45 protein-coding genes (1 of these 45 running past the window's edge) are annotated in these 57,671 nt (G+C 66.8%); 23 read left to right on the top strand and 22 right to left on the bottom strand.

Going from position 1 to position 57,671, the window contains the following annotated elements:
- On the top strand, nucleotides 1–1,020 hold the 3' portion of the coding sequence (locus CD928_RS19480) for an S-layer family protein (protein WP_095388763.1). It extends 2,337 nt beyond the left edge of the window; the window shows 1,020 of its 3,357 coding nt (coding positions 2,338–3,357); its start codon lies beyond the left edge, outside the window; the stop codon is at nucleotides 1,018–1,020.
- A gap of 120 nt (nucleotides 1,021–1,140) precedes the next feature.
- On the opposite strand, the gene CD928_RS19475 is transcribed toward CD928_RS19480, so the two are convergent.
- Nucleotides 1,141–2,379, bottom strand: coding sequence for an MFS transporter (locus CD928_RS19475; protein ID WP_095388762.1), 1,239 nt, complete (start codon nucleotides 2,377–2,379; stop codon nucleotides 1,141–1,143).
- A gap of 58 nt (nucleotides 2,380–2,437) precedes the next feature.
- On the bottom strand, nucleotides 2,438–3,034 hold the full coding sequence (locus CD928_RS19470) for a TetR/AcrR family transcriptional regulator (RefSeq protein ID WP_095388761.1): 597 nt from the start codon (nucleotides 3,032–3,034) through the stop codon (nucleotides 2,438–2,440).
- A 146-nt stretch (nucleotides 3,035–3,180) separates the two neighbouring features.
- On the opposite strand from CD928_RS19470, the gene CD928_RS19465 reads away from it, so the two are divergent.
- The 3 genes from CD928_RS19465 to CD928_RS19455 are packed head-to-tail and all read left to right on the top strand — an operon-like array spanning nucleotide 3,181 to nucleotide 8,974.
- Complete coding sequence (locus CD928_RS19465) at nucleotides 3,181–4,368, top strand: efflux RND transporter periplasmic adaptor subunit (protein ID WP_095388760.1); 1,188 nt, start codon at nucleotides 3,181–3,183, stop codon at nucleotides 4,366–4,368.
- The gene (locus tag CD928_RS19460; RefSeq protein WP_095388759.1) at nucleotides 4,365–7,565 is read left to right on the top strand and encodes an efflux RND transporter permease subunit; all 3,201 of its coding nucleotides are present in this window, start codon (nucleotides 4,365–4,367) and stop codon (nucleotides 7,563–7,565) included. The genes CD928_RS19465 and CD928_RS19460 overlap by 4 nt, the downstream gene beginning before the upstream one ends.
- Entirely contained in the window at nucleotides 7,565–8,974 is a 1,410-nt protein-coding gene (locus CD928_RS19455) for an efflux transporter outer membrane subunit (protein WP_095389065.1), read from the top strand. Before CD928_RS19460 ends, CD928_RS19455 begins: the two co-directional genes overlap by 1 nt.
- A 152-nt stretch (nucleotides 8,975–9,126) precedes the next feature.
- Here CD928_RS19455 and CD928_RS19450 read toward each other — a convergent pair whose 3' ends face one another.
- The 3 genes from CD928_RS19450 to bglX form a co-directional block, all read right to left on the bottom strand.
- On the bottom strand, nucleotides 9,127–10,182 hold the full coding sequence (locus CD928_RS19450) for a diguanylate cyclase (RefSeq protein ID WP_255247260.1): 1,056 nt from the start codon (nucleotides 10,180–10,182) through the stop codon (nucleotides 9,127–9,129).
- Nucleotides 10,183–10,305: 123 nt separating this feature from the next.
- Entirely contained in the window at nucleotides 10,306–11,880 is a 1,575-nt protein-coding gene (locus CD928_RS19445; RefSeq protein WP_095388757.1) for a sulfatase, read from the bottom strand.
- Nucleotides 11,881–11,890: 10 nt separating this feature from the next.
- Nucleotides 11,891–14,209 (bottom strand): beta-glucosidase BglX, encoded by a 2,319-nt coding sequence (bglX, locus tag CD928_RS19440; RefSeq protein ID WP_095389064.1) that lies wholly within the window; start codon nucleotides 14,207–14,209, stop codon nucleotides 11,891–11,893.
- 249 nt (nucleotides 14,210–14,458) lie between these two features.
- On the opposite strand from bglX, the gene CD928_RS19435 reads away from it, so the two are divergent.
- Together CD928_RS19435 and CD928_RS19430 are read left to right on the top strand one after the other, a co-directional pair.
- Nucleotides 14,459–17,506: a TonB-dependent receptor gene (locus CD928_RS19435; protein WP_095388756.1), complete on the top strand. Its 3,048-nt coding sequence runs from the start codon at nucleotides 14,459–14,461 to the stop codon at nucleotides 17,504–17,506.
- Between the two features lie 71 nt (nucleotides 17,507–17,577).
- Nucleotides 17,578–19,092 (top strand): glucoamylase family protein, encoded by a 1,515-nt coding sequence (locus tag CD928_RS19430; RefSeq protein WP_095388755.1) that lies wholly within the window; start codon nucleotides 17,578–17,580, stop codon nucleotides 19,090–19,092.
- Between the two features lie 3 nt (nucleotides 19,093–19,095).
- Here the strand turns inward: CD928_RS19430 and CD928_RS19425 are convergent, their stop codons facing one another.
- The 8 genes from CD928_RS19425 to CD928_RS19390 all read right to left on the bottom strand — a co-directional run bounded on the left by CD928_RS19425 (nucleotide 19,096) and on the right by CD928_RS19390 (nucleotide 27,393).
- Nucleotides 19,096–19,968 (bottom strand): endonuclease/exonuclease/phosphatase family protein, encoded by an 873-nt coding sequence (locus CD928_RS19425; RefSeq protein ID WP_095388754.1) that lies wholly within the window; start codon nucleotides 19,966–19,968, stop codon nucleotides 19,096–19,098.
- Nucleotides 19,965–21,311: a GH1 family beta-glucosidase gene (locus CD928_RS19420; RefSeq protein ID WP_095388753.1), complete on the bottom strand. Its 1,347-nt coding sequence runs from the start codon at nucleotides 21,309–21,311 to the stop codon at nucleotides 19,965–19,967. Before CD928_RS19420 ends, CD928_RS19425 begins: the two co-directional genes overlap by 4 nt.
- Nucleotides 21,308–22,069: an alpha/beta hydrolase-fold protein gene (locus tag CD928_RS19415; protein WP_095388752.1), complete on the bottom strand. Its 762-nt coding sequence runs from the start codon at nucleotides 22,067–22,069 to the stop codon at nucleotides 21,308–21,310. Before CD928_RS19415 ends, CD928_RS19420 begins: the two co-directional genes overlap by 4 nt.
- Before the next feature lie 35 nt (nucleotides 22,070–22,104).
- Nucleotides 22,105–22,920 carry a carbohydrate ABC transporter permease gene (locus CD928_RS19410; RefSeq protein WP_095388751.1) on the bottom strand — a complete coding sequence of 272 codons (816 nt, stop codon included), beginning with the start codon at nucleotides 22,918–22,920 and terminating at the stop codon, nucleotides 22,105–22,107.
- Entirely contained in the window at nucleotides 22,917–23,813 is an 897-nt protein-coding gene (locus CD928_RS19405; protein WP_095388750.1) for a carbohydrate ABC transporter permease, read from the bottom strand. The genes CD928_RS19410 and CD928_RS19405 overlap by 4 nt, the downstream gene beginning before the upstream one ends.
- On the bottom strand, nucleotides 23,810–25,078 hold the full coding sequence (locus CD928_RS19400) for an extracellular solute-binding protein (protein WP_095388749.1): 1,269 nt from the start codon (nucleotides 25,076–25,078) through the stop codon (nucleotides 23,810–23,812). The genes CD928_RS19405 and CD928_RS19400 overlap by 4 nt, the downstream gene beginning before the upstream one ends.
- A 196-nt stretch (nucleotides 25,079–25,274) precedes the next feature.
- Complete coding sequence (locus tag CD928_RS19395; protein WP_095388748.1) at nucleotides 25,275–26,294, bottom strand: LacI family DNA-binding transcriptional regulator; 1,020 nt, start codon at nucleotides 26,292–26,294, stop codon at nucleotides 25,275–25,277.
- Nucleotides 26,295–26,307: 13 nt separating this feature from the next.
- Nucleotides 26,308–27,393 (bottom strand): ABC transporter ATP-binding protein, encoded by a 1,086-nt coding sequence (locus CD928_RS19390; RefSeq protein ID WP_095388747.1) that lies wholly within the window; start codon nucleotides 27,391–27,393, stop codon nucleotides 26,308–26,310.
- Between the two features lie 333 nt (nucleotides 27,394–27,726).
- Between CD928_RS19390 and guaB the strand changes: the two genes are divergently transcribed.
- The 4 genes from guaB (at nucleotide 27,727) to CD928_RS19370 (ending at nucleotide 31,981) form a co-directional block, all read left to right on the top strand.
- A complete protein-coding gene (guaB, locus tag CD928_RS19385; RefSeq protein ID WP_095388746.1) occupies nucleotides 27,727–29,184 on the top strand; it encodes an IMP dehydrogenase in 1,458 nt (485 codons plus the stop codon).
- A 29-nt stretch (nucleotides 29,185–29,213) separates the two neighbouring features.
- Nucleotides 29,214–30,407, top strand: a complete 1,194-nt coding sequence (locus CD928_RS19380; protein ID WP_095388745.1) for an RsmB/NOP family class I SAM-dependent RNA methyltransferase — start codon at nucleotides 29,214–29,216, stop codon at nucleotides 30,405–30,407.
- Between the two features lie 11 nt (nucleotides 30,408–30,418).
- Nucleotides 30,419–30,964, top strand: a complete 546-nt coding sequence (locus tag CD928_RS19375; protein WP_255247259.1) for a tetratricopeptide repeat protein — start codon at nucleotides 30,419–30,421, stop codon at nucleotides 30,962–30,964.
- Nucleotides 30,965–31,087: 123 nt separating this feature from the next.
- Nucleotides 31,088–31,981 (top strand): tetratricopeptide repeat protein, encoded by an 894-nt coding sequence (locus tag CD928_RS19370; protein WP_176473642.1) that lies wholly within the window; start codon nucleotides 31,088–31,090, stop codon nucleotides 31,979–31,981.
- A gap of 48 nt (nucleotides 31,982–32,029) precedes the next feature.
- Here the strand turns inward: CD928_RS19370 and rsmA are convergent, their stop codons facing one another.
- The 4 genes from rsmA to CD928_RS19350 all read right to left on the bottom strand — a co-directional run bounded on the left by rsmA (nucleotide 32,030) and on the right by CD928_RS19350 (nucleotide 37,773).
- Nucleotides 32,030–32,881 carry a 16S rRNA (adenine(1518)-N(6)/adenine(1519)-N(6))-dimethyltransferase RsmA gene (rsmA, locus tag CD928_RS19365; protein WP_255247258.1) on the bottom strand — a complete coding sequence of 284 codons (852 nt, stop codon included), beginning with the start codon at nucleotides 32,879–32,881 and terminating at the stop codon, nucleotides 32,030–32,032.
- Nucleotides 32,878–33,897 carry a 4-hydroxythreonine-4-phosphate dehydrogenase PdxA gene (gene pdxA, locus CD928_RS19360; protein ID WP_095388742.1) on the bottom strand — a complete coding sequence of 340 codons (1,020 nt, stop codon included), beginning with the start codon at nucleotides 33,895–33,897 and terminating at the stop codon, nucleotides 32,878–32,880. Before pdxA ends, rsmA begins: the two co-directional genes overlap by 4 nt.
- Nucleotides 33,897–35,237 carry a peptidylprolyl isomerase gene (locus CD928_RS19355; protein WP_095388741.1) on the bottom strand — a complete coding sequence of 447 codons (1,341 nt, stop codon included), beginning with the start codon at nucleotides 35,235–35,237 and terminating at the stop codon, nucleotides 33,897–33,899. The genes pdxA and CD928_RS19355 overlap by 1 nt, the downstream gene beginning before the upstream one ends.
- Nucleotides 35,238–35,394: 157 nt before the next feature.
- Nucleotides 35,395–37,773, bottom strand: coding sequence for an LPS-assembly protein LptD (locus CD928_RS19350; protein ID WP_255247257.1), 2,379 nt, complete (start codon nucleotides 37,771–37,773; stop codon nucleotides 35,395–35,397).
- Nucleotides 37,774–37,898: 125 nt separating this feature from the next.
- On the opposite strand from CD928_RS19350, the gene CD928_RS19345 reads away from it, so the two are divergent.
- The 4 genes from CD928_RS19345 to ndk all read left to right on the top strand — a co-directional run bounded on the left by CD928_RS19345 (nucleotide 37,899) and on the right by ndk (nucleotide 40,976).
- Nucleotides 37,899–39,353: a leucyl aminopeptidase gene (locus CD928_RS19345; RefSeq protein WP_095388740.1), complete on the top strand. Its 1,455-nt coding sequence runs from the start codon at nucleotides 37,899–37,901 to the stop codon at nucleotides 39,351–39,353.
- A gap of 20 nt (nucleotides 39,354–39,373) precedes the next feature.
- Nucleotides 39,374–39,823 carry a DNA polymerase III subunit chi gene (locus CD928_RS19340; RefSeq protein ID WP_095388739.1) on the top strand — a complete coding sequence of 150 codons (450 nt, stop codon included), beginning with the start codon at nucleotides 39,374–39,376 and terminating at the stop codon, nucleotides 39,821–39,823.
- Nucleotides 39,824–39,910: 87 nt separating this feature from the next.
- Nucleotides 39,911–40,453 (top strand): VCBS domain-containing protein, encoded by a 543-nt coding sequence (locus CD928_RS19335; protein ID WP_095388738.1) that lies wholly within the window; start codon nucleotides 39,911–39,913, stop codon nucleotides 40,451–40,453.
- A 100-nt stretch (nucleotides 40,454–40,553) separates the two neighbouring features.
- Nucleotides 40,554–40,976 carry a nucleoside-diphosphate kinase gene (gene ndk, locus CD928_RS19330; protein ID WP_095388737.1) on the top strand — a complete coding sequence of 141 codons (423 nt, stop codon included), beginning with the start codon at nucleotides 40,554–40,556 and terminating at the stop codon, nucleotides 40,974–40,976.
- Between the two features lie 146 nt (nucleotides 40,977–41,122).
- Here ndk and cls read toward each other — a convergent pair whose 3' ends face one another.
- From cls to purM, 4 genes are all read right to left on the bottom strand, one after another.
- A complete protein-coding gene (gene cls, locus CD928_RS19325; protein WP_095388736.1) occupies nucleotides 41,123–42,568 on the bottom strand; it encodes a cardiolipin synthase in 1,446 nt (481 codons plus the stop codon).
- A 101-nt stretch (nucleotides 42,569–42,669) separates the two neighbouring features.
- On the bottom strand, nucleotides 42,670–43,239 hold the full coding sequence (locus tag CD928_RS19320) for a hypothetical protein (RefSeq protein WP_141237205.1): 570 nt from the start codon (nucleotides 43,237–43,239) through the stop codon (nucleotides 42,670–42,672).
- Nucleotides 43,240–43,310: 71 nt separating this feature from the next.
- Nucleotides 43,311–44,258, bottom strand: a complete 948-nt coding sequence (gene purN, locus CD928_RS19315; RefSeq protein WP_095388734.1) for a phosphoribosylglycinamide formyltransferase — start codon at nucleotides 44,256–44,258, stop codon at nucleotides 43,311–43,313.
- A gap of 9 nt (nucleotides 44,259–44,267) precedes the next feature.
- Entirely contained in the window at nucleotides 44,268–45,386 is a 1,119-nt protein-coding gene (gene purM / locus CD928_RS19310; RefSeq protein WP_095388733.1) for a phosphoribosylformylglycinamidine cyclo-ligase, read from the bottom strand.
- 74 nt (nucleotides 45,387–45,460) lie between these two features.
- Between purM and CD928_RS19305 the strand changes: the two genes are divergently transcribed.
- Genes CD928_RS19305 through CD928_RS19290 form a run of 4 tightly spaced genes read left to right on the top strand, consistent with a single transcriptional unit; the run spans nucleotide 45,461 to nucleotide 51,045 of the window.
- On the top strand, nucleotides 45,461–46,744 hold the full coding sequence (locus CD928_RS19305) for a heavy-metal-associated domain-containing protein (protein ID WP_255247256.1): 1,284 nt from the start codon (nucleotides 45,461–45,463) through the stop codon (nucleotides 46,742–46,744).
- Nucleotides 46,744–47,400: a DnaA/Hda family protein gene (locus CD928_RS19300; RefSeq protein ID WP_095388731.1), complete on the top strand. Its 657-nt coding sequence runs from the start codon at nucleotides 46,744–46,746 to the stop codon at nucleotides 47,398–47,400. Before CD928_RS19305 ends, CD928_RS19300 begins: the two co-directional genes overlap by 1 nt.
- Nucleotides 47,391–49,559 carry an RNA degradosome polyphosphate kinase gene (locus CD928_RS19295; protein WP_095388730.1) on the top strand — a complete coding sequence of 723 codons (2,169 nt, stop codon included), beginning with the start codon at nucleotides 47,391–47,393 and terminating at the stop codon, nucleotides 49,557–49,559. Before CD928_RS19300 ends, CD928_RS19295 begins: the two co-directional genes overlap by 10 nt.
- A 4-nt stretch (nucleotides 49,560–49,563) precedes the next feature.
- The gene (locus tag CD928_RS19290) at nucleotides 49,564–51,045 is read left to right on the top strand and encodes a Ppx/GppA family phosphatase (RefSeq protein WP_095388729.1); all 1,482 of its coding nucleotides are present in this window, start codon (nucleotides 49,564–49,566) and stop codon (nucleotides 51,043–51,045) included.
- Between the two features lie 10 nt (nucleotides 51,046–51,055).
- Here the strand turns inward: CD928_RS19290 and rnd are convergent, their stop codons facing one another.
- Nucleotides 51,056–52,246, bottom strand: coding sequence for a ribonuclease D (rnd, locus tag CD928_RS19285; RefSeq protein ID WP_095388728.1), 1,191 nt, complete (start codon nucleotides 52,244–52,246; stop codon nucleotides 51,056–51,058).
- 182 nt (nucleotides 52,247–52,428) lie between these two features.
- On the opposite strand from rnd, the gene aspS reads away from it, so the two are divergent.
- From aspS to CD928_RS19260, 5 genes are all read left to right on the top strand, one after another.
- Complete coding sequence (gene aspS, locus CD928_RS19280; RefSeq protein ID WP_095388727.1) at nucleotides 52,429–54,210, top strand: aspartate--tRNA ligase; 1,782 nt, start codon at nucleotides 52,429–52,431, stop codon at nucleotides 54,208–54,210.
- 2 nt (nucleotides 54,211–54,212) lie between these two features.
- The gene (locus CD928_RS19275) at nucleotides 54,213–55,100 is read left to right on the top strand and encodes an alpha/beta fold hydrolase (RefSeq protein WP_095388726.1); all 888 of its coding nucleotides are present in this window, start codon (nucleotides 54,213–54,215) and stop codon (nucleotides 55,098–55,100) included.
- Nucleotides 55,101–55,162: 62 nt separating this feature from the next.
- Complete coding sequence (locus CD928_RS19270; RefSeq protein WP_095388725.1) at nucleotides 55,163–55,948, top strand: polyphosphate kinase 2 family protein; 786 nt, start codon at nucleotides 55,163–55,165, stop codon at nucleotides 55,946–55,948.
- A 165-nt stretch (nucleotides 55,949–56,113) separates the two neighbouring features.
- Complete coding sequence (locus CD928_RS19265) at nucleotides 56,114–56,650, top strand: J domain-containing protein (protein WP_095389061.1); 537 nt, start codon at nucleotides 56,114–56,116, stop codon at nucleotides 56,648–56,650.
- 116 nt (nucleotides 56,651–56,766) lie between these two features.
- Complete coding sequence (locus CD928_RS19260; RefSeq protein ID WP_095388724.1) at nucleotides 56,767–57,516, top strand: hypothetical protein; 750 nt, start codon at nucleotides 56,767–56,769, stop codon at nucleotides 57,514–57,516.
- Nucleotides 57,517–57,671 lie beyond the last annotated feature (155 nt).

Genomic DNA, 57,671 nt, shown 5'->3' with positions numbered 1-57,671 from the left:
ACCGCAGACCAGGCGCTTGCCACCGGCCAGGCCAACGGCACCGCGACCGCGGCGGCGCAGCAGACAGCCGACAGCGCCCGCACCGAGGCGGCGACCGCGCAGCAAACCGCTGACACGGCGCGTTCCGAAGCGGCGGCGGCGCAGGTCACCGCGGACGAGGCGATTGCCCGGATCGATGTCCTGGGATTCAATGGATCGGGCGATGCCGCCGGCGCGAACGCGGTTTCGCTCGGCGCCGGCGCCAGCGCCGGGGGCGATCATTCGATCGCGATCGGCACCGGCGCGCAGGCGACGGATGGCGCGGCCGTTGCCATGGGCCTGGGCAATGTCGCCTCGGGCAATGGCGCGGTGGCGATCGGCGATCCCAATCTCGCGACCGGCACCGGCGCGGTCGCGGTGGGTGCCGACAATAGCGCGACCGGCACCGGCGCGCTCGCGATTGGCAATCTCAACGTCGCCACGGGCAACGCCGCGATCGCGCTCGGCAACGGCAGCAGCGCCACCGGCGATGGCGCCGTGGCGATCGGCGACGGAGCCGTCGCGGATCGCGCGAACCAGGTGGCGCTCGGCAATTCGGGAAGCACCTATACGCTCGCCGGGGTTGCTTCCTCCGCCAGCAATGCGGCGCAGAGCGGGGCGCTGCATCTGCTGACGACCGATGCCGCGGGCAATATCGGCACCACGGCACTCGACATCGCGGAACTGGGCGGGCTCGGGGGACGGGTCGACCTGCTCGAGCAGCAGTCGGCGGCGCTCGACGCGCGGACGACGGTGCTCGAACGGCACGCGCGGCAGGCGAACGGCGGGATCGCGACGGCGATGGCGATGGGCGGGACGATAATCGTCCCCGACAGCACCGTCTCCGTCTCGTTCAACCTCGCGACCTATCGCGGCGAGCAGGGCTTCTCGGGCGCCGCCGTCATCCGCCTGACGCCCCGCGTCTATGTCAGCGGCGGCATCGCGGGCTCGACCGTCAAGGGATCGACTGGCGGGCGCGTCGGGGTGGCTTTCGGCTTCTAACCCACCGGCCGGAGCTCGCCCGACGCGGCAACTGGTCTGCCGCCCGATCGTGTCCGGACACGATCGGGCGGCCATGATCGCGATCCGATGGCCCAGGTGGTCGAGCCACCGAAACCATGCTCAGGGAATGACCCGCCCCTCGTCGCGCCTCGGCATCGGCGCGACAAAGCGTAATGCGGCGGATGACAGGACGAGCCAGCCGGCGGCGACCAGAATCGCGGCGGGGAGAGTCCACACGTCGGCGATCACGCCGAGCAGCCAGGCGCCGAGCGCCATGCCCCCGAAGGTCACCGCCTGATAGATCGACAGGCAGCGCCCGAGGATCGCCTCGGGCGAGCGGAGCTGCATCGCGACGTTGAGCGTGGTCATCGTCGCCACCCAGCACATCCCGGCGACGAAGGCGGCAGCGAGGACGGGCGGCAGGCTGTGCGACAGCGCGACGGCGATCATCGCGGCGGCGAACATCAGCGCCGCGCCGCCGACCAGCGTGTCGCTACCCCAGCGGTGACGCGCCTTGCCGACCCAGAGCGCCGCGAAGATCGACCCGGCGCCGAAGCCTGCGAGGCACAGGCCATAGACGAGTTCGTCGCCCGCGAGCTGATCGCGGACGATCGACGGCAGCAGCGCCTGAAACCCTGCCGCCCCGAGCCCGAAGGCGAAACCGCGCACCAACACCCGGCGCACCGGGTCCGACTGCGTGCAGAAGCGAAGCCCTGTGGCGATCGCCGACAGCATCGGGGAGCGTTTCGGCGGCGTGACCTCCGGGTGCCAGCGCAGCAGCACGATGATCAGCGCGACATAGCTCAGCGCATTGAGCCCGAAGCCGAGCGCGGGGCCGGTCAGCGAGATCAGCAAGCCGCCGAGCGCGGGGCCGACGCTGCGCGCGAGGTTGAAGGCGATGGTGTTGAGCGCGATCGCCTGCGGCAGATGCTCATGCCCGACCTGCAGCCGCACAGATGCCTGCCAGGCGGGCGCGTTGAGCGCCGTTCCGCAGCCGACCGCGAGAGTGAAGCAGAGAAGGAGGATCGGGTCGATCGCGCCGATCCATGTCGCGAGGGCGAGCAGCGCCGAGACGACCAGCATCCCGCTCTGCGCGGCGAGCATCACGCGCCGCCGGTCGAAATTGTCGGCGATCGCGCCCGCGAAAATGCCGAGCAGCATGATCGGGATGGTGGCGCTCGCCTGCACCAATGCGATATAAAGGTGCGACGGTGTTAGCTCCGTCATCAACCAGGCGGCCCCGACCGCTTGGATCGTCGAGCCCGTGTTCGACGCGAGATTGGCGATCCAGATCGCGCGAAAGGCAGGAAAGCGGAAGGGGGCGAGCGAGGAAGGAGCGGAAGGCTTGTCGGGACTCACGTCATTGCGCCTAGACCGGCTGCCGCGGTCCGGCAAGCCTGCGACTGGGTGCCTACGCTCAGCAGGTCAGCGCGGCTTCGAACAGGCAGCGGAAGCGATATTCGCATTCGGCGCGCTGGGCAGGGGAGCCGTCGAGGGCGTCGACCTTCATGATCGTGCGCAGCACGCCGATCCCCATCAGGATCGCGAGCAGCATGTTCGCGCGCAGCTCGGCATGCTCGTCGCCGATGATCTCCGCGAGCGGGCCGAGCACGTCGAGGTGGACGAGATCGCGGATGACCTCGCCGGCCTTGGGCGAAGAGGCCGAGCGCAGCATGACGATGAACATTTCCATGCGATGCTGCCGGTCCTCGTCGCCGTCCTCGATCACGAGCTGCGCGAGATAGGCGGGCAGTTCGGCCGCGGTCAGCGGCTGGCGGAGCAGGCCTTCGTCCTTGTCGTGAAGAAGAACGTCGCGAAACAACCCTTCCTTGCCGCCGAAATAGCGACTGATCAGCGCGACATCGACCCCCGCGTCGCCCGCGATATCGCGCAGCCCGACGCTGTCGTAGCTTTCGCGCAGGAAACGCTGGCGCGCCGCCGACAATATCGCGGCGCGGGTCGCGATCGCGTCGCGTTTCTTGATTCCCGTGGGGATGGTCGTGGTCCTCGACATGGTGCCCTATTATCGCGGCTGAGAAATAAATCAACACCTGTTGACTTGTTGGATATCCCGAATTAGTTCACTCCTCCGGCATCGCGCTGCGCCTCCCCCTCCCTGCCGCGCGATGCCGAACCGTCCAGACAGAAAAGACAATCACTATGCCCAAGCGCTCTCTCCTCGCGCCCTTGCTCCTTTTTTCGATGCTGCTCGCCGCCTGCTCGGGCGGGGATTCGGGCGCCGGCGGGCCGCCGGCCTTGCCGGTCACGGCCGCGAATCCGCTGGTGAAGCCGGTCACCGAATGGGATGATTATGTCGGCCGGTTCGAAGCGGTCCAGAGTGTCGATGTGCGTCCGCGCGCGTCGGGCTATCTGACGCGCTCACATTTCACCGACGGCCAATATGTGAAGGCGGGGCAGCTCTTGTTCACCATCGATGCGCGTCCGTCGCAGGCGGCGCTCGACCAGGCGCGGGCGCAACTCGCCCGCGCGCAGGCGACGCTCGCCAATGCGCGCACCGAACTCGCGCGCTCGGAAACGCTCGCCGCGTCGCAGGCGGCAAGCCGGGAAGAGGTCGAACAGCGCCGCGCCGCGGTCCGCACCGGCGAGGCCGATGTCGCCGCCAATCGCGCCGCGATCCGCGCCGCCGAACTCAACGTCGGCTTCACCCGCGTCACCGCGCCGATCTCGGGCCGCGTGTCGCAGCGCCTCGTCGACCCGGGCAACGCCGTCACCGCCGACCAGACGGTGCTGACGACGGTTGTGTCGACCAACCCCTTGCACTTCAGCTTCCAGGGCTCGGAGGCGAGCCTGCTGAACTATGAGCGGCAGGGCGATACGCTCGAAGGCTCGCCGGTGCGCATCCGCCTGCAGGGCGAAGAGGATTATACGCGCACGGGCAAGATCGACTTCGTCGACAATGCGCTCAGCACCGGGTCGGGCACGATCACCGTGCGCGCGGTCGTCCCCAATGCCGACGGCAAGCTGCGTCCCGGCCTGTTCGGCCAGCTTCAGCTCGCGGCCTCGGCGCCGCGTGACGCGATCCTCGTCCCCGACACCGCGATCGTCACCGATGCCGCGCGCCGCATCGTCTATGTGATCGGTCCCAAGGACGTCGTGCAGGCGCGCCCGGTCACGCTCGGCCCCGTCGTCGACGGGCTGCGCGTCGTGCGCACCGGCCTGACCGCCAAGGACCGCGTGATCGTCAACGGCATCCAGCGCGCGATGCCGGGCAAGCCCGCGAAGGTCGAGGCCGGCCGCATCCTGCCGAACGGCAAGGTCGTGACCGGCAAGGGCAAGGCCGCCGCGCCCGCGGCGAAGGCCGCTCCCGCGAAGGGCGCCGCCCAGTGAAATTCAGCCGCTTCTTCGTCGACCGTCCGATCTTCGCGGCGGTCATCGCGATCTTCATCACGCTGATCGGGGCTTTTGCATACCCGCAGCTCCCGCTCGCCCAATATCCGGAGATCGCCCCGCCGACGATCAGCATCACGGCCGCCTATCCCGGCGCATCGCCCGATACGATCGCCGAGACGGTGGCGTCGACGCTGGAGCAGGAGATCAACGGCGTCGAGAATATGCTCTATATCCAGTCGTCGTCGACGCAGGGCGCAGCGCAGATCACCGTGACCTTCCAGCCGGGCACCGACCTCGATGCCGCGCAGGTGCTCGTGCAGAACCGCGTCGCGCTCGCCGAGCCGCGCCTGCCCGAACAGGTGCGCCAGATCGGCGTGCAGGTGAACAAGCAGGAAACCGGCTTCCTGATGATCGTCGCGCTGACCTCGACCGATCCCGCGATCGATACCGACTATGTCGGCAACTATGCCAATTCGACGCTGCGCGACCGGCTGCTGCGCCTCGAAGGCGTCGGCGGGGTGCAGATTTTCGGCGGCGGCTATTATTCGATGCGCGTGTGGATCGACCCCGACAAGGCGGCGGCGCGCAACCTGACCGCGACCGAGATCGTCTCGGCATTGCAGAGCCAGAACGTCCAGGTCGCCGGCGGCTCGGTCGGTGCGCCGCCCTATGGCAAGGGCAATCCGGCGTTCGAACTGCCGGTCGAGGTGCCCGGGCGCCTCATCACGCCCGAGCAATTTTCGAACGTCGTGATCAAGACCGATACGCAGAATGGCGCGATCACGCGGCTGAAGGATGTCGCGCGGGTCGAGCTCGGCAGCCAGGACTATGGCGTGCGCGGCGTGTTCAACGGGCAGGAGGGGGTCGGCATGGCCGTCATCCAGCAACCCGGCGCCAACGCGCTCGACGCCGCGGGTCTCGTGCTCAAGGAGGTCGAAGCGGCCTCGAAGGATTTCCCGCCGGGCCTCGAATATCAGATTCCGTTCAATCCGACCGAATATGTCCAGGCGTCGGTCACGGCGGTGCAGGAAACATTGGTCGAGGCGCTGGTGCTCGTCGTGCTCGTCGTGCTCGTCTTCCTCCAAACGTGGCGCGCCGCGATCATCCCGATCGTCGCGATCCCGGTGGCGCTCGTCGGCACCTTCGCGGTGCAGCTCGCGCTCGGCTTCTCGATCAACTCGCTGTCGCTCTTCGCGCTCGTCCTCGCGGTCGGGATCGTGGTCGACGACGCGATCGTCGTGGTCGAGGCGGTCGAAAAGCATGTGCGCGCCGGGCTCAGCCCGCGCGAGGCGGCGCACCGTACGATGGACGAGGTGTCGGGAGCGCTGATCGCGATCGGCCTCGTGCTCGTCGCGGTGTTCGTGCCGACCGCCTTCGTGCCGGGCATTCCGGGCATCTTCTATCAGCAGTTCGCGGTGACGATCGCCGCGGCCACGGTCTTTTCGCTGCTGACCTCGCTGACACTGTCGCCCGCGATGGCGGCGCTGCTGTTGAAGCCGCATCAGGAAGGGCATCACGAAGAACCGAAGAACCGGGTGATGCGCTTTGGCCGCCGTGTCGCGGACAAGTTCAATGAGGGCTTCGACAAGCTGTCGGAACGCTATGGCCAGACGACGGCCAAGCTGGTGCGCAAGACCGGGCTGATGCTCGCAATCTATGCGGTGCTTCTGGCGCTCACCGGCTGGCGCCTGACCGACACGCCGACGGGCTTCATCCCCGACCAGGACCAGGGCGTGCTGATCGGCGTCGTCCAGCTGCCGCCGGGCGCGTCGCTCGACCGCACGAGCGAGGTGCTGACGCGCGCGCAGCAGACGGTGTCGGGCATCGACGGGGTCGACAGCATCGCGACCTTCGCGGGTCTCGACGGGTCGAGCTTCTCGACCGCGTCGAACGCCGGGACGATGTTCATCCGCCTCAAGGATTGGGACGAACGCGGCAAGGAATTGAGCGCGACCGCGCTGTCGGGCCAGCTTTCGGGCGCGCTCGCGGCGGCGCTCCCCGAAGCCAATGCCTTCGTCATCGCGCCGCCCGCGGTGCAGGGGCTCGGCAACGGCAACGGCTTCACGATGATGATTCAGGCGCGCGGCGGTGAAAGCTATCACGAGCTCGAACAGGCGACCGGCGCGATGATGGGCGCGGCGGCGCAGAATGATCAGGTGCAGCAGGTCTTCTCGCTGTTCAATACCGGCAGCCCGCGCATCTTCGCCGACGTCGATCGCGACAAGGCGCAGATCCTCGGGGTCGATCCGAGCCAGGTCTATGCCGCGCTCGGCACCTATCTCGCCTCGACCTATGTCAACGACTTCAACTTCCTCGGCCGCACCTTCCGCGTGACCGCGCAGGCCGAACCGACGTCGCGCGCCACCATCGAGGATGTCGGGCGGCTCCAGGTGCGCTCGTCGTCGGGCGAGATGGTGCCGCTGTCGTCGGTCGCGACTTTCCGCAACGACAGCGGGCCAACGCGCGTCGTGCGCTACAATCTGTTCCCCGCAGTCGAACTGCAGGGGCAGGCGGCACCCGGCGTCTCCTCGGGCGCGGCGCTCACCGTGATGGAAGGGCTGGCGGCGAAGACGCTGCCCGAGGGCTTCGCCTATGAATGGACGGGGCTCGCCTATCAGGAGCAGGCAGCGGGGAGCAGCGCGGTGCTGATCTTCCTGCTCGCGGTGGTGTTCGTGTTCCTCGTCCTCGCGGCGCAATATGAATCGCTGCCGCTGCCGCTCGCGGTGATCCTGATCGTGCCGATGTGCATTCTCGCGGCGATGATCGGGGTCAATCTGCGCGGGATGGACAACAACATCCTCACGCAAGTCGGGCTCGTCGTGCTGATCGCGCTCGCTGCGAAGAACGCGATCCTGATCGTCGAATTCGCCAAGCAGGGCGAAGAGGAAGAGGGGATGAGCACGATGGAGGCCGCGGTCCACGCGGCGCAATCGCGCCTGCGCCCGATCCTGATGACCAGCTTCGCCTTCATCTTCGGCGTGCTGCCGCTCGCGATCGCGACGGGGCCGGGTCAGGAGATGCGCCAGGCGCTGGGCACCGCGGTGACCTTCGGCATGCTCGGGGTGACCGTCTTCGGGTTGATCTTCACCCCCGTCTTCTATGTCGTCTGCCGCGGAATCGGGGATCGGGCGAAGGCGTGGGCGAAGCGCCGGGGCCACAAAGAGGGCGGCGAAACGCCGCTGGAGGCGCAATGATGACGCGTTCGATTTTCCTCGCCGCCACCGGCGCGCTCGCGCTCTCGGGCTGCGCCGTCGGCCCCGCCTATCACTCGCCGGCACCCGCCGCGCCGTCGCAGGCGCCCTTTGTAGAGGGCGGCAAGTCGCCGGCCTTCACCGGCGACCAGCCGCCAGGCGAATGGTGGAGCCTGTTCGCCGACCCGACGCTCGATGCGCTGGTCGAGCAGGCGCTCGCCGCGAACACCGACCTGCGTGTCGCCGCCGCCAATCTGGCGCAGGCGCGCGCGGTGCTGAAGGAATCGCAGGCCGGGCGCCTGCCGACGACCAGCATCGGCGCCAGCGGCACCTATGCGCGCCAGCCGGGGAGCGTGACCGGCGTCGGACCGGTCGAAGGCGAAAGCTATGATGTCGGGCTCGACGTCGGCTATCAGGTCGATCTGTTCGGGCGCGTCGAAAGCGCGATCCGGGCGAGCCGCGCCGATGCCGAGGCGGTGCAGGCGGCGTTCGACCTGACGCGCATCACTGTCGCCGCCGAAACGACGCGCGCCTATTCCGACGTCTGTTCGTATAATCGCCAGCTCGCGGTCGCGCAGGAAACGTTGCGCATTCAGGAGCAGACCTTCGACCTGACGCGCCGCCTGTTCGAGGGCGGCCGCGCGACGCGGCTCGAAACCGGGCAGGCGGGGGCGCTGCTCGAGCAGACGCGCGCGACGCTGCCGACGATCGAGGCGCAGCGATCGGCGGCGCTCTACCGGCTCGCGGTGCTGACGGGCAAGCCGCCCGCCGAGGCGCCGCAGGTCGTGCTGCAATGCCAGGCGCCGCCCGCGCTCGACCGGCCGATCCCGGTCGGCGACGGCGCATCGCTCCTCGTGCGACGCCCCGACATCCGCCGCGCCGAGCGCGAACTCGCGGCGTCGGCGGCGCGGGTCAATGTCGCGACCGCGGATCTTTATCCCAGCATCAGCCTCGGCGGCTCGATCGGGGCGAGCGCGGCGTCGATCTCGGGGCTCGGCAAGTCCGACGGCTTCCGTTTCTCGCTCGGCCCGCTCATTTCGTGGAATTTCCCGAACGTGGCGGTGTCGCGCGCGCGGCTGAAGCAGGCCGAAGCCGGCGCCGACGCGGCGCTCGCGACGTTCGACGGGGCCTGGCTGTCGGCGCTGCAGGAAACCGAGAGCGCGCTCGCCGCCTATGCGGGCGAGCTCGACCGGCTCGCGGCACTGCGCCGCGCGGCGGACGAGGCGGGCGAAGCGGCGCGCATCGCGCGGCTGCGCTATCAGGCGGGGCGCGAGAATTTTCAGGTCGTGCTCGACGCCGAACGCTCGCTCGCCCAGATCCAGGCGAGCATCGCCCAGTCGGAGCAGCAGCGGTCGACCTATCTGGTCGCGCTCTTCCTTGCGCTCGGCGGCGGCTGGCAGCAGCCGGCGTAGGATCGGATAGCCGTCATTGCGAGCGAAGCGAAGCAATCCAGGGTGGTATACGCCTACTCTGGATTGCTTCGCTTTGCTCGCAATGACGATTGAGGGTGGAGCATCCCCCAATAGCTCCACCCCCGCCTCACCGCATCCGGGCGAGGCCTACCTCACGCGACCTCGATCCGGTTCCGTCCGGCCTCCTTGGCGCGATACAGCGCCTCGTCGGCGGCTTTCAGCGCCGCGCGCGGGTCGGCATAGCCGAACACGTCGGCGACCCCGCCCGAAAAGGTGATGACGCCAAAGGGTGTGTCGGTCTTGCGGTTGATCAGCCGCCGGCTCGCGAGCCGCTCGCGGGCGTCGTCGAGCCGCTGTGCGGCTTCGGCGGGGGTCAGCCCGCGGAACAGCATCACGAATTCCTCGCCGCCGTGGCGCGCGACATGGCAATGGTCGTCGGAGATTTGCGCCAGCGTGTCGGCGATCACCTTCAGCACGCGGTCGCCCGCGTCATGGCCGTGGGTGTCGTTGATCGCCTTGAAATTGTCGATGTCGCAGAAGGCGACGCTCAGCGCGATCGGCGTTTCGCGCGCTTCGCGGTGATGCCGGGCGAGCAGGGCTTCGAACGCGCGGCGGTTGGGAAGGCCGGTCAGATAATCGACCTCGGCATCGCGCTTGGCGCGCTTGAGGCTGCGGCGTAGCGATTTCGCCTCATCCTCGCTGCGGCGCATTTCATCCTCGGCCTTGCGCGTGCGTTCGAGCATCGCTTTGGCGAGATCGGCGAGGCTCGAAACGATCTGCCCGGTCTTCTGAAGCTGCTCGAGGTCGGTCAGATGCTCTTCGAGTTCGCTGCCATAATCGCGCGTCATCTGATGCGCGGCCTTGGACCGCGTCTGGAAAGCGTCGAGATTGGTTTCGAGCCGGGTCATCAACCGGTCGAGGTCGGCGCGGCCATCCTGATCCGCCTCGCCGCCGGTGACTTCGTCGATCCAAAGCTGGGTAACCCCCTCGCGCGACTGCGCGCGCGCCGCGATCTGGCGCGCGAGCTGCGGGTTGCTTCCCGAAAACGCGCCGTGCGCGATGACCAGATTGGCGGGCGATATGTCGAGATCATTGTCGATCAGGAACCGGCCGATCGCGGCGACGAGGTCGCCGCGCGCCTGCCGCGAGCCCCCGGGGTCGGGAGCATTCTCCCCCGATGGGCGCGCGCCGCTTCGGGAATGGCGCAATCCCAACCAGCCAAGGAACCGCCCGACCGGCTCCCTCGATGAAGTGGTTTCTGTGGTCATGCGAAGATTAACGGGCGGGTGTCGAACGGTTTAAGCGTGCCCAGCTCCATTTTGGAGCTATCCTTAATTCAACGGCGCATCGACCGCCGGCCCGTCGTTGTCGCCATATTGCCGGCGCAGCGCAACGAGGCGTTCCTTCATCGCCGCGATCCGGCGCTGCATCGCCGGGTCGTCGATCCGGTTGTTCATTTCGTGCGGATCGGTCCCAAGGTCGTAAAATTCCCAGGCGTTGATGTCCTCGCTGTAGAAACGGATGAGCTTGTAGCGGTCGTCGCGCATCCCGTAATGCGCGCGTACCGAGTGAAAGCCCGGATATTCGTAGTAATGATAATAGATATCCTTGCGCCAGGCGGCCGGCGTGCGGCCACCGAACAGCGGAACGAGCGACTTGCCCTGGATTGTCGCCGGACCCTTCACCCCGGCGAGCGCCAGAAAGGTCGGCGCATAGTCGATATTCTGGATCGGCGCCGCGATCCGCGTGCCGGGGCGGATGTGTCCCGGATATTGGATCAGGAAGGGCGTGCGCAGCGATTCTTCATAGATGAAGCGCTTGTCGAACCAGCCATGTTCGCCGAGATAGAAGCCCTGGTCGGAGGTGTAGACGACGACCGTGTTCCTCGAAAGGCCGCTCGCCTCCAGATAGTCGAGCAGCTTGCCGACGCCCTCGTCGACCGCGGCGATCGTCGCGAGATATTGCCGCATATAGCGCTGGTATTTCCACAGCGCGAGGTCGCGGCCGTTCAGCTTCCCGGCGTTCATCCGGTCGTTGTCGGGCCGCATCGCCGCGTCCCACTGCGCCTGCTGGTCGTGGGTCATGCGGTCGAAGGCGCCCGGCCAACGGTTGTAGCGCAGCCGCGCCGAGCCCTCGGCGACCGTCATCTTGAGGTCGTGCCCCTCATACATGTCGCGGTAGATGTTCATTTCCTGTGCAGCTGCCGCCTTGCGGCCCGCATAATCGTCGAAATAGTTGGCCGGAACCGGAAAGGTCACCCCCTGATATTTGGTCAGGTGGCGCAGCGCGGGCATGAAGTTGCGGTGCGGCGCCTTGTGGTGAATCAGGATCGCGAAGGGCTTCGACTTGTCGCGCCCGTTCTTCAGCCAGTCGAGGCTGTAGTCGGTGATCAGGTCGGTCGCATAGCCCTGGACGATGCTGCGCCCCTTCGGCGTGATGATGTCGGGGTTGTAATATTCGCCCTGGTCGTCGAGCACCTTCCAGTCATCGAAGCCGATCCCGGCGGGCGAGGCATTGATATGCCATTTGCCGAACATCGCGGTGGCATAGCCCGCCTGCGACAGCGCGCGCGGCCACACCCAGACATTGTTGTCGAAGCGGGTGCCGTTCCGCGTGAAGCCGTGCGCGTTGCTCTGCCGCCCGGTCAGCAGCGTCGCGCGGCTCGGCCCGCAGAGCGAATTGCCGACGAAGCTGTTCGTGAAGATCGCGCCATTCTTCGCGATCCGGTCGATGTTCGGCGTCGGCGCGAGCTTCGACAGTGCCGATCCATAGGCCGAGATCGCCTGATAGGCATGATCGTCCGACATGATGTAGACGATGTTGGGGCGCTCGGCGGGCTTCGCCTGCGCGGCGCCCGCGAGCAGCAACGGCAGGGCGAGCGCGGCGACCGACAGATGGCGAAGCATCGCCCGTCTCCTATTGGGTCAGCGCGAAATCGGCCTCCGAGCCTTCGGCCGATGAAGGCCCGATCCACAGCTTGAAGTCGCCGGGTTCCGCGCCCCAGCTCATGTCGGCACGGGTGAACGCGAGGTCGGCATCGGTCAGGGTGAAGCTGACGGTCTTGCTCTCGCCCTTCTTGAGCGGGATCTTGCGGAAGCCCTTGAGTTCCCTGACCGGCCGCGTCACCGACCCGACGAGGTCGCGGACATAGAGCTGGACCACTTCTTCGCCGTCGCGCGCGCCGCTGTTGGTCACGGTGACGCTCGCGGTCAGCGGTTCGCCCGGCTTGATGCTCGCCTTGCTCAGCGTCACCGGCGAATAGGTAAAGCTGGTGTAGCTGAGCCCATAGCCGAAGGGATAGAGCGGCGTGTTCGGCGTGTTCAGATAGCGCGAGACATATTTGGCGTCGGGCTTGGCCGGGTCGATCGGGCGGCCGGTGTTCTTCATATCGTAATAGAGCGGTACCTGCCCGACATTGCGCGGGAAGGTGGCGGGCAATTTGCCCGACGGATTATAATCGCCATAGAGGACATCGGCGATCGCGTGGCCGCCCATCGTGCCGGGATACCAGGCCTCGAGAATCGCATCCACATTGGCATCCGCCCATTCGATACTGTTCGGGCGCCCGCTCATCAGCACTAGGATGATTGGTTTTCCGGTCTTCCTGAGCTCCTGAAGCAGCGCCTGCTGGTTGCCGGGCAGGTCGAGCGAAGTGCGGCTCGCCGCCTCGCCGGTCATGTCCCAGCGCTCGCCCATCGCCGCGACGATGACGTCCGATTTTTGCGCCAGCGCGATGGCCTCGGCAAAGCCATCGGTCTTGCCCGCGTCCTCGAACGCATAGCTCGCGCCCCTGGCATAGGCGACGCTCTGCCCCTTGGGCGCGCGCGCCTGCATCCCTTCGAGCAGGGTGACGGGGCGCGTCTTGCGGTCGCCCGCCGCCGACCAGCTCCCGATCATGTCGGCCTTGCTGTCGCCGAGCGGGCCGATCACCGCGATCGACTTCGCCGAGGCGGCGAGGGGGAGGGCATTGTTCGCATTCTTCAGCAAGACCATCGACTTGCGCGCGACATCGCGCGCCGCCTCCAGGAAATCGGGACGATAGACGGTGGCCTTCTCGCGCGCCTCGTCCGAATAGCGATAGGGATCCTCGAACAGGCCGAGGCGGTATTTCATTTCGAGGATCGCCTTCACCGCGGCGTCGATGCGCGCGACGTCGACCTTGCCCTCGGCGACCGACTTGGCGAGATGCTCCATGAACACCGCACCCTGCAGGTCCATGTCGACCCCGGCGTTGATCGCCTGCTCGCCCGCCTGCTGCAGGTCCTTCGAATAGCCGTGCGCGACCATTTCGTTGATCGACGTGTAATCGGTTACCACGAAGCCCTTGAAGCCCCATTTGTCGCGCAGCACGTCGGTCAGCAGATGATGATTGCCCGATGCCGGGATGCCGTCGACATCGTTGAACGAGGTCATGAAGGTCGCGGCGCCCGCGTCGGCGGCGGCCTCGAACGACGGCAGATAGACGTCGCGCAGCGTGCGCTCCGAAATGTCGACGGTGCCATAGTCGCGCCCCGCCTGCGCCGCGCCATAGGCGGCGAAATGCTTCGCGGTCGCGAGCACCGTGTCGACCGCCTTCAGATCATTGCCCTGAAAGCCGCGCACCCGCGCCTCGGCGATCCGGCTGCCGAGATAGACATCCTCACCCGCGCCTTCGGAGATGCGGCCCCAGCGCGGGTCGCGCGCGACGTCGACCATCGGCGCGAAGGTCCAGTGAATGCCTTCGGCGGAGGCTTCGGTCGCCGAAATTCGTGCCGCTTTTTCAATAGCTTTCAGGTCCCAGCTCGCCGCTTCGCCCAGCGAGATGGGAAAGATGGTGCGGTGGCCGTGGATCACGTCATAGCCAAAGAGCAGGGGGATCTTGAGCCGCGTTTCCTCGACCGCGACGCGCTGCAGATCGCGTGTATATTTGGCGGTGAAGGCATTGAAGATCGATCCGATGCGACCTTTGCGGATATCTTCCTGATAGCCCTGGCGCATCGTCGGGCCGGTCGAATCCCAGTCGCTGGTGAGCAGCGACAATTGCCCGATCTTCTCCTCCAGCGTCATCTTCGCCATCAGCTCCGCGATGAACTTGTCCATCGCGGGATCGGGTTTCATCCAGCCCGTCGAATCGACGTCGGCGGCGGCGCGCGCGGTCGCGGCAGGCTTGGCGAGCAGCGGGGCGGTCGTCAACGACCCCGCGAGCATCAGAGTCGCGAGCGTCAGGTGCGTCAGATTGCGCGGCTTCGGCGGCATGATTCGTCCTTCCCCAAAATATTCCATTGGCATTTCAGCACAGAAATCGGCTGAAACCTGCTCCTTTCGGGCGAACATCGCTGTCGCCCGTTCGCGTCGCTTCCCCCTATACAGTGATCGTGAAACCGGTTACAAACCAAAAAAGCAAGAAACGGGATCCCCCGCGATTCGTCGCCGCGCCGGCTGCCAGACCGGACGGCAAAAGAGGCGAAGGCTGGGGGTCGGGGCCATGAAAAAAGGGAGGATGCCGTGACGTCACAGCGTAAGAATCAGTTCCATAACCCGCGCCGTTCGCGTGCCCGGACGCTCGCCGCCGCCTTGGCATGGAGCAGCGCCGCCGGCGCGCTCGCCATCGGCGTTGCCGCGCCCGCGCATGCGCAGGTATCGAACGCGTCACTGCGCGGGACGGTGAAGGCCGAAGGCGGCGTGTCGCAGGTCACGGCGATCAATGTGAATACCGGATTCCAGAGGACCGTCACGGTTGCCGCCAATGGCAGCTATAATTTCGCGTCGCTGCCGGTCGGCACCTATCGGCTCGAACTGACGACCCCGAACGGAGTTCGCCGCACCGACGAATTCCGGCTCAACGTCGCGCAGGATGCGGTGCTCGACTTCGACTTTTCCGAACCCGATATCGCGAGCGGCGAGGGCGATGATGCCATCATCGTCACCGGTTCGCGCCTGCGCACGATGGAAGGCGGCGAGGTTGGCCTCAATATTTCGCAGCGCCAGATCGAGACGCTGCCGCAGAACAATCGCAACTTCCTCGCCTTTGCCGATCTGGCGCCGGGTGTGCAGTTCGTCACCGGCAGCAATGGCAATTCGCGTCTGCAGGGCGGCGCGCAGGACAGCCGTAGCGTCAACATCTTCATCGATGGTATCGGACAGAAGGATTATGTCCTCAAGAACGGCATTACCGGTCAGGATTCGACCCAGGGCAACCCGTTCCCGCAGCTCGCGATCGGTGAGTATCGTGTCATCTCCTCGAACTACAAGGCCGAGTTCGACCAGGTGAGTTCGGTGGCGATCACCGCCGTGACGCGGTCGGGCACCAACGAATTCCACGGCGAGGCTTTCATCGACTATACCGACCAGAGCATGCGCGCCGCGACGCCGCTCGAGAAGTTCGGCGCCAATCCGGGCAAGGTCAAGACGAAGGATTTTCAGTTCGGCGGCGCGCTGGGCGGGCCGATCATCAAGGACATGATGCATTTCTTCGTGACCTACGAAGGCAAGCGTCAGGAAATCCCGCGCGAAATCACCCCGGGGCTCAGCCTGCCGATCTCCTTCTTTCCCTCCGAATATCAGGGGAATTTCGGCCCGACCAACTCGACGTTCAACGAGGATCTCTTCTTCGGCAAGATCGACTTCTCACCCAGCAACAGCGACCTGTTCGAGGTGTCGGGAAAGTATCGCAAGGAAAGCGGCGAGTTCCTGAGCAACGGGATCAACGCGCGCAGCACGATCAGCTCGCAGGATGTCCAGGAATTGCGTTTGACCGGGCGGTGGGAACATACCGCCGACACCTGGATCAACGATTTCAAGCTCACCTATGAAGACGTCAAATGGGCGCCGACGCCGCTCGAATTCAGCGACGGGTCGCTCTTCGCCTACGCCGGGCCGTCGCCCGACAATCCGCAGCCGGGAGTAATCGTCCGCGGCGACATCCTGCGCATCGGCGGCGGCTCGAACTATCAGGACAAGGGGCAGAAGGGCTGGGGGATCCAGAACGACTTCACCTATACCGGGCTCGAGGGGCATACCATCAAGGCGGGCATCAAGAGCAAATGGGTCGAGCTCAATTCGCTGCAGCTCAACAGCCTCAATCCCGTCTATACCTATAATGTCGCCTTCAACCCGAACGGCGGCACCTTCAACGACACCCTTCCCTATCGGCTCCAATTCGGCGCCCAGACGGGCAACGGCGATCCGATCGTCCAGTCGAAGAACTGGCAGTTCGGCATCTATCTGCAGGACGACTGGGAGGTCACCGACCGGCTGACGCTCAACCTCGGCGTGCGCTGGGATTATGAGCGGACTCCGGCCTTCCTGAACTTCGTCCACCCCGACGATGCCGTGAACGCGGTGTCGCCGGCCAATTATCCCAATCTGATCAACGCCGACTACGACATCAACGACTATATCTCGACCGGCAGCGAGCGGAAGGCGTTCAAGGGGGCGTGGCAGCCGCGGATCGGCTTCAGCTACGAACTTGACGATGACGCGCGCTTCGTGGTCTTCGGCGGCTATGGCCGTTCCTACGACCGCAATCAGTTCGATTTCCTGCAACAGGAAATCAGCGTCGGGTCGTTCACGACGCGCACCTTCAACTTCAACACGGGCGATCCGAACAACACCTGCGCGCCGGGGCCGACCTGCGTGACGTGGGATCCGATCTATCTGACACCCGAAGGCCGCGCGCAGCTTCTCGCTCAGGCCGGGCCGGGCGGCGGGCGCGAATTGCGCTTCATCGACAACAAGCTGAAGGTTCCCTATTCGGACCAGTTCAGCCTGGGCGTGCGCGGGCGACTGACCCCGCTGTTCGAAGTCGAGGTCGGCTACAGCCATATCGAGAGCAAGGACGGCTTCGCCTATCTGCTCGGCAACCGCCGCCCCGACGGGACCTTCTTCCCGCCCGCGCCGGCCGCACCGAATTCGCCCTTCGGCTTCGCGCCGCCGGGATTCGGTTCGATCATCATCGGCACCAACGGCCTCGAAACGAGCGCCGATTCGGGCTATCTCAAGCTCAACAAGAATTACACGGTCGCCTCGCCGTGGAGCCTCGGCGTGACCTACACCTACACTGAGGCCGAGGAGAACCGGCAGTTCGGGGAGGTCTTCAGCCTCGATTATCCGTCGCTCGAAGATTATCCGGTCGTGCGATCGAGCGGGGTTCGCAAGCATCGTATCGTTGCGTCGGGCTCGGTCGACCTGCCGATCGGGGTGACGCTGTCGGGCAAGTTCCAGATGATGTCGCCGCCCTATCTGAAGACGTTCGTCAACACCGGCGGCGCCAATCCGTCGCGCGACGTGATTTCGAACCAGGCCGAGAGCAACGGTGATCGCTGGGGTTTCCGCCAGATGGATATCGCGATCACCAAATATATCCCGTTCAAGTTCCTGAGCGACGAAGCGCGGTTGCGGCTCCGCGTCGACATCATCAACCTGTTCAACGACCGCAACTATGTCGACTATAACAATAACCCGGCGTCGCCCGAATATCTGAGCATTTCGGGCATCGGGGTTGGCGGCAACCCGCCGCGCACGATAAAGGTCTCGGCCGGCTTCCAGTTCTGACCGGCCAGAACAGCGGGCGCCCGGTCACAACCCCTCCCGTGACCGGGCGCCCCTTTATTTTGGAGTAGAAAATGTCCTTCCGGCTCGGGTCGCTCGCCTTGCCTCTTCTGGCGCTCGCCGCCGCCTGCACGCCCATCGCCGCCCCGTCAGCGCCTGCCGCTCCCGCCGCGCCATCGCAAAGCCTCGCATCGCTGGGCCAGGCGCAGTTTTCGGAAGAACTGACCGAGCGCACTTTCCGCTATTTCTGGGACACCACCGATAGGGCGCGCTGCCTCGCGCCCGATCGCTGGCCGAGCAACCCCTTCTCGTCGATCGCCGCCACCGGCTTCGCGCTCACCGCCTATGGGATCGGGGCCGAGCGCGGCTATGTGACGCGCGACGATGCGGCGGCGCGGACGCGCGATTGCCTGCGCTTCTACTGGACCGCGCCGCAGGGGCCGGAGGTTGCGGGGGTCGCTGGCTACAAGGGCTTTTTCTATCATTTCCTGAACAACGCGGACGGAACGCGCCGCGGCAAGACCGAGCTGTCGACGGTCGACACATCGCTGCTGCTCGGCGGGGTGCTGTTCGCGCAAAGCTATTTCGACCGCGACACGCCGGTCGAGGTCGAGATCCGCGACCTTGCCGAGAAGATCTACGGCCGCGTCGACTGGACCTTCGTGCAGCGCGAGAACAGCCGCATCCCCTCGGCCAACGGGGGCGGGCCGAAGGCGATCGCGATGGGCTGGTATCCCGAGCGCGGCGAAGGCGGCGATTTCGGGACGCACGACTGGGTCGGCTATAACGAGGGGATGCTCGTCTACATCCTCGCCTTCGGCTCGCCGACGCATCCCGTCGGCCAGGATGCGTGGGACAAGGGCTGGGCCGCGCATCTCGAAAAGGATTGGGGACGCTTCTACGGTTATGAGCATCTCCAGTTCGAGCCGCTCTTCGGGCATCAATACAGCCATGTCTGGGTCGATTTCCGCGGCATCCGCGACGATTTCATGCGCGGCAAGGGCATCGACTATTTCGAGAACAGCCGCCGCGCGACCTTGGCGCAGCGCGCCTATGGCGCGGACAATCCGAACAAATGGGTCGGTTACAGCGCCGATATCTGGGGTTGGACCGCATCGGACGGCCCCGGCTATTCGAAGGACGAATATCGCGTGAACGGCACTCCGCGCAGCTTCAACGGCTATATGGCGCGCGGGGTAAGCAGCATCCGCATCGTCGATGACGGCACGGTGGTTCCGACCGCGGCCGGCGGCTCGGTCGCTTTTGCGCCCGAGGTCGCGATTCCGGCGCTGATGGCGATGCGCGAAACATACGGGTCGCGGCTCTACACGCGCTACGGCTTCAAGGACGCGTTCAACCCCAGCTTCACCTTTGCCGATGCGGGGTCGAAATCGGGCGCGGTCGATCCGGCGCAAGGCTGGGTCGCGAACGACTATCTCGGCATCGACCAGGGCCCGATCCTCGCGATGATGGAGAACCATCGGAGCGGGCTGGTGTGGAAGGTCATGCGCAAGAACCCGCACATCGTCCGCGGCCTGAAGCGCATCGGCTTCACCGGCGGCTGGCTCGATCAGCCAGCCGCCGAATAGGGATCAGCAGCCCTTGCCGACGCAAAGGTCGGTCAGCACCGGATAATGATCGGAGGGGAGCTTGCCGCCCGTCTGCTGCGTCAGCGTCGCATGGCGCAGCACCATCACGCCGTCGCCGACGAAGATATGGTCGATCGGGCTCGGCTCGACCTGCTCGATCTTGAAGGCGGTGAAGGTGCCCAAGGGGCCGAAATGCGGGGTGCGGCTGATGTCCTGCGTGTCGTGCAGGGCGATCAGTCCCGGTGTGTCGGCGAGGATCGCCTGATAGGGCGGGCTGCCGGTCGGGACGTTGAAGTCGCCCATCAGCACCACCGCATCGCCCGGCTGGCGGTGCTCGTCGATCCAGCGCCGGATCAGCTTAGCGCTTTCGAGCCGCGCGACGGTGCCGATATGATCGAAATGGGTGTTGACGACGAGCATCGTCTGGCGGGCCGTGCTGTCCTTCAGCCGCGCCCAGCTTGCGATGCGGGGATAGGCGGCGTCCCAACCCTTGCCGGGCCGATCGGGGGTCGGCGACAGCCAGAAAGTGCCCGAGGCGAGCAGGTCGAAACGGTCGGTGCGATAGCCGAGCATCGAATATTCGCCCGCTTCCTTGCCGTCGTCGCGCGCGACGCCGACGAATTTATAAGGCGGCAAGTCGGCCTCGATCTGATCCTTCTGATGCTGGAGCACCTCCTGCATCCCGACGAGATCGGGGGCATAATAGGCGACGAGGCTGGTCAGCGCCTTGCGTCGGTGCGGCCAGGCATTGTCGCCGTCGGAGGCGAGATCGAGACGGATATTGTAGGTCATCGCGCTGAAGCGATCGGCCTTCTCTTTCGCCGCTACCGGAAGCGCGAGGAGCGCCGCGAGCAGAATGACGAGCCAGCGGGTCATGCGACATTCCCTCCGTTGGTTGCGATGATGTTGCTGTAGAAACGCGCGCTGCGCTTGGGCGTTCGCACCTGCGTTTCATAGTCGACGTGGACGATGCCGAAGCGTTTCGAAAAGCCCAGCGACCATTCGAGATTGTCGAGCAGCGACCAGACCATATAGCCGCGGACGTCGACCCCCTGCCGGATCGCGTCGCCGATCGCGGCGATGTGCGTGCGCAGATAATCGCAGCGCAGCGGGTCGTCGATGCCGTCGGGCCCGGCCTGCGGCGGGTCATAGAAGGCGGCGCCGTTCTCCGTGATGTAAACGGGGATGTTGCCGAAAGTGTCGCGGAACCAGACGAGCATGTCGGTGAGCGCGGGGGGATAGACTTCCCAGTCGGTGGTGGTGTGGGTCGCCGTCTGCCGGACGGGGGAAGCGCCGAGGGGCCATTGGTTCGGGTCGGCGCGGACGACGTTGCGTGTATAATAGTTTATTCCAACGAAATCCAGGGGTTGGCAGATATCCTTGAGATCGCTTTCCGGCCAGTCGGGCCAAGCTTCGCCGAAGATTTCGGCCAGTTCTGCGGGGTAATGGCCCTTGAGCGCGGGTTCGAGATACTGACGGTTCATATAGGCGTGGGCGCGCGCGGTCGCGGCGACATCTTCGGGGCTGTCGCTCGCCGGATATTTGGGCTCGATGTTGACGACGAGGCCGATCTCGTGCGCCCCCTCCGACCGGTAGGCGCGGACCGCGGCGCCGTGCGCGCGCATCAGATTGTGGCTTGCGATCGGGGTTTCGAAGAGGTTGCGGTGACCGGGCGCGAGTGCGCCGTGGAGATAGCCGCCGTCGGTGATCACCCAAGGTTCGTTGAGCGTGACCCATTTCCGCACCCGCCCGTCGAGGCGCCGGTAGAGGACCGAAGCATATTCGGCGAACCAGTCGGCACTGTCGCGGTTGAGCCAGCCACCCTTGTCGTCGAGCGCGACCGGGAGATCCCAATGGTGCAGGGTGAGCAGCGGCTCGATATCATGCTTCAAAAGTTCGTCGACGAGCCGCTCGTAGAAGCCGAGCCCTGCCTCGTTGACGCGGCCGGTCCCCTCGGGCAGCACGCGGCCCCAGTTGACGCTGAAGCGATAGGCCTTGAGCCCCAGCGCCTTCATCAGCGCGACGTCGCTTTCCATGCGGTTGTAATGGTCGCAGGCGATATCGCCGGTGTCGCCCTTGTTCGCCATCAACCGCGGATCGTGGCTGAAGCGCTGCCAGATGCTCGCGCCCGCGCCGTCGGCGAGCGGCGAGCCCTCTATCTGATAGGCGGCGGTCGCGGCGCCCCACAGGAAATCGTCGGGAAAGCTCGTCTGGGTCATTTTTTGTCCTTGGTTTTCGTTTTCGCCGCGTCGGGCGGCGTGGGGAGGCGGTGCGAGAGCAGCCAGAGGTAGAGCGCGGGATCGTCATAGGCCGGGTCCCAGCTGTTGTGGCCGAGGTCGGGATAGATGGTCAGGCGCGACATGTGTCCGCCGCAGGCGCGGATCGCGCGCGCCATCGCGAAGCTGCCCTCGGGCACGACGACATCGTCGCGGTCGCCGTGAAAGGCCCAGACGGGCGTGTCCTTGAGCGCGCAGGCGACCGCGGGATCGCCGCGTCCTGCGACCGGTGCGACGGCGGCGAAGCGGTGCGGCTCGGCCGCTGCCCAGCGCCAGCTCGCATGACCGCCGCGGCTGAGCCCGGTCAGATAGATGCGTGTGCGGTCGATGCGCAGCGTCTTCGTCAGATGGTCGAGCAGCCGGTCGAGCTTCGCGACGTCCCAATCCTGATCGGCGCCGAGCAGCGGCGAGACGGTGACGAAGGGGAAATCGGGGGTGCGGTCGGCGATCTTCGGCGGGCCGTGCACCTTCACCTTGGCGACATCGTCGCCGCGCTCGCCCGATCCGTGGAGGAAGATAAGCAGCGGCCAGCTCGCCTTCGGATCGGCGGTGTAGCCGCGTGGCAGAAAGAGCTGATAGGGATAATTGCCCGCCTCGATCGCGGGCTGCGGGCTCTGACCGTCGGCCATCGTTTGCGCCATCGCCAGGGGGGTGGAAAGGGAAAGGGCGAGCGCGGCGAGCGCCGCGATCCGGAATCGCATCGGTCTTGTCCTTGATGGGAGGAGGGGGTGGCGGATCATCCCTTGACGCTCCCCGCGAGCAGCCCGCTCAGATAGAAGCGCTGCAGCGAGAGGAAGAGGATGAGCACGGGCAGGGTGGTGACGACGGCGCCCGCCATCATCAACTCATTGTCCTGCACATGCTGGCGGCTCATCGCGGCGAGCGCGACGGGCAGCGTGTAGAGGTCCTGGTCGGCGAGGATGATCAGCGGCCACATGAAATCGTTCCAGCTCGACAGGAAAACGAACAGCGCGAGGGTGACGACGATCGGGGTCAGGATCGGCAGCACGATGCGCCGGAGGATCTGCCCCTCGCTCGCGCCATCGATCCGCGCCGCCTCAAGCATTTCGTCGGGGATCGACAGGCAATATTGGCGGACGAGGAAGATGCCGAAGATGCCCGCGAGCCACGGCACCAGCGCGCCGGCATAGCTGTTGACCAGCCCCATCGCCTTGAGTTCGAGGAACAGCGGCAGCATCCCGATCTGCCCCGGTACGACGAGCGCGGCGACGAGCAGGCGGAAGGTCGCGTCGCGCCCCCGGAAGCGCAGCTTGGCGAAGGCATAGCCCGCGGGGACCGTGAAGAGCAGCGCGAGGCCGGTGGCGAGGGTCGAGACGAGCAGGCTGTTGGCGAGGAAGCGCCCGATGCCGAAGCTGCCGAACAGGGTGCGATAGTTGTCGAGACCGGGGTTCGCCGGGAATAGCGGCGGCGGAAAGCCCGACGCTTCGCCCGGCGCCATGAAGCTGACCGAGAGCATCCACAGCAGCGGGGCGATGGTGACGAGAGCGACGAGTGCCGCGAGCAGGGTAATGATCCAGCGGCGCAGCATCATATCGCGCCTCCGCGTTTCGCAAGGCGCAACTGCACCAGCGTCACCGCCAATATGCAGAGGAAGAGGAGAAAGGCGACCGCTGCGCCCGACCCCAGATTCCACCATTTGAACCCCTCCTCATACATGAAATAGAGGATGGTGACGGTCGACTGGGCGGGGCCGCCCTGCGTCATCACATAGGGTTCGGCGAAGAGCTGGAACATCGCCGCGACGGTGAGCACCGAGACGAGCAGCACGGTCGGCGCGATCGCGGGCAGGGTAACGTGGCGCAGCCGCGCGAGCCAGCCCGCACCGTCGATCCGTGCCGCCTCGTCGAGCTCGCGCGGCACCGTCTGCAAGGCGGCGAGGAAGATGATCATGTTATAACCGAAGGTCTTCCACCCGACGAACAGCAGGATCGCGGGAAGCGAGGCGGTCGGGCTGCCCAGCCAGTCGATCGGCGCGATGCCGAAGAGCGAGAGGAGATAGTTGACGAGCCCGTAGCGCGTGTGAAGCAGATAGCGCCACACCACCGCGGTCGCGACCAGCGTCGTCACATAGGGCGCGAACAGCGCGACGCGCCACACCGGCCGCCAGCGGAGCCAGCGCGAGTTGACGAGCATCGCGGCGAACAGCGACAGCAGGACGACGAAGGGCGTGCCGATGGCGACGAACAGCAAGGTGTTCGTCATCGCCTTCCAGAACAGCGGATTTTCGACGAGGCGCTGATAATTCTGCAGCCCCACGAAGCGCAGATTGCCGATATCGGCGAGCGCGTAGATGTCGAAATCGGTGAAGCTGAGGAACAGCGAGGCGGCTGCGGGCAGGACGAAGAAGACGAGGATCGCCGCGAGCGCGGGACCGGTCATCGCCCAGCCGGCGCGCGCTTCCTCCGTGCGCCGCAACCCCGTCATAGCGCGCGTCCCTTGTCGAGCATCCAGCGGCGCTTCTCGAGCAGCCGGTCGGCGCGCACGTCGATTTCGCGCGCCGCTTCGTCGACGCCGTACTGGCCGCGCACCATGCGTTCGGCGACGATCTGCATCTCGGTGACGATGCGTTCCCATTCGGGCACCTTGGGGAGCGCGGTCGCATGGTCGAGCTGGGTGGCGAAGGGCGCGACGACCGGATCGGTGGCGAGGCCGGCGCGCGCCCACACCGAGCGGCGCGCGGGAAGGTCGCCGGTCAGCGCGTTAAAGTGGAGTTGCGCGTCCGGCGTCAGCAGCCGTGCGATCAGGTCCCATGCCGCGCGATTGCCGCGATGATCGGCGAAGACGACGAGGCTCGATCCGCCGGGCGCCGCCGAGCCGATGCCCGCGGGGCCGGGGTTGGGCGCGGTGCCCCATTTGTCCTGCATCGCGGGCGCGAGGCGCGTCCCGAGATCGCCGATCGTCCAGGGGCCCGAGAGGAAGAGGCTGAAATAGCCGCGCGCGAACTCGTTCCAGACGTTCGAGATCTGCGCCGACGACACGATGGGCGCCAGCCCCTCGTCGAACAGCGATTTGTAGAAGGCGAGCGCAGCCTTGAACTCGGGGTCCGAAAAGGCTCCGCGTCCGCCATCGTCGCGCAGCAACCGGGCACCCGCCGACAGCGCGAGGGTGGTCAGTTGCTCATATTCGTTGACCGGCAGCAGCGCGGCATAATTGCCGTTACCCGCGGTCGCCTTGACCTTGCGCAGCGCGCGTTTCCATTCGGCCCAGTCGCTGGGCGGCGCGGCATAGCCCGCGCGTGCGAACAGGTCGCGGCGATAATATTGAAGCCGCGTGTCGACATACCAGGGAATGCCCCAGACCTGGCCCGCGATGCGGTTGGTATCGACCACGGCGGCGAACTGGTCGTCGAGCAGGCCGTGAACCGCCGCGGGCACCGGGGCGATGGCGCCGATCGCGGCCATCTCGGCGATCCAGCTGTTGCCGACCTGGCCGATGACGGGGAGCGATCCGCCTGCGAAGCCGGTGAGCAATTTTTCATGCGCCGCGGTCCACGGCAGCGGCTGGATGGTGACGCGCGGCGCTCCCGCGGGGCGCTTCATGTCTTTCAGCACGTCGGGCAGGCTGGCGGCTTCATTGCCCATCGCCCAGACCGTCAGCCCGGCATCGCCGCGCGGGGCGCAGGCGCCGAGCGCGGGAAGCAGGGGCAGCGCCGCGAGCGCACCCGTCACGCGGCGGCGCGTCAGGTCCATGTTACGTGCACGTGGTGCGGGAAGCCATTATCAAGCCGCATCCCCGAGCGAAGCCGAGGGGCCCGTTCGAGCGGAGCGAGAACCTTTGGCGTCGCAGCCTCGACTTCGCTCGGCAAAGCCCCTCGTCTTCGCTCGGGGATGCGGTTTCTTTTTGTGGCTTGTCGCTTCAGCCGGAGTTCCAGAAACCGCCAGCCCATCATGCCCGCGCCTCCTCCGCGGCGACCGGCGTCGCGGTTGTCCCGCGCGCGATCAGGGTCGGGGTCAGGATCATCGCGCTCGCGGCGCCCAACGTTTCCCCGCGCAGCAGGCGGAGCAGCATCATCATGGCCGTGGAGCCGAGCCGGTCGATCTTCACCTGCATCGTCGTCAGTCCCGGCGTGACGTGGCGGGCGAGCGGGATGTCGTCGAACCCCGCGACCATCAGGTCGCGCGGCACCGACAGTCCCGCCTCGCCGAGTCCCATGATGCAACCGACCGCCATCAGGTCGTTCGCCGCGAACACCGCGTCGACGGGTAGCTGTCCCTCGACCAGCAGCCGCGCCGCCTGGGCGCCCGCCTCCTCCGAGAAATCGCCGGGCAGGATTACCGGGCTGCGCTGCCCCGCGATCTTCGCCATTGCGTCGGCGAAGCCGCGCTGGCGGTCGCGCGCGTCGCGGTTGTGCTTCGGTCCCGCGATATGGACGATGTGCTGCGCCCCGCTCGCCAGCAGCGCCTCGGTCATCGCCCAGGCGCCGCGGTAATTGTCGACCGCGACATAGGGAAGGTCGAGCATCGCCGCGTCATAGTTGAGCAGCACCGTCGGAAGGACGGGGTCGAGATTTTCGGCCAGCGTCTCGGGCTTCAATTCGGGGGGCATGACGAGCAGTCCGTCGACGCGGCCGCGCATCGACGCGACCGCCGCCGCGGTTTCGTGCGCGCTGCCGTGCATGTTGCCAAGCAGCAGGTGCATCCCGGCCTCGTGCGCGACGAGGTCGATGCCGCGAATGATCTCCGAAAAGAATTCGCCGAACAGGTCGGGCAGGATGACCCCGACGGTGTCGGTCTTGCGCCGGGTCAGGCTGCGCGCGCCGCTGTGCGGCACGAAATTGAGCTTCTTGACCGCCGCCATCACCGCGGCGCGCGTCGGCGCGGTGACGTTGCCGAGCCCGTTGATCGCGCGCGATGCCGTCGCGACCGAAACGCCCGCCTCGCGGGCCACGTCCCTCAGCGTTGCCATCGGTCTTCTCCCCTCATTCGGCGGGCCTCCGTGCGAGCGCGCGGCCATCGGCGTCGAACAGATGCAGACGGTCGGCGGGCAGAAAGGCCGGCACCGTATCGCCTTCGCGCAGGCTGCCGTCGTCGCGAAGCTGGCACGCGATCGGCTCGCCGCCGCCGGCGCCCTGCAGATGCACGGTCGCGAGCCCGCCGAGCCGCTCGATGAAGGCGATGGTGAAGGGCAGCGCGCCCGATGCCGCGCCGATCGCGATGTCCTCGGGACGGATGCCGATCGACACCGGCGTTCCCGGTTCAAGCGCCCCGGCGAGCGGAGGCAGGGCGATCTCGCGCCCGTTCGCGAGCGTCGCGCGTCCGTTCACGGTCGCCGTCGCGGACAGAATGTTCATGCGCGGGGTGCCCAGAAATTGCGCGACGAAGAGGGTCGCCGGCCGCTCGTAGAGGTCGCGCGGGCTGCCGATCTGCTCGACCTGCCCGTCGCGCAGCACGATGATGCGGTCGGCGAGCGTCATCGCCTCGACCTGGTCGTGGGTGACGTAGAGCGTCGTGGTGCCGAGGGTGCGGTGCAGGCTCGCGAATTCGTAGCGCATGCGGACGCGAAGGTCGGCGTCGAGGTTCGACAGCGGCTCGTCGAAAAGGAATATCTGCGGCTGGCGCACGATCGCGCGGCCGATCGCGACGCGCTGGCGCTGGCCGCCGGAGAGAGCGGCGGGCTTGCGGTCGAGCAGCGCCTCTATGTTCAGGATTTCGGCGGCGCGGCGCACCGCTTCGGCGATCTCCGCCTTGCCGGTCTTCGCGATGCGGAGCCCGAAGGCCATATTCTCGTAGACCGTCAGGTGGGGATAGAGCGCGTAGGATTGGAATACCATAGCGATCCCGCGGTCCGACGGCTGGAGATCGGTGACGTCGCGCGAGCCGATGACGATGCGGCCCGCGCCGAGCGCTTCGAGCCCCGCGACGGCGCGCAGCAGGGTCGATTTGCCGCAGCCCGAGGGGCCGACGATCACCGCGAACTCGCCCTCGGCGACGTCGATCGACACGCCTTTCAGTACCTCGGTATCGCCGAAGCTCTTGCGCGCGCCATCGATCGACAGGCCTGCCATCGCTCAGCGCCCGCGCGTCACGGTCGCGACAGCAGGGAAGAAGGGCGGCCGCCGATGGCGGTCGCCGGCTGGCTGGGCGCGTGCATCCTGCTGTCCTCCTCCCGATCCCATGCTATAGGAAAGTGGGTCTAACGGGACGGCTCGCGCAATGCAACCGGTTACATTGGCGCGGGTCGGGGCTTTGCGGCGACGCTGTCGTGCGCTCCCAAATATTCGTTCATCGCCTACTGGCGCGTTCGGGCTCGACTGGTTACATGGGCCGCCACCGAACGAATCGCGCGCGCCGCTCCCGTGATGCGGAGCAGGCGCCGCCCGCACCAGAAAGTGGCACCCATGGAAATCATCACCGGCCTGACCTTCGACGACGTGCTGCTGGTGCCCGGCCCGTCGGACATTCTTCCGTCCGACGCCAATCTTTCGACGCGGCTGACGAGCGAGATCGGCCTCAACATCCCGATCCTGTCGTCGGCGATGGATACGGTGACCGAGGCCGACATGGCGATCCTGATGGCGCAGATCGGCGGTATCGGCGTGCTCCATCGCAATCTGACGATCGAGGAGCAGGCGGCGGCGGTGCGGCAGGTCAAGCGCTTCGAAAGCGGGATGATCGTCAATCCCATCACCATCGGCCCCGATGCGCCGCTGTCCGATGCGACCGCGCTGATGGCGCAGCACAATATCTCGGGCATTCCGGTGGTCGAGGCGGGCGGCAAGCTCGTCGGTATCCTGACCCACCGCGACGTCCGCTTCGCCGAAAATCCGAAGCAGCCGGTGCGCGAGCTGATGACCGCCGACAATCTCGCGACCGTCCGTCCCGGCGTCGGGCAGGACGAGGCGCGCAAGCTGCTCCACCAGCGGCGCATCGAAAAGCTGCTCGTCGTCGACGGCGACTATCGCTGCATCGGGCTGATCACCGTCAAGGATATGGAAAAGGCGGTGAATTTCCCTGACGCGACCAAGGATGGCAGCGGCCGGCTGCGCGTCGCAGCGGCGACCAATACGGGCGACAGCGGCGTCGAACGCGCCGAGGCGCTGCTCGACGCCGAATGCGACCTGATCGTGGTCGACACCGCGCACGGCCACAGCAAGATGGTCGGGCAGACGGTCGAGAAGATCAAGAAGCTGTCGAACCGCGTCCAGATACTAGCGGGCAATGTCGCGACCGGCGACGCGACCAAGGCGCTGATCGACGCGGGCGCCGACGGGGTCAAGGTCGGCATCGGTCCCGGCTCGATCTGCACCACCCGCGTCGTCGCGGGCGTCGGCGTGCCGCAACTCACCGCGATCCTCGACAGCGTCGAGGCGGCCGCGAAGCAGAATATCCCGGTGATCGCCGACGGGGGTCTGCGCACCTCGGGCGATCTCGCGAAGGCGCTCGCGGCGGGCGCGTCGTGCGTGATGGTCGGCTCATTGCTCGCAGGGACGAGCGAGGCGCCCGGCGAGACCTTCCTCTACCAGGGGCGCACCTATAAGAGCTATCGCGGCATGGGCAGCGTCGGCGCGATGGCGCGCGGTTCGGCCGACCGTTATTTCCAGCAGGATATCAAGGACCAGATGAAGCTGGTTCCCGAGGGCATCGAGGGCCAGGTGCCCTTCAAGGGCCCCGCGAAGGACGTGATCCATCAGCTCGTCGGCGGTGTGAAGGCGGCGATGGGCTATACCGGCAGCCGCACCCTCCAGGACCTGCGTGAGCGCGCGAAATTCGTCCGCATCACCAATGCGGGCCTGCGCGAAAGCCATGTCCACGACGTCGCGATCACCCGCGAGGCGCCGAATTATCCGGTGGGCTGAAAGCTCTTGATCCGTCTGGAGCGCCAGCCATGACCCCCGCCGCGCGCGTCCAGGCCGCGATCGAGATCCTCGACGCCATCGCCGCCGCGGCGCGCGAGGGCGGGGCGCCCGCCGACGCGCTCTTCGCCGAGGCGATGCGGCAGCGGCGCTACGCGGGGTCGAAGGATCGCCGCGCGATCCGCGCGCATGTCTATGACGCGATCCGCGCGGCGCGCTCGGCGCCGCCGTCGGGGCGCGCGGCGATGCTGGCGCTCGCCGATACCGACCCAGAGCTTGCCGCGCTGTTCGACGGCTCGCCCTATGGTCCCGCGCCGATCGCGCCGGACGAGCCGCGCGCCGAAACCGGCCTCGCGGCGCCGACGCTCGTCGATCTCTTCGATCCGCTGGTCGGCGCGGACGACGAAGCGGCGGCGATGCTCTCCCGCGCGCCGCTCGACCTGCGCGCCAACCGGATCAAAGCGAGCCGCGACGAGCTTTCCGCGCTCTTTCCGGGCGGCGAGCCGATCGCGAATGCCCCCGACGGCTGGCGACTGCCGCCCGAAACCGCCGCGGCGCAGCATCCCGCCCACGCCGAGGGTCGCTTCGAAGTGCAGGATGCCGCGAGCCAATACGCCTCGGCGGCGCTTGACGCCGCGTCCGGCATGCGTGTCGTCGATCTGTGCGCGGGCGGCGGCGGCAAGACGCTCGCCATCGCCTCGGCGACCGGAAATGCTGCCGATATCCTCGCCTGCGACACCAATCGCGCGCGGCTCCGGCAACTGCCGCCGCGTGCCGAGCGGGCGGGGGCGACGCGCATCGAGACGCGCCTGCTCGATCCCGGCAAGGAAGCGGCGATGCTCGCCGACTGGCGAGGCAAGGCCGACCGGGTCTTTGTCGATGCGCCCTGTTCGGGCAGCGGCACCTGGCGGCGCAGCCCCGAACTGCGCTGGCGGCTGACGCCGTCGCGGCTCGACCGGCATCTTGCGGATCAGGCGAAATTGATCGACCTCGGTGCCGAGCTGGTGGCGCCGGGCGGAAAACTTCTCTATGCCGTCTGCTCGATCATCGCGCGCGAGGGGCGGGAGCAGATGGAGGATTTCCTGGACCGGCATCCGGGCTGGACGGCCGACGCGGGTCCGCTTCCGGACGGCGTCGGACGGCCCGCGGGTGCGGGTTTCCTGCTGACTCCGGGGCATGACGGCTGCGACGGCTTTTTCCTCGCGCGGCTGGCGGCGCCATGTTAGGCTCGCCGGGCATGACGAAATGGGAGAATGCGATGCGCGTCAGTTTCCTGGCCCTCGGTGCCGGTCTTGTCCTCGCCAGCCTGCCTACGGCCTCCGACGCGCAGCGCGCCGACAACGACATCCTCCCGCGCTCGACCCTGCTCCAGAAGCAGGGCGAGGATGCGCAGAGCAAGGGCGATCTGAATGGCGCGGTCGACTATTATGAATCGGCGCTCGCCGCCGATCCGCGCAACCGTTCGGCGATCATCGCGATGGCGCAGGTCGCGCGCGCGCAGGGGCTGCCGGGCAAGGCGATCGGCCTTTATCGCGAGGCGCTGCTGCTCGAACCCAATGACGTGACCGCGCTGACGGGGCAGGGCGAAGCGCTCGCCGACAAGGGCGCGATCGAACTGGCGCGCGAGAAGCTGGCGGCGGCGCAGCGCGCCTGCTCGGATAAGTGCCCGCAGGTCGCAGCGCTCGAAAAGGCGATTGTGACGAGCGCCTCGAAACGCGTCGTCGCTGCCGAGGCGATCGCGCCGAAGCCGGTGGTGACGACGGTGACGAGCGGACAGAACTGAGGGGCGCCGCTACCGACCGATTGCAGAGGTTGTTCGGGCGGGTACAATAGCGAAATGATGTATCGTGTAGCCTGCCTCTTGACCGCAGCGACAGTCATTTGCGCTTCCGCCCCTGGCAATGCCATGGGATTTGCTGATCCGGCATCTTCGGCGTCGGAGGACCCTAACAAGTCTGCACCCGTTGGAAATGACGTGATTGCGTCCGCGCGTCGTTGGATAAAGGGTGATTTGGGCGGCCGCTCAGAGCTTGAGGCATTGGCAGCCAAGGGGCGATCAGATGCCCAGGAAATGCTGGGGGAGTTAATGGGACCCAGCGGCCCCCCGGCACTACGCGATGAACTCGCGGCATGTGGGTGGTTTGCCAAAGCAGCAGCTTCCCGTCCGGACTCACTGCACAATTCGGCCCTGTGTGCCGAAAAGGGAGTAAACGGGACGCCCGATCTCGCGCGCGCTGCTGCACTCTATGGGCAGGCGGCCGACCGGGGTTATCCCAAGTCGATGTGCGCTCTCGGCAATCTCTACGTTGCGGGCCGAGGCGTTCCGAAAGACGAAGCAAAGGGGGCGGCGCTCTGCCGCCAAGCTGCGGAGCGAGGCGAGCCGGACGCGCAAACTGATTTAGGGAATCTGTACCTTCAAGGTATCGGCGTCCCACATGATGTGGCGCAGGCACGCCACTGGTACGAGCTAGCAGCGGCTCAGGGTCAGCCCAATGCTACCTTCGTACTTGGTCAGATTTACTGGAATGGCGACGGCGTTGCGCGCGACCAAAGTAAAGCGGCGGAGCTTTGGAAAGCAGCCTACCGAGGCGGACGTGTCGATGCCGCACCCCTCTTGGCTACATGGCTGTTTACCAGCTGGATGTCAGCGCATCCACGAGGCGACGTCACAGTCCTGAATGAGGCAATTCAGTATCAGGAGGTCGCTGTTAGGTCAGTTCCGGAGGCCAAGCGGGCAGAAGCGCAAACGCTTCTCGCCGTCATGCAAGCTGCAAGAACGACGGCGGAAAAGGAGAAGTAGAAGCGCCGGAATGTCCGCTTTCCCACCCCAAAGCCGACATTGACCCGATCAGTCGGTCCCAGCTTCGCCCAGCACTCGCGCCAGCGCCACCCATTCCGCGACGCTTACCGTCTCGGCGCGGCGGGTCGGGTCTATTCCGATCGCTTCGAGCGCCTCGACCGCACCCGCGATGCCCTTGAGGCTCTGGCGGAGCATCTTGCGGCGCTGGCCGAAGCCTTTTTCGGTGAGGCGCGAGAGGAGCGCGGGGTCGACGCCGGCGGGCTGCTCGGCGGGGACGACATGGACGATCGCTGACATGACCTTGGGCGGCGGGGTGAAGGCCGAGCGGTGGACCTTCATCGCGATGCGGGCGGTGGAGCGCCACTGGGCGAGGACGCTGAGGCGGCCATAGGCGGGCGTGCCGACCGCGGCGACGATGCGCTCGGCGACCTCCTGCTGGAACATCAGGGTTAGTGAGCGCCATTCAGGCGGCCACGCCGCGGGTTCGAGCCAGCGGGTGAAGAGCGCGGTGCCGACATTATAGGGCAGGTTGGCGACGATATGATAAGGGCCACCCGCCAGCGCGTCGGCGTCGATCGCCATCGCGTCGTCGGCGATCACCGTCAGCCGCCCGCCGAATGCCTCGCCGAGTTCGCCGAGCAGCGGCAGGCAGCGATCATCGCGCTCGACCGCGATCACCCGCGCGCCCGCGCGGAGCAGCGCGCGCGTCAGGCCGCCGGGGCCGGGGCCGACCTCGAACACCGTCGCGTCGTCCAGATCGCCGGGAAGCGCCGCGATCCGGTCGAGCAACTGTTCGTCGAACAGGAAGTTCTGCCCCAGCGCCTTGCTCGCCGACAGGCCGTGCGCGCGCACCGTTTCGCGCAGCGGCGGCAGCGGGCGCGTCGGTTCGTGGGCCGTCACTTGGCGGGCGCGCAGCTGCGTTCGCGCGCCTCGGCCATCCGTGCCGCCATCGCGACCGCCGCGATCGTCGGACCGGGGTCCGCCTTGCCGGCACCCGCGATGTTGAACGCCGTGCCGTGATCGGGCGAGGTTCGCACGATCGGCAGGCCGAGGGTCAGATTGACGCCGTCGTGGAAATGCAGCGCCTTGAACGGCGCGAGCGCCTGGTCGTGATAGGCGCAAAGCAGCGCGTCATATTGCGTGCGGATCGCCGGGGCGAACAGCGCGTCGGCGGCGAGCGGGCCGTCGACAATCAGACCGTCGTCGGCAAGCTGCGCGACCGCGGGCGCGATGATCCGCAGCTCCTCGTCGCCGAGCTGTCCGCTTTCGCCGGCATGGGGGTTGAGCCCCGCGACGCCGATGCGCGGCCGTTCGATCCCGAAATCGCGCTGCAGCCCGCGGGCGACGATCCGCGCCTTGGCGACGATCAACTCGCTCGTCAGCCGCTCGGGCACCTGCGCGAGCGGGATATGCACGGTCAGCGGCACGACGCGGAGCGCGGGGCCCGCAAGCATCATCACCGCATTGGTCGCGGTGACGCCGCAGCGTTCGGCGATGAATTCGGTCTGGCCGGGGTGGGTATAGCCGATGCCGTGGAGCGCGTGCTTCGATACCGGGCCGGTGACGAGCGCGGCGCTCGCCTGGTTGCGCGTCAGCCCGATCCCGGTTTCGAGCGCGTGCAGCGCGCAGGTCGCCCCCGCGGGCGTCGGCTGACCCGGGGTCAGCGGCCCGCTGTCCTCGAGGTGCCAGACCGGCAGCGCGTCGTCGAAGACGCGCGCGGCCTCGTCGATGTCCCTGACGCGCGCGACGGGACCGTTCCAGACGGCCTCGATCGCGGCGATGTCGCCGATCGCGACGAAGACGGGCAGGCGATGCTCGCGGCGCGCAGCCCAGGCGCGCGCCGCGACTTCGGGCCCAACGCCGGCGGGGTCACCCATGGTGACCGCGATCGGGCGCGGGCTGATAGTATCGGCCATCAGCTATATTCGATCACGGCATCCCGGCGCAGGTCGCGCAGATAGCGCTGGGCGCGCTTGTTGACCTTTTCGTCGAGCAGCCGCTGCTCGATCTGTTCGGCGCTGGGCGTGCCCGCCGCCTGCGGCACGTCGCGGCCGCAGAGAACCAGGACGCTGATGCCTTCGTTGGCCGAGCCGAATGGCTGGGTGGTCTTGCCCACCTGTAGGTCGACCAACGTCTGCTGCAATTGCGGCGGAAGCTGCCGCATCGACAGATTATCGCGCGAGACGACCGACGCGCCGAGGCTCTGCGCCACCGCGTCGGCGGTTCCGCAGCCCGAAATGGCGTTCGTCGCCTCGGTGAATTTGCTGGCGAGCTGGGTCGCTTGCGCTTCGGTCGTCCCCGCGGGGAAATCGAGCGAGATCTGCTTGAGGCTGAGCACCGCGTCGCGCGGATCGGCGGTCAGCACCTGGCGCCGGTCGACCATGAGCATGATCGACAGGCCGCCGGGCACCTCGATCGGCCCGACGAGCTGGCCCGGCTGCATCTGCCCCGCGGCCTCGGCCATCGAATCCGGCAACTGGCCCGCGCGCACCCAGCCCAGGTCGCCCCCGACCACCGCGGTCGACGCGTCGGAGAACTGACGCGCGTAGGCCGCGAACGACCCGCCGGACTGCAACGCCTGCATGATCTTGCGGGCGTTTTCCGCGACCTCCGCCGCATTTTCGGAGGTTGCCTCCAGATAGATTTCGCCGAGGTGGAATTCGTCCTGGCCCTTGGCGGCCTCGAGCCGCTTGAGCACCGCGTCGACCTCCTCGGTCGATACGTTGGTCGTCGACTGGATATTGCGCGACAGCAGGCGATCCCAGGCGAATTCGCCGCGGATCTGCTGCTTGACCGCGGCCGCCGACGATCCCTTCGACTTCAGATAGTCGGTGAACTGCTCGGGCGTCTGCTTGAAGCGCGCCGCGAGCTGCCCGAACTGTTGGTTGATCAGATTCTCGTCGATCGTGATCTCGGCCTGCTTCGCGGCCTGGATCTGCAATTTCTCGTCGATCAGATTGCTGAACACCTGCTGGCGCAGCCGCTGCTCTTCCTCTGCACTCAGCGTCAGATTGGCGTTGGCGATGCGGATCAGCGCCATGCGCTGCTCGATATCGGTCGAGGTGATGATCTCTCCGTTCACGGTCGCGGACGGGCGATAGACGTTCGCTTTGGCGTCGCCATAGAGCTTCACATTGCCGGGAATGTCGAGGCTGGTGGTCGGCACTTCGTCGTCGGCGACGGTCTGCGCGACGACCGGGGTGATCCCGGCGGCCGCCACGGCCAGCAAGCCGATCATGGTCGAAATTTTGGTCATCTTCACCCTATTCGAGATTTGGTGGCACGCTCCGTATCAGCGGAAACGCCCGATGGTCCAGCGCAATCGCCTTTGCCGGACCGCTTTGCCGCCGCGAATAGTGGCGCGACGCTGAACGCAGGCTGAGCGGGAGGCTCCTCCAGCCGGGGCATGCGGATCAGAAGCCGAGGTTGCGGAAGGCGATGCGGAAGGAGAAGCTGTTGCCGCGCCGCGCATCGCCGGTGTCGATATAGTCGCGGCGCCAGGTGAGCGCGATCGACAGGCAGTCGTCGTCATAGGCGACCCCGAGCCGGTGGCGAATCGGCTCGAACCCGTCGGAGGTGCTCAGCGGATCGTCGCTCTTGCCCGTGAGGTCGACGATCGCCGAGCCGAAGACCGACCAGTTGCGCGCCACCGCGATGCGGCCGCCGGCACGCACCTCCTCACGGTCCTGCAGATCCTCCGCGAGGCTGACGATGTCGCGGTTGAGCCGCGAATAGCCGAGCACGGCATAGGTCGAGCGGCTCCCGATCGTCGCGTCGAACTCGTTGCGGCGCACCGCGAGATCGTCCTTGTCGAGCCGGAAGCGGTGGGTCAGGCGCAGGAAATCCCTGTAAGCGATGGTGGTGCGCCCGACGATGTCCGAGGTGCGGTCGGTGAGGCCGGTACCGTCGGGGAACAGGGTCGGCTTGTTCGACAGGCGATAGCTTTGCCCGACCACCGAATTGATCGCGAATCCCGGACGGGTATAGTTCCATTCGACGCCGTAAGTGACGCGCGCGCCGTCCTCGAAACGGTCGTAGCCGTTGAAGCGGTTGATGGCGAAGAGGTTGCCATCCTCGAGGTCGAAGGCGCGCGAATCCTCGTTCGGGATCTCGATATTGTTGATCGGCGGGGTTGCGACGAACTGGACGCGCGGGGTCAGCGTCTGCGTTCCGCCCAGAAATTCGCCGATGAAGGGCCAGCGCATGTCGGCCGCCACCGCGGCGATGCCGCGCGCCTGCCAGCCCGATTCGCCGCGATAGCCAGGGATGGCGGTCAGCAGATTCCCGTCGCTGTGATAGACGTCGCCGCGAACCAGCGCGGTCAGAGTGATCTCCTGGCCCAGCGGCGTCAGCCGGCGCAGGTCCCAGCGCGCGCCGGCGAAGGCGCGCTGCGTGTCCTGCCCCGCGGTGCGGCCGATCGCGAGGGTGTTCAATTGCAGCTCGAACTGGCCGCCGAGCCAGGGGTCGTCGAGCCGCTGGCGGAAATCGATGATCGGCAGCGCGATCGGCTGTTGCCCCTGTTCGTCGTTGAAGCGAAGCGTCTGGGTCGCCCAGCCGGCGATCGACAAATAGCTCTGGCTACCGATCCGTTCGATCTCGAAGGTCGAGCGCAGCCGGTCGTCGCGGCTGATGTCGTAGCGGCGCATGAAGGTGCGGTCGGTCGCGATGCGTCCCGAGTAGCTGACGCTCCAGCGCGGATCGATTTGGAACTTGCCCGCGCTTTCCAGATAGCCGCGAAACTCGTTGGTCGAGGTCGTCGGCGTGCCCACCAGCGGCACCACCGAGCTGTAGGTCGCGAAGCCGTTGATGCGGAACGAGCCGAAGTCGGTGAGCGCGCGGAACTCGCCCTCGAGCATCGGCGCGGCGTCGGTGTAGAGATGCGGGGTCAGTGTCAGGTCGCGGTTCGGCGCGAGGCGGAGATAATAGGGCAGCGCGATCTCGAAGCCGTTGGTGCGGTCGAGCCGGACGTTTGGCACCAATATGCCGCTTCCCGCCTCGCTGTTCGCCGGGTGGCTGAGCCCGGGAAGCGGGATCAGCGGCAGGCCGAAGATCTCGACCCGCGCACCCTTGTATTTCACCTTGTTCTTCGCGCGGTCGTAGATCACGCGCACGGCGCGGATCTGCCAGCTCGGCTTCTTGGGACAGCCGTTCTCGTCCTCGACCGGGCAGGGGGTGTAGGCGGCGTTCTCCAGCTCGATATTGCCGTTGTCGAAACGCGTGCCGCGGATCGCCGCGAGTCTTGAGCCGTTGTCGAGAACGACGAGCAGATTCTCGACCACCCCGTCGCGCAGCGTGTCGGTCAGCTCGATGCGGTCGCCATAGGCGGTATCGCCCTCGGGATTCTTGATCGCGACATCGCCTTCGGCGACGACTTCGCCCGTCTTGCGGTTCCACGTCACCTTGTCGGCGCGCATCGAAATCGCCTCGCGGTTCATTTCGACATTGCCCTCGGCGACAACGATTTCGGCATCGCTGTCGTAATTCAGATTGTCGGCCGCGAAGCCGATCTGATCCTCGGCCTTGACCTCTGGGGCGTCGACGGTGACCGGCGAGACGTCCGGGGTCTGAAGATCGGGCTCGCCCGGCGGCACCGGGGTCTCGGAAGGCGAGGGGGGAAGCGTCGGAACGACGGGCGGGGCGGCGACGTCCTGCGGCGGCGACTCATCGGCCTGTTGCGCGAGCGCGGGGGCCTGCTGCGCGAGCGCGGGGTTCGCGATCAGGGCCAGTCCGCTCGCGGTCGTCAGCCACAGATATCGTGCGCCTGTCGCCTGCCGGAACAAAGCCCATGTCATTAGAATTGGTTGTCCCTCTTCGCGTCCGTCCCGATTGAACCGGCAGCTTTGTTTTTGCAACTCGCAAGCGAAACCCCTATCGAGCCGGCACGTTGCAATCAATCATCGCATAAGAGAGTTAAGGCATGGACATTCAGTTTGTCGCGCAAATCGACGCATCCGCCGACACGGTCGCCATTCCGGTTCGCAAGGGCGGGGTCGGCGCGCTCGCCGGGCCGCATGCGGCGCTGCTCGCCGCCGCCGCGGCGCAGGCGCGTTTCGAGGGGGCGGCGGGCGCGATTGCCGAGACCGCGGCGGTCGACGGCGACCGCGCGCAGCGGCTGCTGCTCGTCGGCATCGGCGAGGGCAGCGTCCATGATCTCGAACGCGGCGGCGCGGCGCTGACCGCACGGCTGCAGACGAGCGGCGCGAGCAGGGTCACAGCCGATTTTTCCGGGATCGACGCCGACGAAGAGGATGTGCTGGCCTTTGCGATGGGCGCGCGGCTGCGCAACTGGCGGCTCGACACCTATCGCACGCGTCTCGCCGACACGGCGAAACCCAGCCTCAAGACGCTGGTCATCGCGTCGGCGGCGGGCGATGTTTCGGGGCGCTGGGCCGCGTCGGAAGCGGTCGCCGAGGGCGTCGCGCTGACCCAGACGCTGGTCGCCGAGCCGCCGAACCTTCTCTATCCCGAAACCTTCGTCGAACGCTGCCAGCATCTTGCCGACCTCGGCGTCGAGCTCGAAATCCTCGACGAGCGCCAGATGAGGGCGCTCGGCATGGGGGCGCTGCTCGGGGTCGCGCAGGGCTCGGTGCGGCCGCCGCGGCTGCTCGCGATGCGCTGGAACGGCGGCAAGGACGGCGAAGCGCCGGTCGTCTTCATCGGCAAGGGCGTCACCTTCGACACTGGCGGCATCAGCCTGAAGCCCGGGCCGGGCATGGACATGATGAAGTGGGACATGGGCGGCGCCGGCGCCGTCGCGGGCGCGATCAAGGCGCTCGCGGGCCGCAAGGCGAAGGCGAATGTCGTCGGCGTCGTCGGCCTCGTCGAGAATATGCCCGACGGCAACGCGATGCGGCCGGGCGATATCGTGTCGACCATGTCGGGCCAGACGGTCGAGGTGCTCAACACCGACGCCGAGGGCCGGCTGGTCCTCTGCGACTGCATCGCCTGGGCGCAGAAGAATTATTCGCCGAAGGTCATCGTCGACCTCGCGACGCTGACCGGCGCGATGGTGATCTCGCTCGGCCACGAATATGCCGGGATGTTCGCGAACGACGAGGATCTGGCGGCGAAGCTGCTGAGCGCGGGCGAGGCGAGCGCGAACAAGCTGTGGCGCTTCCCGCTGTCGCCGGCTTACGACAAGCTGATCGACAGCGGAATCGCCGACATGAAGAATATCGGCCCGCGCGAGGGCGGCTCGATTACCGCGGCGCAGTTCCTGAAGCGCTTCGTCGACGAGGGCGTTCAATGGGCGCATCTCGATATCGCGGGCATGGCGTGGCACGACAAGGACGGCCCGACCTATGCCAAGGGCGCGACCGGCTATGGCGTGCGTCTGCTCGATCGCTTCATCGCCGATCATTTCGAGGGCTGAGACATCGAGGGCGGGAGAATATGGCGCGCGTCGACTTCTACCGCCTGACCCGCGATCCCGTCGAACGGGTGCTGCCCGCCGTCGCGACGCGCATCCTGGCGGGCGGCGACCGGCTGCTCGTCGTCGCCGAATCGGCGATGCAGCGCCAGGCGATCGACGAGGCGCTGTGGACGCTGCAGCCGGCGAGTTTCCTGCCGCACGGCGCGGCGGGCACGCCCGACGAAGCGATCGAGCCGATCCTGATCGCGGGGACGCCCGCGCTGCCCGCCGCCAATGGCGCGCGCCATGCCGCGCTTGCCGACGGGGTGTGGCGCGAAGAGGCGCTGACGTTCGACCGCGTGTTCCTTTTCTTCGACAACAGCCGCATCGACGACGCCCGTGCGACCTGGCGAAAGCTGGGCGCCGCCGACGGGACCGAAATCCACTTCTGGAAGCAGGACGACCGCGGCCGCTGGTCGGAGGGGCCGTGAACGCCGGTTCTTGTGACGGGGGTCACCGACAGGAAGCGGGGTATCGCGCAAGACGACCGCAACCCCCATGAAAACAGGAGCTTGATCATGACGACCCGCCCATCATCCACTTTCTTCACCGCCTTCGCCGCGGCGGCAGCGCTGCTCGTCGCGGGTTGCGGCTCCAAGTCGGAAAAGGAGGTTGCGAGCGGCACCTATACCGATCCCGACACGGGCGAGACCGCGGATTACAAGGTCACGAGCAGCGACGACGGCGAGTCGGGCAACATCAGCATCAAGACCGCCGACGGCGAGGTGAGCTTCGGCGGCGGCGCCGCCAATGCGAAGCTGCCGGCTGGCATCGCGGCCTTTCCGGGAGCGAAGATGACCGGAGGATTCTCCTCGACCGGCAAGGACGGAACCAGCGGCATGGCGAGTTTCGAAGTGAAGGGGAAGGCGGCGGACGTGATCGCCCACTTCCGCAAACAGGTCGAAGCGCAGGGAATGAAAGTGGTCTCCGAGGTCAATGCGGACGAGACGATGATGATCGCGGCGGAGAAGGCGGGCAGCGAAACGCCCGAACTCCACGTCATGGCGACGCAGGAAGGCGACATGGTGACCGGCAGCGTCACCTATGGCGACGGCCGCTGATCGATCGATCCCGACCGCCTTTCGCTCCCCGCTTGCGGCGCGGCGAAAGCGCCGCTAGAGGCGCGCGCATCATAAAACACACCCACGCAGGAGCTTTCCCATGGCGGTCACCCGCACCTTTTCGATCATCAAGCCCGACGCGACGCGTCGCAACATCACCGGCGCCGTCACCAAGATGCTGGAGGACGCGGGCCTGCGCGTCGTCGCGTCGAAGCGTATCCACATGACCCGCGAACAGGCCGAGGGCTTCTATGCGGTCCACAAGGAACGCCCTTTCTTTGGCGAACTCGTCGAATTCATGACTTCGGGTCCGGTCGTTGTCCAGGTCCTCGAGGGCGAGAATGCGATGCAGCGCAACCGCGACGTGATGGGCGCGACCAACCCCAAGGACGCCGCGCCGGGCACGATCCGCAAGGAACTCGCCGAAAGCATCGAGGCGAACACCGTCCACGGCAGCGACAGCGACGAGAATGCGGCGATCGAGATCGCCTATTTCTTCAAGCCCGAAGAGATCGTCGGCTGATATTCAACGCGTCGCCCCCGCGAAGGCGGGGGCCGCTGGAGGTTCAGCCAACGGCGATGCGTAAAACAACGACGGCCCCCGCCTTCACGGGGGCGACGGATCGGGAGAGGCCGCCGGAGCGATCCGGCGGCCTTTTTTGTTGCCGGTCAGAGCAGCGGGCTGAGCATCGCGAGCAGGTTCTGCCACAGGCGCGCGGCGATCCCCATTTCGGCGATCCGCTCGGCGGTGACGGGGTCGGAGTCGGCCAGATAGGTTGCCTGCCGTGCGCGGATTTCCGCGGTGAAATCCGCATCGGCGAACAGGATATTATTCTCGAAATTGAGCTCGAAGCTGCGCCGGTCGAGGTTCGCCGAGCCGATCAGCGCGGCCGCACCGTCGACGGTGATCGTCTTCGCGTGGAGCAGGCCCGGCCGATATTCATAAAGCCGCACCCCCGCCGCGATCAGGTCGCCATAATAGCTGCGGCTCGCGCCCGCGACGATGCGGCTGTCGTTGCGCCGCGGGAGGATCATCGTCGTCGCGACCCCGCGCCGCGCCGCGTCGAGCAGCGCGAAGACGAGCTGCTCGTCGGGAACGAAATAGGGCGTCGTCACGACGAGCTCGCGCCGCGCCGCGTGGATCAGCGCGGTGAAGCAGGCGGGCATCGCGGGGTAGGGGAGGTTGGGCCCGGTCCCGATCACCTGCGCCGCGATGCCGGGCTCGGCCGCCGCGGGCGGTGCGGCCGCGTCGCCGAGCAGGTCGCCGATATCGTCGCCGCGCTCGCTTTCCCAGTCGGCGGCGAAGACGAACTGGCATGCCTGAACCACCGGCCCTTCCCAGCGCGTCATGATGTCGACCCACGGCGCATATTTCGATTTGATGCGGAATTCGGGGTCGGCGAGATTCTGGCTGCCGCACCAGGCGACGCGGTTGTCGACGATGAGCTGTTTGCGGTGGTTGCGCAGGTCGAAGCGTCCGCGGATCAGCGTCCAGACGAGCCCGCCGATCGGCAGCGCGATGCGCGCGTCGATCCCCGCATTCTCCATCTCGATCCAGTAGGCCGAGCGGATGAACCCGCGCGACCCCAGCGCGTCGGCGAGCACGCGGACCTTCACCCCGCGCTTCGCCGCGCGGATCAGCGCATCCTTGACGCGGAAGCCGTTGTTGTCGGCGAGCCAGATGTAGAAGCAGAGGTGGACGCTCGACGCGGCGCCATCGATATCCTCGACCATCATGCGGATCGCGGCATTGCCGTCGGGCGCCAGCGTCGCGCGATTGCCCGCGGTCGGCGGCAGCCGGTTCACCGTCTCGGCGAGCGCGAAGGGCGCGGCATAGGGCGTTTCGGCGAGCGCGCGCCGGACGTCGTCATTCTCGGACGGGTGCGGCAGGTGCGCCTCGATCTGGCGATAGCGTGCGCGCCGCTTCGCGCTGATCCGCGCCTCGCCGAGCAGCAGATAGGCGACCACGCCGACGATCGGCGCGGCGAGCGCCGCGATCAGCCAGGCGATGCGCGACGCGGGCTCGCGCTGCGGGCGCAGCAGGATGCGCCCGATGATCACGATGTGCGCCGCGACGAACAGGATCGACAGGGCCAGGGTGATATCCGCCGTCATCGCGCCCTTTCACCCGGCTTTGGCCGAAAAGGCCAGCGCTTATCGGCTCAGAACTCCTCCGCCGCTCCCGTCGGTTCAGCAGATACTATCGTGCTTCGTTCCTAGTCGAGAACGGCGCGTGTCCATCGGACATGCGCCCTTCCGCTCTCGGGTGGGCGGCTCGCCTCGGCGGCGGCGCGCAGCGCGTCGATCGACGCGGGACGGCATTGCTCGTCGAATCCGGGGTAGCGCACGAATTCCTCGGCGGTTTCGTCGTTGGTCGTTGTTTTGCGCGGCCTATATTGGCCGCACATCACGAGCCATAATTTGACCGAGCGCAGTTTCTCCGCGGAGGTCGGGACATTGTCGAACGCGCCGAAGAAAAAGGGTGTGGGATCGGTGTCGGCGGCCGCCGTACTGTTGTCGATGACCGCATTCTCCATCTGAATGATCGCGATCTCGCCGCCTGAGACGGTAATCAAACCCGCCAGTGGCCTGATCTTGATACCCGTGTCCTTCTCGCGCGCGAACCATTGGCCGTCGCGGTGGACAGCCCAGTTCGCGCACGGCGCCCATCGCGATACCGGCTGGGCGGTATCGACGGGGCAGGGTTTCGTTTCGTCAAGCTCGGATATCAGCCAGACACCGTCTTCGAACCGGGGTGCTCCCGCCAAGTCCGCGGCGCCGAGCATCGGTTTGTCGGAAACCGCCATGGTGCAACCGCCAAGAAGCACGAGAAGCAAGCCAGCGATCCATCGCATTCTCAGAACTCCTCCGCCGCTCCCATCAGCCCCGCGAGTTTCTTCGGCGCGACCGCGAGCCAGCTCTTGCGCAGCCAGTCGGCGATCGCGTCCCAGTCGGTATCGCCGAGGTCGAGGCGGATGCCGACCCAGCCGTCGCCGAAATAGGCGGGGCGATAATAGCGCTCGGCGTCCATCTCGATGAGCTGCGCCTGCTCGTCGGCGCCGCTGATCTTCACGAGCAGCGCGGTTCGGCCGTCGCCATGATGATCGTGGGTGAAATAAGCGAATTTCTTGCCCTTGACGATGCCGAAGCAGGGCATGCCGTGCGAGGTCACCTCGTCGGCCTCGGGCAGCGCCATCGCGAGGGCGCGCGCTCGCCCGAGCAGCCAGTCGGGCGACCGCTCGCGCGTCACGAAGGCGGCGAGCGTCGGCGGGTAGAGCTGATGCTCGGCTATCAGCACCCGCGCGGCGAGGCTGTCGGCGGTGTCGCCGGGCAGGATCGCGACCGGCGTCTGCGCGAGCACCGGCCCGTCGTCGAGCGTCGGCGTCACGATATGGACGCTGCAGCCGCCGAATTTGTCACCGGCGTCGATCGCCTTCTGGTGGGTGTCGAGACCCTTGTAGAGCGGCAGCAGGCTCGGGTGGATGTTGAGCATCCGCCCCTGCCATGCCGCGACGAAGCCGTCCGAGAGGATGCGCATATAGCCCGCGAGCGCGACATAATCGGCCCCCGCCTCACGCAGCCGCTCGTCGACCAATGCGTCGAAGGCGTCGCGGTTCATGCCCTTGTGCGCGCGCGCCCAGGTCGCGATGCCCTCGGTCGCGGCGAGCGTCAGTCCCGGGGCGTCGGGATTGTTGCTCGCGACGAGGACGATCTCATAGGGGCAGCCATCGGCCTTCGCGGCATAGAGCAGCGCCGCCATGTTCGTGCCGGTGCCCGATATCAGGACGGCGACCTTGGCTTTCACTGGTCTGGCCTAGCCGGCATGCGTCGCGCTCCACGCGCCCATCGCGCTCCACGTTCCGGCGGCGCCCGCCACGGTGCAGCCCTTTTCGCCCTCGGCGATATGCCCGATCCGGTGCACCGTCTCGCCCGCCGCTTCGAGCGCGGCGGTGACGTCCGCGGCATCCGCCGCGGCGGTCACCACCGCCATGCCGATACCGCAGTTGAAGGTACGCGCCATTTCCTCGGGCTCGATATTCCCCTGTGCCTGCAGGAACGCCATCAGCCGCGGTTGGTCCCACGCATCGGCGTCGATGTGCGCATGCAGGTGCGAGGGCAGCACGCGCGGGATATTCTCGAGCAGCCCGCCGCCGGTGATGTGCGCGAGCGCGTGGATCTTGCCGGTCTTCACCAGCGGCAGCAGGCTCTTCACATAGATGCGCGTCGGCGCCATCAGCGCGTCGATCAGCAGGATCGTCTGGTCGAAGAGGGCGGGGCGGTCGAGTTTCCAGCCCCTGTCGGCGGCGAGCCGGCGCACGAGCGAGAAGCCGTTCGAATGCACCCCCGACGAGGCGAGGCCGAGGATCACGTCGCCCGCGGCGACCTTGTCGGCGGTCAGCACCTCATGGCGTTCGACCGCGCCGACGCAGAAACCCGCAAGGTCGTAATCGCCTTCGCTGTACATGCCCGGCATTTCGGCGGTTTCGCCGCCGATCAGCGCGCAGCCGGCCTGCTTGCAGCCCTCGGCGATGCTCGCGACCACCGCGGTGGCGACCTCGTTGTCGAGCTTCGCGGTTGCATAATAGTCGAGGAAGAACAGCGGCTCGGCGCCCTGGACGATCAGGTCGTTGACGCACATCGCGACGAGGTCGATGCCGACGCCGTCGTGGCGTCCCGAATCGATCGCGAGCTTCAGCTTGGTGCCGACGCCGTCGTTCGCGGCGACGAGCAGCGGATCGCTGAACCCCGCGGCCTTCAGGTCGAAAAAGCCGCCGAAGCCGCCGAGGTCGGCGTCGGCGCCGGGACGGCGCGTCGCTCGGGCCAGCGGCGCGATGGCACGGACCAGCGCATTGCCGGCGTCGATCGATACGCCGGCCTGGGCATAAGTGTAGGAGGCGGGTTGCCCGCCTCGTTGGTTGTGCTTGGAATCCATGGCACGCGCGACTAACGGTTCCGGCGGATAAATGCCATGATTTCCTTGTCCGGGCCCGCGCTTTTGGGCAGAGCATGAAAGACGTGATGATTTCGGCCCTTTCCCTCCCGCTCGCCCGCCGATCCGGACCCGCCATCCAGTCGCGCGACTGGCGCTGGTTCGCCCTTTTCGGCCTGCTTCTCGCGATTCTGGCCGCGGGCATCGTCGAGGGGCAGATAGCGCGCGGCGATCGCGGCATCACCCCGATCAACAGCAGCGGCGACTTTCTGGCGAGCGGGATCAAGGTCGACGTTACCGGCGACAATGCCGAGGATGCGCGTGAAAAGGGCTGGCGAGAGGCGCAGCGCATGGGCTGGGCGCAACTCTATCGCAAGACGAACGGCAGCGATGGCCCCGCGCTCGGCGATTCGGTGCTCGACGGTATCGTCACCGCGATCGTCGTCGAAAGCGAACAGATCGGCCCGCGCCGCTATGTCGCGACCTTGGGCGTTCAGTTCGATCGGGTGCGCGCGGGGCAGATTCTGGGCGTCAGCGGCCGCACCTTGCGTTCGCCGCCGCTGCTGGTGATCCCCGTCTATTCGATCGACGGCATCCCGCAGGTGTTCGAACAGCGCAGCGAATGGCAACGCGCATGGGCCGAGTATAATACGGGGCAGAGCGCGGTCGACTATGTCCGCACTGCGGGCACCGGCGCCGATACGCTGCTGATCAACGCCGGGCAGACCGGCCGCCGCGGCCGCGTCTGGTGGCGCGTGATCCTCGATCAATATGGCGCCGCCGACGTGCTGATGCCGACGGCGCGGATCGAATACAGCTATCCGGGCGGGCCGATCACCGGCCATTTCGCCGCGCGCTTCGGTCCCGACGACACGCTGATCCAGACCTTCACCATGACCGGGCCGAGCGCGAAGGCGCTGCCCGACATGATGGAGAAGGCGGTCGCGCATATGGACCGCATCTATACCGAGGCGCTCGCCGCGGGCATCCTCAAGACCGATCGCTATCTGGTCCTCGAAAAGCCGGTCGAGAAGGAAGATCTGCCCGAGGAGGCTCTTCCCACCGAGGACACGGCGCTGCCCGGCGAAATCGATGCCAGCGTGCCGACGACGGCGCCCGCCGGCGTCGCGAGCTTCACCGTCCAATATGCGTCGCCCGACGTCGAATCGGTGTCGGCGACCGAACGGAACGTCGCGGGCATCGCGGGCGTCCAGTCGGCTTCGACCACCAGCCTCGCGCTCGGCGGCACGTCGGTGATGCGGGTGACCTTCCGCGGCGACATCGCGGCGCTCAAGGCGGCGCTCGAAGCGCGCGGCTACAAGGTGCAACAAGGCGGCAACACCCTGCGGATCAGCCGCTGATGGCGCGCGCCTCGGGTCAATTCGCGCTGCCGCTTGACTGGAGCGCGGGCGGGGCGAACGACGGCCCGCTGATCATCGGCACCAGCAATGGCGACGCGCTCCGCTATCTGCATCATGTCTCGACCTGGCCCGTACGCACGGCGGTGCTCACCGGGCCGCGCGGGTCGGGGCGCAGCCTGATCGGTCGGATTTTCGCGGGCGAGACCGGCGGCCGCGTGATCGACGGACCCGCGAGCGTGTCCGAAGAGGAGATGTTCCACGCCTGGAACGCCGCGCAGGCGAGCGGCACGCCGCTCCTCATCATCGCCGATGCGCCGCCCGCCGAATGGCCTGTCGCGCTCCCCGATCTCGCCTCGCGGCTGCGCGCGGTGCCGGTGCTGACGATCGGCGAGCCTGACGATTGCCTGGCGCGCGACCTGATCGAGGCGTTGTTCGCGCAGCGCGGCATGGCGATTTCGCCCGAGGTCGCTTCCTATATCGTGCCGCGGATGGAGCGTAGCTATGCGATGATCCACCGCGTCGTCGCTGCGCTCGACGCGGCGTCGCTCGAACAGGGACGGCGCGTGGGGGTTCGTCTCACGCGTGAAACATTACTGTCACAGGGGCTGATCGATCCCGATTTGCTCGAAAGGCAGGATGAAAGCCAATGTCGATAGCTGGCAGCTCCCTACGTGCCGATAATGACGCCGATGCGTCGCCGCCCGGTTTCGGTCCCGACCGCTTCTTCAATCGCGAACTGTCGTGGCTCGCCTTCAACCGGCGGGTGATGGAGGAAGCGCTCAATCCGGCGCATCCGCTGCTCGAACGCCTCCGCTTCCTGTCGATTTCGGGCAGCAATCTCGACGAATTCTTCATGGTTCGCGTCGCGGGGCTGAAAGGGCAGCAGCTTCAGGGAATCGACGATCCGTCGGCCGACGGCCGCTCGCCGGGGCAGCAACTCGCCGAGATCGAGGCCGAGGTGAACCGGCTCGTCGATCAGCAGCAATCCGAATGGCAGCGCCTGCACCGGCTGCTCGCCGAGCAGGGCGTCATCGTCCACGGCGCGGGTTCGGATGCCGGGGCGCTTCGCGCGGCGCTTCGCCAATATTTCGTCGACCAGATCTTCCCGATCCTGACCCCGCAGGTGCTCGACCCCGCGCATCCCTTTCCCTTCATCCCCAATCGCGGCCTGGGCGTGATCTTCGACCTTCAGCGCAAGGCGACGGGCGATACGGTGCGCGAGTTGGTGATGATCCCGCCGTCGCTGCCGCGCTTCGCCTCGGTGCCCGGGGACGCCACCGCCTTCGTGCCGATCGAATATCTGATCGAGATTTTCGGCGATCTGCTCTTCCCCGGCTTCGCGATCCGTTCGCGCGGCGTGTTCCGCATCATCCGCGACAGCGATATCGAGATCGAGGAAGAGGCCGAGGATCTCGTCCGCCTGTTCCGCACGGCGATCCGCCGCCGGCGCCGCGGCCGTGTCATCCTGCTCGAACTCGCCGCCGACATGCCCGGCGAACTTGCCGCGGTGCTGGGCGACGACATCCAGGGGCATGAGGCGATCGTCGCCAAGATCGGCGGTTTCGTCGGGCTCGCGGCGCTGTCGGCGATCGTCGATATCGACCGGCCCGACCTCAAATTTCCCGCCTATTCGCCGCGCTTTCCCGAACGCATCCGCGAACATGGCGGCGATTGCTTCGCGGCGATCCGGTCGAAGGACATCGTCGTCCACCATCCGTACGAAAGCTTCGACGTCGTCCTCTCCTTCCTCCGTCAGGCCGCGGCCGACCCCGATGTCGTCGCGATCAAGCAGACGCTCTATCGCGCGGGCAACCAGTCGCCGGTGATCCGCGCGCTGATCGAGGCCGCCGAGGCGGGCAAGTCGGTGACCGCGGTGGTCGAACTCAAGGCGCGTTTCGACGAGGAGCAGAATCTGCTCTGGGCGAACCAGCTCGAACGCGCCGGGGTGCAGGTCGTCTACGGCTTCATCGAGTGGAAGACGCATGCCAAGATCTCGATGGTGGTGCGCCGCGAAGGGCAGGGGTATCGCACCTATTGCCACTTCGGCACGGGCAATTATCACCCGGTCACCGCGCGCATCTACACCGATCTCAGCTTCTTCACCGCCGATCCTCGCGCCGGGCGCGACGCGGCGCAGCTGTTCAACTATATCACCGGCTATGTCGAGCCCGATCACCTCGAAATGATCACCATGTCGCCGCTCAACATGCGGCATAATCTATGCAATCTGATCAACGACGAGATCGCGGCGGCGCGCGCGGGGCGGCCGTCGGGCGTGTGGGCAAAGATGAACAGCCTCGTCGATCCCGACATCATCGACAAACTCTATCAGGCCAGCGCGGCGGGCGTGCCGGTCGAACTCGTCGTGCGCGGCATCTGTTGCCTGCGCCCTGGCGTGCCCGGCCTGTCCGAAACGATCCGCGTCAAGTCGGTCGTCGGGCGCTTCCTCGAACACAGCCGCATATGGGCCTTCGCGAACGGCGCGGCGCTGCCGCACAGCGGGGCGAAGCTCTATATTTCCAGCGCCGACTGGATGCCGCGCAACTTCGACCGCCGCGTTGAATATATGATCCCGATCGAGAATCCGACCGTCCACGACCAGATACTGGACCAGGTGCTGGTCGCGAACCTGATCGACAATGAACAGAGCTGGATCCTCCAGCCCGAGGGCACCTATGTGCGCTTAAGACCGGACGACAAACCATTTAACCTGCACCATTATTTCATGAACAATCCCTCGCTCTCCGGGCGTGGCACGGCACTCCACAAGCGCCACGACGTGCCGACGCTCGCCTTCACCATGCGCGAAGATTGACCCGTTGCGTCACCGCGCCCCCGAACTCGCCATCCACCGCTCGGCCGTCATCGATATCGGCTCCAACTCGGTGCGCCTCGTCGTCTACGAAGGCCCGCCGCGCGCACCCGCGGTGATCTTCAACGAGAAGGTGCCCGCCGGCCTCGGCCGCGGCCTGTCGACCGACGGGAAGATCGCGCCCGAAGATGCCGAGCGCGGCCTGATCGCGCTGCGCCGCTATGCGCTGCTCGCGCAGCATATGGAGGTCGAGGATCTGCAATGTGTCGCGACCGCCGCGGTGCGCGATGCGACCAACGGCGCCGATTTCATCGCCGGTGCCGCCGAGGCGGGGCTGGTGATCCGGCTGCTGTCGGGCGAGGAAGAGGCGTTGGCGGCGGGTTGCGGGGTGCTGTCGGCGATCCCCGACGCGCACGGCATCGCGGTCGACCTCGGTGGCGGCAGCCTCGAACTCGCCGAGGTCGCGCAGGGGCGCGTCGGACGATGCGCGTCCTTTCCGCTGGGTGTGCTGCGGCTGCCGGCGCTCCGCAAGGAGGGGCAGCAGCAGTTCGAGCGCGCGGTTCGCAAGCTGCTCAAGGGAGCGGGCTGGCCCGGCAATCTCACCGGCCTGCCGCTCTATCTCGTCGGCGGATCGTGGCGCGCGCTGTCGCGGCTCGACCTCGAACTCACCAAGGATCCGCTCGCGGTGCTCGACCAGCATACGCTGCCGCGCAGCGCGCTTCGCCGCCTGCTGCGCGCGACCAAGCGGCTGAGCGTCGAGGAGCTGAAGGCGATCCCCGGCATGGCGGCGAACCGTGCGGTGACGCTGCCCGATGCGGCGGCGCTGCTCGCGGCGCTCGTCAACATCATCGACGTGCCCGAAATGACGATCTCGTCGTCAGGCCTGCGCGAAGGGCTGCTCTATCAGGCGCTCGACGCGAAAACACAGGCGCAGGACCCGCTGATCGTCGCCGCCGAATTCGAGGGCCGCCGCCTGGCGCGCTTCGCGCCGCACGGGCGCGCGATCGCCGACTGGATCGCGCCGCTGTTCGCGCACGAAGCGGACGCCGATCGCCGCGTCCGGCTCGCCGCGAGCCTGCTCAGCGACGTCGCCTGGTCGGCGAACCCCGACTTTCGCGCCGAACGCGGAACCGAGATCGGGCTCCACGGCAACTGGCGCGGCATCGACATTCCGGGGCGCATCCTGCTTGCACGCGCGCTCCATGCGGGGTTCGGCGGCAATGATGTGGATTTCCCGGTGATGGGCGCGCTCGTCGGCGCCGAACGGCTCGGGCGGGCGCGGCAATGGGGGCTTGCGATCCGGTTGGCGCAGCGGCTGACCGGCGGGGTCGAAGCGCCGCTGAAAGGCAGTGCGATCGGGTGCGAGGATGACCGGCTCGTGCTGCGTCTGAATCCCGGCTGGCACCATCTTGCCGGCGAATCGGTCGAGCGCCGCCTGCGCTCGCTGGCGCAGGCGCTCGGCGCGAAGCCGGAACTGGTGCTGCTTTAGGCTTTCGAGATCAGGCGGCGTCGGCGGGTGCGGCCGCGTCGATGCTGCTCATCACCAGCTTGCCGTTCTTGACCGCGAAGCCCATCCGGCCTTCGACCAGATCGAGCGCGGCGTGGCCGAAGACATCCTCGCGCCAACCCTCGAGCATCGGAATGCCGTCACGGCGCCCCGCCGCCAGCGCTTCGAGGTCGTCGCTGCGCGCGATCAGCCGCGCCGCGACGTTGAGTTCGCGCGCGCGAATCTTGAGCAGCAGCTTGAGGAGGTCGGCGACGAGCGCGCCTTCCTTGCCGAGCCCTGGTCCGCGCGGCGCGCGATCGGGCATTTCGTCCTTCGAGAGCGGCTTCGCGCCCGCGAGCGCGTCCATCAGCCGACCGCCGATGTCGTTGCTCTTCCAGGTCGCCGAGAGCCCGCGGACGCGGCCGAGGCCGTCCTGGTCCTTGGGCGGATGCGCGGCGAGGTCGGCGAGCGTCTCGTCCTTGACGATGCGGCCGCGCGGCAGATTCTTGGAGCGCGCCTCGCGCTCGCGCCATGCGGCGAGCGCCTGCAGCCGCCCGAGCACGTCGGGCTTGCGCGACGGCACCTTGATCCGCAGCCAGGCCTTTTCGGGGTCGACGCTGTAGTTCGCCGGGTCGGCGAGCTTTTCCATTTCCTCGTCGAGCCAGTGGCCGCGCCCGGTCTTGACCAGCTTTTTCAGCATCATCGGAAAGATCTTGGCGAGGTGGGTGACGTCGCCGATCGCATAGTCGATCTGGCGCTTGTCGAGCGGACGGCGGCTCCAGTCGGTGAAGCGCGCGCCCTTGTCGAGCATGATGCCGAGCCACGCTTCGACGAGGTTCGAATAGCCGACCTGCTCGGCCTGGCCGAGCGCCATCTGGCCGATCTGGGTGTCGAAGATCGGGTGCGGCGTCTTGCCGGTCAGGTTGAAGATGATTTCGACATCCTGGCCGCCGGCGTGAAAGACCTTCAGCACCGCCTCATTGTCGACGAGCAGGTCGAGCAGCGGCGTCAAGTCGATCCCCGGCGCCATCGGGTCGATCGCGGCGGCATGTTCGCTGTTGGCGACCTGGATCAGGCAGAGTTCGGGCCAGAAGGTGTTCTCGCGCATGAACTCGGTATCGACCGCGATGAAATCGCTGTCCTTTATGAGGTCGCAGAATGTGATGAGTGCAGCGTTGGACTCGATTAACGGATGGACTTGCATGCCGCGCCTATACAGCGAGTTGCGGCGGACGGGCAGGAAAATTTGCCCCAATCTCGTCGAACCCCAAAGCGCGAAAAATGCGCGTAGCGGCGCAGAGCTTGACAAATGGCGCGCCGACCTGCCTTAGGCGCGGCCATAAATCACGATAAAGTTGATTTTCCCAATCATCGAAAGACCAGAAAATGCACGCCTATCGCACCCATAACTGTGGCCAGCTTCGCGCCGAGGATGTCGGCCAGAATGTCCGCCTGTCGGGATGGGTGCACCGGAAGCGCGACCATGGCGGGCTGCTCTTCGTCGACCTGCGCGATCATTACGGCCTGACCCAGATCGTCGCCGACAGCAGCGACGCGGTCTTCGCGACGCTCGACGGGCTGCGCGCCGAAAGCGTCGTGACGATCACCGGCGAGGTCGTCGCGCGCTCGCCCGAAACGACTAACGCAAACCTGCCGACCGGCGCGATCGAAGTCCGCGCGCGCGACGTCTCGGTCCAGTCGGCGGCGATCGAGCTGCCGATGCCGGTCGCGGGCGAACAGGAATATCCCGAGGATATCCGCCTCAAATACCGCTTCCTCGACCTGCGCCGCGAACGGCTCCACGCCAACATCCTGCTCCGCTCGAACGTGATCGCGTCGCTCCGCCGCCGCATGGTCGATCAGGGTTTCACCGAATATCAGACGCCGATCCTGACCGCCTCGTCGCCCGAGGGCGCGCGCGATTATCTGGTGCCGAGCCGCGTCCACCCCGGCAAATTCTATGCGCTGCCGCAGGCACCGCAGATGTTCAAGCAGCTGCTGATGGTCGCGGGCTTCGACCGCTATTTCCAGATCGCGCCCTGTTTCCGCGACGAGGATGCGCGCGCCGACCGGTCGCCGGGCGAATTCTACCAGCTCGACTTCGAGATGAGCTTCGTCACGCAGGACGATGTCTTCAACGCGATCGAGCCGGTGCTGGCGGGCGTGTTCGAGGAGTTTGCGGGCGGCAAGTCGGTAACCCCGGCGGGCAGCTTCCCGCGCATTCCCTACCGCGAATCGATGCTGAAATATGGCAACGACAAGCCTGACCTGCGCAACCCGCTGATCATCACCGACGTCTCGTCGCACTTCACCGGCTCGGGCTTCGGCCGCTTCGCCGACATTGTTGCCGCGGGCGATGTGGTGCGCGCGATCCCGGCACCCGCGACCGCCGAGAAGAGCCGCAAATTCTTCGACGACATGAACAGCTGGGCGCAGGGCGAGGGTTTTGCCGGCCTCGGCTATGCGACGCGCAAGGGTGGCGAATGGGGCGGGCCGATCGCCAAGAACCATGGGCCCGAGAAGATGGACGCGCTCGCCGCCGAGCTCGGCATCGGTCCCGACGACGGCCTGTTCTTTGCTGCGGGCAAGGAAGCCATGGCGGCGAAGCTCGCCGGCCTCGCGCGCACCCGCGTCGCCGAGCAGCTCGACCTCATCGACCCGGGCAAGTTCGAAATGTGCTGGATCGTCGATTTCCCGATGTTCGAAGCCGACGAGGACACCGGCAAGATCGACTTCAGCCACAACCCGTTTTCGATGCCGCAGGGCGAGCTCGAAGCGCTCGAGACCAAAGACCCGCTCGACATCCTCGCATGGCAATATGACATTGTCTGCAACGGCGTCGAACTCTCGTCGGGCGCGATCCGCAACCACCGCCCGGACATCATGTACAAGGCGTTCGAGATCGCGGGCTATTCGCAGGCCGAGGTCGATGCGAACTTCAGCGGCATGATCAACGCGTTCAAATTCGGCGCCCCGCCGCATGGCGGGTCGGCACCGGGGGTCGACCGCATCGTCATGCTGCTCGCCGACGAGCCGAATATCCGCGAAGTCGTCGTCTTCCCGATGAACCAGAAGGCCGAGGATCTGATGATGGGCGCCCCGGCGCCGGTCAGCGACAAGCAGCTCAAGGAACTCAGCATCCGGCTGGTCGACGGGCCGAAGAACTGAGCGTGCGCGCCGCGCCCCGCGAACACCGGCTGCAAACGCCGGGCGGCGACATCTGCTGGTTCGAATGGGGTGCGCCGGGGGAAGGAGCTTCGCTCCTGCTGCTCCACGCGACCGGCTTTCATGCGCGGCTGTGGGACCAGATCGTCGCGGCGCTTCCGGCGGGGACGCATGTGATCGCGCCCGATCATCGCGGGCATGGGCGCAGCTTCAAGCCCGCGACGCTCGCCGACTGGGGCGCCAATGCCGAGGTGCTTCTGCCGCTGCTCGACCGGATGGCCGGGCGGACACTCGTCGGTTGCGGGCACAGCATGGGCGGCCATGTGCTGACGCGGCTCGCCGCCGAACGGCCCGATGCCTTCGCCCATCTCGTCCTGATCGACCCGGTGATCATGGACCCGGTGCTTTACGCTGGCGCGGACGATACGCCGGTGCCCGATCCCGCCGAGCATCCCGTCGCGCGCCGCCGCAACGCGTGGGACAGCGCGGAGGCGATGCGCGCACGCTTTGCCGACCGGCTGCCCTACAGCCGCTGGCGGCCCGAGGTGCTGGCGGACTATTGCACTTATGGCCTGCTGCCCGCGGGATCGGGCGAGGGGTATGAACTCGCCTGTCCGCCGGCGCTCGAAGCTTCGATGTATCAGAATGCGCTGCGCACGGACCCCTATGCCTGGATGGACGGCGTCGCGGCACCGATGACACTGATCCGCGCGCCGGCGGGATCGCGCGGCGATGCGATGGATTTCTCGCAAAGCCCGACCTGGCCCGGGCTCGGCGCGCGGATCGGCGCGGTGCGCGACGAGCTGTGGACGGATAACAGCCATTTCATCCCGATGGAGGACCCGGCGCGCGTCGCGGCGCTGCTCGCCGGAGTGACGGAAAATCAGGGTTAATCGCATCGCGTCCGTGGGACCGCTGTGATAGCAGCGGCGAGAGGACCCGAGGGGATTCAGCGATGACGATCGATCTCGCCGACTATGAAGCCGGCGCCAAATATGACGGCTCCTATGGCGACGATCTGGTCGCTCTGCAGGAGCGGCTGGAGCGCGTGCAGGCCGCGCATATCACCCACGGCCAGCGCAGCGTCATCATGTTCGAGGGCTGGGACGCGGCGGGGAAGGGCGGGATCATCCAGCGCCTCGTCGCGCAGCTCGACCCGCGCTATTTCGAGGTTTGGCCGATCGGCGCCCCGAGCGACGAGGAAAAGGCGCGCCACTTCCTCTGGCGCTTCTGGAAGCGGCTGCCTGGCAACCGCGAGATCTCGATCTTCGACCGCAGCTGGTACGGCCGCGTGCTCGTCGAGCGCGTCGAGGGTTTCGCGACCGAGGCCGAATGGCGCAAGGGCTATGACGAGATCAACGAGTATGAGGCGCAACTGACCGGGTCGCGCACCAACCTCGTCAAACTGTTCGTCCACGTCACGCAGGAAGAGCAGGACCAGCGCTTCGCCGACCGGCTCGACGATCCTTGGAAACGCTGGAAGACCGGGCCCGAAGATTATCGCAACCGCGCCAAGCGCAAGGATTATCTCGCCGCGATGCATGAGATGTTCGAACAGACCGATACGCGCTGGGCGCCATGGAAGGTGATCGACGGCAACAACAAGAAAGCCGCGCGCATCGCCGCGCTGGCCCATGTCGCCGAGGCGCTGGAGGCCGCGGTGCCGATGACCCCGCCCGATCGCGACCCAGCGGTGGTGAAGTTGGCGCACAAGGCGTTCGGCTATACCGTCAAGGACTAGGACCAGCGGCCTTTCGCGCTTCCGGTGCTCAGGTGCCATCAGCACGCCGCGCTCCGGGTCGCGAAAAACCACCATTTTCGGTTCGCCATCTTCTGAATGTCGATTGGCCCCAGCTTTGCGGCTTCGCGCCTAGCCATCGCGAAGCCCAGTCGCTACATGGGCCGGATGAGCCGCGCCAAGAGATCCGACGACTGGGGTTTTCCCCGCTGGCGCGCCTATGGGCAAGGCCGCGAGGCGCAGCAGGTGCGGCTCTGCGACCGCCATGGGTGCGCCGAACCGGGCAACTGTCCCGCGCCCAAATCGCCGAATAGTCCCGAACGCTGGTATTTCTGCGAAGCGCACGCCGCCGAATATAATCGCGGCTGGGATTATTTCGCGGGGCTCAGCGCCGAGGAAGCGGCCGACCGCGCCGCCGAGGAAACGCGCGGCGCGCGCAGCTATGCCCGCGCGCAGCATTATGGCTGGGGCGGAGCGGGCGACGGCAGCCGCAGCGCGGACGAAATGCGCGCGCTGGAGGTGCTCGACCTGGAGCCCGACGCCGATTTCGAGGCGGCGAAGAAGGCCTGGCGCGCGCTCGCCAAGGAATGCCATCCCGACGTGAAGCCAGGCGATGCCGAGGCGGCGAAGCGCTTCGCGGCAGGGCAGGCGGCGTTCGAGGTGCTCAAGCAGGCCGAAGAGCGAAAGAGCTGGAAACCGGCCTAGGCTTCCATCGTTACCCCTCGGCGACCTTCGGGAAGCCTCCTCACCACCCGATATCCGGCGATAGACGGTGGCAAAATCCTTCCGACATTGATAGCGGTGGGCCGGGGGGGAACATCATGACGGCGGAAAACAATCCGGCCTTACCGGCAGCGGACCCTCTTGTCGAGGAAGGGGAGGAGGCGGCCGTGGACATCCACAAGCCCAAGCCGGTCCATAGCTGGCGCGAATTGCTGTCGGAAATCAGCGTCATCGTGATCGGCGTCGCGATCGCCCTGGCCGGAGAGCAAGCCGTCGAAGCACTCCACTGGCGCCATGCCGCAGAGGCGCAGCGTGAAGCCCTGAAGGACGATATCATCGAGCATCTGGTCTCGGTCAAAATACGCGCGGTGCAGCAACCATGCGTCGATGCGAGGCTGGCACAACTCGATATCGTCTTCAAGCGGCACGCCGCCGGCGAAGCCTTGAAGATGAGGGGGCGGGTCGGACGGCCGCAGAATGCCAGCACGGGGGATGCTGTATGGCAGTTGGCCGTGCAAAGCGGGGCCTTGAACCATATGCCGCTGGCGGAGCGCACCCAATATGCGGGCGCCTATTCGAACTACGAAAACCTGAGGGAACTCCGCGATGATGCCGATCGGTCGTGGATCGATCTGGCGGCGCTGGACAATCCGGAATTGCTGTCAGAGGGCGACTGGGTGATGTTGCGGCGTTCCTATGGGCAGGTGGCCGCCAGGGAGGCGCGCATCAAGGATGTGAACGACTATGTGCTGACGACGAAAACGGTCGGTCAGAGCGTTCCGAAGGTCACCAGGGAAGACGCGCTTCGTACGCCTTATGCCAAGGATTTCTGCCGGCCGCTGATTTGAAGCGACCGTGTTCCCCGTCAGCGTTCATGAGACAGATTGAGGTAGTTGGATAGAGGAGTGTTTTGGTCTCATCGCAGTGACTGTAAGGAACGAAGATGAGATCAAAACGAGCAAATTCCAAAGCGCCTGCCGAGCGGGTGGTGAAGGACATTCGG

The organism is Sphingopyxis sp. GW247-27LB (assembly GCF_002277025.1).
Classification (GTDB): Bacteria; Pseudomonadota; Alphaproteobacteria; order Sphingomonadales; family Sphingomonadaceae; genus Sphingopyxis.
This window is presented reverse-complemented; position numbering and strand designations above follow the sequence as displayed.

Excerpts from the sequence above, each read along its gene's own strand:
- CD928_RS19300 (WP_095388731.1), top strand. The coding sequence starts at position 46,744 with ATGGCGCGCGCCTCGGGTCAATTCGCGCTGCCGCTTGACTGGAGCGCG.
- CD928_RS19425 (WP_095388754.1), bottom strand. The coding sequence starts at position 19,968 with ATGACCCGCTGGCTCGTCATTCTGCTCGCGGCGCTCCTCGCGCTTCCG.
- pdxA (WP_095388742.1), bottom strand. The coding sequence starts at position 33,897 with ATGGCCGATACTATCAGCCCGCGCCCGATCGCGGTCACCATGGGTGAC.
- rnd (WP_095388728.1), bottom strand. The coding sequence starts at position 52,246 with ATGCAAGTCCATCCGTTAATCGAGTCCAACGCTGCACTCATCACATTC.
- CD928_RS19430 (WP_095388755.1), top strand. The coding sequence starts at position 17,578 with ATGTCCTTCCGGCTCGGGTCGCTCGCCTTGCCTCTTCTGGCGCTCGCC.
- CD928_RS19340 (WP_095388739.1), top strand. The coding sequence starts at position 39,374 with ATGGCGCGCGTCGACTTCTACCGCCTGACCCGCGATCCCGTCGAACGG.
- purM (WP_095388733.1), bottom strand. The coding sequence starts at position 45,386 with ATGGATTCCAAGCACAACCAACGAGGCGGGCAACCCGCCTCCTACACT.
- CD928_RS19305 (WP_255247256.1), top strand. The coding sequence starts at position 45,461 with ATGAAAGACGTGATGATTTCGGCCCTTTCCCTCCCGCTCGCCCGCCGA.
- CD928_RS19455 (WP_095389065.1), top strand. The coding sequence starts at position 7,565 with ATGACGCGTTCGATTTTCCTCGCCGCCACCGGCGCGCTCGCGCTCTCG.
- CD928_RS19405 (WP_095388750.1), bottom strand. The coding sequence starts at position 23,813 with ATGACGGGGTTGCGGCGCACGGAGGAAGCGCGCGCCGGCTGGGCGATG.
- CD928_RS19260 (WP_095388724.1), top strand. The coding sequence starts at position 56,767 with ATGACGGCGGAAAACAATCCGGCCTTACCGGCAGCGGACCCTCTTGTC.
- CD928_RS19355 (WP_095388741.1), bottom strand. The coding sequence starts at position 35,237 with ATGACCAAAATTTCGACCATGATCGGCTTGCTGGCCGTGGCGGCCGCC.
- CD928_RS19265 (WP_095389061.1), top strand. The coding sequence starts at position 56,114 with ATGAGCCGCGCCAAGAGATCCGACGACTGGGGTTTTCCCCGCTGGCGC.
- cls (WP_095388736.1), bottom strand. The coding sequence starts at position 42,568 with ATGACGGCGGATATCACCCTGGCCCTGTCGATCCTGTTCGTCGCGGCG.
- guaB (WP_095388746.1), top strand. The coding sequence starts at position 27,727 with ATGGAAATCATCACCGGCCTGACCTTCGACGACGTGCTGCTGGTGCCC.
- CD928_RS19335 (WP_095388738.1), top strand. The coding sequence starts at position 39,911 with ATGACGACCCGCCCATCATCCACTTTCTTCACCGCCTTCGCCGCGGCG.
- CD928_RS19445 (WP_095388757.1), bottom strand. The coding sequence starts at position 11,880 with ATGCTTCGCCATCTGTCGGTCGCCGCGCTCGCCCTGCCGTTGCTGCTC.
- CD928_RS19380 (WP_095388745.1), top strand. The coding sequence starts at position 29,214 with ATGACCCCCGCCGCGCGCGTCCAGGCCGCGATCGAGATCCTCGACGCC.
- ndk (WP_095388737.1), top strand. The coding sequence starts at position 40,554 with ATGGCGGTCACCCGCACCTTTTCGATCATCAAGCCCGACGCGACGCGT.
- CD928_RS19370 (WP_176473642.1), top strand. The coding sequence starts at position 31,088 with ATGGGATTTGCTGATCCGGCATCTTCGGCGTCGGAGGACCCTAACAAG.
- CD928_RS19320 (WP_141237205.1), bottom strand. The coding sequence starts at position 43,239 with ATGCTCGGCGCCGCGGACTTGGCGGGAGCACCCCGGTTCGAAGACGGT.
- CD928_RS19375 (WP_255247259.1), top strand. The coding sequence starts at position 30,419 with ATGACGAAATGGGAGAATGCGATGCGCGTCAGTTTCCTGGCCCTCGGT.
- CD928_RS19345 (WP_095388740.1), top strand. The coding sequence starts at position 37,899 with ATGGACATTCAGTTTGTCGCGCAAATCGACGCATCCGCCGACACGGTC.
- bglX (WP_095389064.1), bottom strand. The coding sequence starts at position 14,209 with ATGCCGCCGAAGCCGCGCAATCTGACGCACCTGACGCTCGCGACTCTG.
- CD928_RS19420 (WP_095388753.1), bottom strand. The coding sequence starts at position 21,311 with ATGACCCAGACGAGCTTTCCCGACGATTTCCTGTGGGGCGCCGCGACC.
- CD928_RS19410 (WP_095388751.1), bottom strand. The coding sequence starts at position 22,920 with ATGATGCTGCGCCGCTGGATCATTACCCTGCTCGCGGCACTCGTCGCT.
- aspS (WP_095388727.1), top strand. The coding sequence starts at position 52,429 with ATGCACGCCTATCGCACCCATAACTGTGGCCAGCTTCGCGCCGAGGAT.
- CD928_RS19295 (WP_095388730.1), top strand. The coding sequence starts at position 47,391 with ATGTCGATAGCTGGCAGCTCCCTACGTGCCGATAATGACGCCGATGCG.
- CD928_RS19465 (WP_095388760.1), top strand. The coding sequence starts at position 3,181 with ATGCCCAAGCGCTCTCTCCTCGCGCCCTTGCTCCTTTTTTCGATGCTG.
- CD928_RS19400 (WP_095388749.1), bottom strand. The coding sequence starts at position 25,078 with ATGGACCTGACGCGCCGCCGCGTGACGGGTGCGCTCGCGGCGCTGCCC.
- CD928_RS19415 (WP_095388752.1), bottom strand. The coding sequence starts at position 22,069 with ATGCGATTCCGGATCGCGGCGCTCGCCGCGCTCGCCCTTTCCCTTTCC.
- CD928_RS19470 (WP_095388761.1), bottom strand. The coding sequence starts at position 3,034 with ATGTCGAGGACCACGACCATCCCCACGGGAATCAAGAAACGCGACGCG.
- CD928_RS19395 (WP_095388748.1), bottom strand. The coding sequence starts at position 26,294 with ATGGCAACGCTGAGGGACGTGGCCCGCGAGGCGGGCGTTTCGGTCGCG.
- CD928_RS19270 (WP_095388725.1), top strand. The coding sequence starts at position 55,163 with ATGACGATCGATCTCGCCGACTATGAAGCCGGCGCCAAATATGACGGC.
- CD928_RS19390 (WP_095388747.1), bottom strand. The coding sequence starts at position 27,393 with ATGGCAGGCCTGTCGATCGATGGCGCGCGCAAGAGCTTCGGCGATACC.
- CD928_RS19350 (WP_255247257.1), bottom strand. The coding sequence starts at position 37,773 with ATGACATGGGCTTTGTTCCGGCAGGCGACAGGCGCACGATATCTGTGG.